General features: G+C 62.9%; 61 protein-coding genes and 3 pseudogenes (1 of these 64 running past the window's edge). 6 read left to right on the top strand and 58 right to left on the bottom strand.

Annotated elements, in window-relative coordinates; translation table 11 throughout:
- The 9 genes from FUT88_RS11320 to FUT88_RS11280 all read right to left on the bottom strand — a co-directional run.
- Positions 1-468: the 5' portion of a phospholipid-binding protein MlaC gene (locus FUT88_RS11320; RefSeq protein WP_147215148.1), read on the bottom strand. It extends 168 nt beyond the left edge of the window; only the first 468 of its 636 coding nucleotides appear in the window; its start codon is at positions 466-468; its stop codon lies beyond the left edge, outside the window.
- 152 nt (positions 469-620) lie between these two features.
- Positions 621-1,424 carry a VacJ family lipoprotein gene (locus FUT88_RS11315; protein ID WP_147215146.1) on the bottom strand — a complete coding sequence of 268 codons (804 nt, stop codon included), beginning with the start codon at positions 1,422-1,424 and terminating at the stop codon, positions 621-623.
- Between the two features lie 3 nt (positions 1,425-1,427).
- Positions 1,428-1,949, bottom strand: a complete 522-nt coding sequence (mlaD, locus tag FUT88_RS11310; protein WP_147215144.1) for an outer membrane lipid asymmetry maintenance protein MlaD — start codon at positions 1,947-1,949, stop codon at positions 1,428-1,430.
- Between the two features lie 37 nt (positions 1,950-1,986).
- Positions 1,987-2,754 carry a lipid asymmetry maintenance ABC transporter permease subunit MlaE gene (mlaE, locus tag FUT88_RS11305; protein ID WP_045203038.1) on the bottom strand — a complete coding sequence of 256 codons (768 nt, stop codon included), beginning with the start codon at positions 2,752-2,754 and terminating at the stop codon, positions 1,987-1,989.
- Positions 2,751-3,584: an ABC transporter ATP-binding protein gene (locus tag FUT88_RS11300; RefSeq protein WP_147215142.1), complete on the bottom strand. Its 834-nt coding sequence runs from the start codon at positions 3,582-3,584 to the stop codon at positions 2,751-2,753. The genes mlaE and FUT88_RS11300 overlap by 4 nt, the downstream gene beginning before the upstream one ends.
- A 269-nt stretch (positions 3,585-3,853) precedes the next feature.
- Positions 3,854-4,903: a Bug family tripartite tricarboxylate transporter substrate binding protein gene (locus FUT88_RS11295; protein ID WP_147215141.1), complete on the bottom strand. Its 1,050-nt coding sequence runs from the start codon at positions 4,901-4,903 to the stop codon at positions 3,854-3,856.
- A 177-nt stretch (positions 4,904-5,080) separates the two neighbouring features.
- Complete coding sequence (locus FUT88_RS11290) at positions 5,081-6,544, bottom strand: glutamate synthase subunit beta (protein ID WP_147215139.1); 1,464 nt, start codon at positions 6,542-6,544, stop codon at positions 5,081-5,083.
- A gap of 140 nt (positions 6,545-6,684) precedes the next feature.
- Positions 6,685-11,406, bottom strand: a complete 4,722-nt coding sequence (locus tag FUT88_RS11285) for a glutamate synthase-related protein (protein WP_147215137.1) — start codon at positions 11,404-11,406, stop codon at positions 6,685-6,687.
- Between the two features lie 260 nt (positions 11,407-11,666).
- Positions 11,667-12,392: a transposase gene (locus FUT88_RS11280; RefSeq protein WP_147215135.1), complete on the bottom strand. Its 726-nt coding sequence runs from the start codon at positions 12,390-12,392 to the stop codon at positions 11,667-11,669.
- Between the two features lie 250 nt (positions 12,393-12,642).
- On the opposite strand from FUT88_RS11280, the gene FUT88_RS11275 reads away from it, so the two are divergent.
- The gene (locus FUT88_RS11275; RefSeq protein ID WP_147215133.1) at positions 12,643-13,317 is read left to right on the top strand and encodes an OmpW/AlkL family protein; all 675 of its coding nucleotides are present in this window, start codon (positions 12,643-12,645) and stop codon (positions 13,315-13,317) included.
- A 222-nt stretch (positions 13,318-13,539) separates the two neighbouring features.
- Here the strand turns inward: FUT88_RS11275 and FUT88_RS11270 are convergent, their stop codons facing one another.
- From FUT88_RS11270 to pilM, 8 genes are all read right to left on the bottom strand, one after another.
- Positions 13,540-14,706: a deoxyguanosinetriphosphate triphosphohydrolase gene (locus FUT88_RS11270; protein ID WP_147215130.1), complete on the bottom strand. Its 1,167-nt coding sequence runs from the start codon at positions 14,704-14,706 to the stop codon at positions 13,540-13,542.
- Positions 14,707-14,725: 19 nt separating this feature from the next.
- Complete coding sequence (gene aroB, locus FUT88_RS11265) at positions 14,726-15,832, bottom strand: 3-dehydroquinate synthase (protein WP_147215128.1); 1,107 nt, start codon at positions 15,830-15,832, stop codon at positions 14,726-14,728.
- Positions 15,829-16,401 carry a shikimate kinase gene (locus tag FUT88_RS11260; protein WP_027680248.1) on the bottom strand — a complete coding sequence of 191 codons (573 nt, stop codon included), beginning with the start codon at positions 16,399-16,401 and terminating at the stop codon, positions 15,829-15,831. Before FUT88_RS11260 ends, aroB begins: the two co-directional genes overlap by 4 nt.
- 138 nt (positions 16,402-16,539) lie before the next feature.
- On the bottom strand, positions 16,540-18,696 hold the full coding sequence (gene pilQ, locus FUT88_RS11255; RefSeq protein WP_325205667.1) for a temperature dependent type IV pilus secretin PilQ: 2,157 nt from the start codon (positions 18,694-18,696) through the stop codon (positions 16,540-16,542).
- A 2-nt stretch (positions 18,697-18,698) separates the two neighbouring features.
- Positions 18,699-19,244: a pilus assembly protein PilP gene (locus FUT88_RS11250; RefSeq protein WP_147215124.1), complete on the bottom strand. Its 546-nt coding sequence runs from the start codon at positions 19,242-19,244 to the stop codon at positions 18,699-18,701.
- Positions 19,241-19,900, bottom strand: a complete 660-nt coding sequence (locus FUT88_RS11245; protein ID WP_147215122.1) for a type 4a pilus biogenesis protein PilO — start codon at positions 19,898-19,900, stop codon at positions 19,241-19,243. The genes FUT88_RS11250 and FUT88_RS11245 overlap by 4 nt, the downstream gene beginning before the upstream one ends.
- 2 nt (positions 19,901-19,902) lie before the next feature.
- A complete protein-coding gene (locus FUT88_RS11240) occupies positions 19,903-20,535 on the bottom strand; it encodes a PilN domain-containing protein (RefSeq protein WP_147215120.1) in 633 nt (210 codons plus the stop codon).
- A 10-nt stretch (positions 20,536-20,545) separates the two neighbouring features.
- A complete protein-coding gene (gene pilM / locus FUT88_RS11235; RefSeq protein WP_186829286.1) occupies positions 20,546-21,616 on the bottom strand; it encodes a type IV pilus biogenesis protein PilM in 1,071 nt (356 codons plus the stop codon).
- Positions 21,617-22,068: 452 nt separating this feature from the next.
- Here pilM and FUT88_RS11230 point away from each other — a divergent pair, with 452 nt between their 5' ends.
- Positions 22,069-24,483, top strand: a complete 2,415-nt coding sequence (locus FUT88_RS11230) for a penicillin-binding protein 1A (protein WP_147215116.1) — start codon at positions 22,069-22,071, stop codon at positions 24,481-24,483.
- Between the two features lie 69 nt (positions 24,484-24,552).
- On the opposite strand, the gene cyaY is transcribed toward FUT88_RS11230, so the two are convergent.
- Positions 24,553-24,897, bottom strand: a complete 345-nt coding sequence (cyaY, locus tag FUT88_RS11225; protein WP_102067435.1) for an iron donor protein CyaY — start codon at positions 24,895-24,897, stop codon at positions 24,553-24,555.
- A gap of 138 nt (positions 24,898-25,035) precedes the next feature.
- Here cyaY and lptM point away from each other — a divergent pair, with 138 nt between their 5' ends.
- Positions 25,036-25,269, top strand: a complete 234-nt coding sequence (gene lptM / locus FUT88_RS11220; RefSeq protein ID WP_147215115.1) for an LPS translocon maturation chaperone LptM — start codon at positions 25,036-25,038, stop codon at positions 25,267-25,269.
- A gap of 64 nt (positions 25,270-25,333) precedes the next feature.
- Entirely contained in the window at positions 25,334-26,593 is a 1,260-nt protein-coding gene (gene lysA / locus FUT88_RS11215; RefSeq protein WP_147215113.1) for a diaminopimelate decarboxylase, read from the top strand.
- Positions 26,594-26,655: 62 nt separating this feature from the next.
- On the opposite strand, the gene msrQ is transcribed toward lysA, so the two are convergent.
- From msrQ to FUT88_RS11170, 8 genes and pseudogenes are all read right to left on the bottom strand, one after another.
- Positions 26,656-27,312 (bottom strand): protein-methionine-sulfoxide reductase heme-binding subunit MsrQ, encoded by a 657-nt coding sequence (gene msrQ / locus FUT88_RS11210; protein ID WP_147215111.1) that lies wholly within the window; start codon positions 27,310-27,312, stop codon positions 26,656-26,658.
- 7 nt (positions 27,313-27,319) lie between these two features.
- Complete coding sequence (msrP, locus tag FUT88_RS11205; RefSeq protein WP_147215109.1) at positions 27,320-28,315, bottom strand: protein-methionine-sulfoxide reductase catalytic subunit MsrP; 996 nt, start codon at positions 28,313-28,315, stop codon at positions 27,320-27,322.
- Between the two features lie 95 nt (positions 28,316-28,410).
- Positions 28,411-29,271 (bottom strand): anti-sigma factor family protein, encoded by an 861-nt coding sequence (locus FUT88_RS11200; RefSeq protein ID WP_147215107.1) that lies wholly within the window; start codon positions 29,269-29,271, stop codon positions 28,411-28,413.
- 8 nt (positions 29,272-29,279) lie between these two features.
- Entirely contained in the window at positions 29,280-29,852 is a 573-nt protein-coding gene (locus FUT88_RS11195; RefSeq protein WP_147215105.1) for an RNA polymerase sigma factor, read from the bottom strand.
- 25 nt (positions 29,853-29,877) lie between these two features.
- Positions 29,878-30,306, bottom strand: coding sequence for an ATP-binding protein (locus FUT88_RS11190; protein WP_147215104.1), 429 nt, complete (start codon positions 30,304-30,306; stop codon positions 29,878-29,880).
- A 108-nt stretch (positions 30,307-30,414) separates the two neighbouring features.
- Complete coding sequence (gene ccsB, locus FUT88_RS11180) at positions 30,415-31,602, bottom strand: c-type cytochrome biogenesis protein CcsB (RefSeq protein ID WP_147215102.1); 1,188 nt, start codon at positions 31,600-31,602, stop codon at positions 30,415-30,417.
- Positions 31,603-31,609: 7 nt separating this feature from the next.
- Positions 31,610-33,815, bottom strand: a pseudogene (locus FUT88_RS11175) (cytochrome c biogenesis protein ResB).
- 112 nt (positions 33,816-33,927) lie between these two features.
- Positions 33,928-34,587 (bottom strand): c-type cytochrome, encoded by a 660-nt coding sequence (locus FUT88_RS11170; RefSeq protein WP_147215100.1) that lies wholly within the window; start codon positions 34,585-34,587, stop codon positions 33,928-33,930.
- Between the two features lie 256 nt (positions 34,588-34,843).
- Between FUT88_RS11170 and yihA the strand changes: the two genes are divergently transcribed.
- On the top strand, positions 34,844-35,545 hold the full coding sequence (gene yihA / locus FUT88_RS11165; RefSeq protein WP_147215098.1) for a ribosome biogenesis GTP-binding protein YihA/YsxC: 702 nt from the start codon (positions 34,844-34,846) through the stop codon (positions 35,543-35,545).
- Between the two features lie 150 nt (positions 35,546-35,695).
- The gene (gene hemB, locus FUT88_RS11160; RefSeq protein WP_147215096.1) at positions 35,696-36,691 is read left to right on the top strand and encodes a porphobilinogen synthase; all 996 of its coding nucleotides are present in this window, start codon (positions 35,696-35,698) and stop codon (positions 36,689-36,691) included.
- Here the strand turns inward: hemB and dsbD are convergent, their stop codons facing one another.
- The 32 genes and pseudogenes from dsbD to FUT88_RS11000 all read right to left on the bottom strand — a co-directional run.
- The gene (gene dsbD / locus FUT88_RS11155) at positions 36,692-38,521 is read right to left on the bottom strand and encodes a protein-disulfide reductase DsbD (RefSeq protein WP_147215094.1); all 1,830 of its coding nucleotides are present in this window, start codon (positions 38,519-38,521) and stop codon (positions 36,692-36,694) included.
- Between the two features lie 18 nt (positions 38,522-38,539).
- A complete protein-coding gene (gene cutA / locus FUT88_RS11150) occupies positions 38,540-38,878 on the bottom strand; it encodes a divalent-cation tolerance protein CutA (protein ID WP_147215092.1) in 339 nt (112 codons plus the stop codon).
- A gap of 156 nt (positions 38,879-39,034) precedes the next feature.
- Positions 39,035-39,433: a 50S ribosomal protein L17 gene (rplQ, locus tag FUT88_RS11145; protein ID WP_024977878.1), complete on the bottom strand. Its 399-nt coding sequence runs from the start codon at positions 39,431-39,433 to the stop codon at positions 39,035-39,037.
- 152 nt (positions 39,434-39,585) lie between these two features.
- Positions 39,586-40,566, bottom strand: coding sequence for a DNA-directed RNA polymerase subunit alpha (locus FUT88_RS11140; protein ID WP_004634508.1), 981 nt, complete (start codon positions 40,564-40,566; stop codon positions 39,586-39,588).
- Between the two features lie 240 nt (positions 40,567-40,806).
- Positions 40,807-41,430: a 30S ribosomal protein S4 gene (rpsD, locus tag FUT88_RS11135; RefSeq protein WP_147215090.1), complete on the bottom strand. Its 624-nt coding sequence runs from the start codon at positions 41,428-41,430 to the stop codon at positions 40,807-40,809.
- A gap of 201 nt (positions 41,431-41,631) precedes the next feature.
- Positions 41,632-42,032 (bottom strand): annotated as a pseudogene (rpsK, locus tag FUT88_RS11130) (30S ribosomal protein S11).
- 24 nt (positions 42,033-42,056) lie between these two features.
- A complete protein-coding gene (gene rpsM / locus FUT88_RS11125; RefSeq protein WP_004634501.1) occupies positions 42,057-42,422 on the bottom strand; it encodes a 30S ribosomal protein S13 in 366 nt (121 codons plus the stop codon).
- 21 nt (positions 42,423-42,443) lie between these two features.
- A complete protein-coding gene (rpmJ, locus tag FUT88_RS11120; protein WP_003264141.1) occupies positions 42,444-42,560 on the bottom strand; it encodes a 50S ribosomal protein L36 in 117 nt (38 codons plus the stop codon).
- Between the two features lie 30 nt (positions 42,561-42,590).
- The gene (gene infA / locus FUT88_RS11115; RefSeq protein ID WP_003264140.1) at positions 42,591-42,809 is read right to left on the bottom strand and encodes a translation initiation factor IF-1; all 219 of its coding nucleotides are present in this window, start codon (positions 42,807-42,809) and stop codon (positions 42,591-42,593) included.
- Between the two features lie 26 nt (positions 42,810-42,835).
- Complete coding sequence (gene secY, locus FUT88_RS11110) at positions 42,836-44,158, bottom strand: preprotein translocase subunit SecY (protein ID WP_147215196.1); 1,323 nt, start codon at positions 44,156-44,158, stop codon at positions 42,836-42,838.
- Between the two features lie 57 nt (positions 44,159-44,215).
- Complete coding sequence (gene rplO / locus FUT88_RS11105) at positions 44,216-44,647, bottom strand: 50S ribosomal protein L15 (RefSeq protein ID WP_024977880.1); 432 nt, start codon at positions 44,645-44,647, stop codon at positions 44,216-44,218.
- Between the two features lie 18 nt (positions 44,648-44,665).
- Positions 44,666-44,848 carry a 50S ribosomal protein L30 gene (gene rpmD, locus FUT88_RS11100; protein ID WP_003264137.1) on the bottom strand — a complete coding sequence of 61 codons (183 nt, stop codon included), beginning with the start codon at positions 44,846-44,848 and terminating at the stop codon, positions 44,666-44,668.
- 22 nt (positions 44,849-44,870) lie between these two features.
- Positions 44,871-45,389 (bottom strand): 30S ribosomal protein S5, encoded by a 519-nt coding sequence (gene rpsE, locus FUT88_RS11095; RefSeq protein WP_004634493.1) that lies wholly within the window; start codon positions 45,387-45,389, stop codon positions 44,871-44,873.
- 21 nt (positions 45,390-45,410) lie between these two features.
- On the bottom strand, positions 45,411-45,767 hold the full coding sequence (gene rplR / locus FUT88_RS11090; RefSeq protein ID WP_004634492.1) for a 50S ribosomal protein L18: 357 nt from the start codon (positions 45,765-45,767) through the stop codon (positions 45,411-45,413).
- A gap of 11 nt (positions 45,768-45,778) precedes the next feature.
- A complete protein-coding gene (gene rplF / locus FUT88_RS11085; RefSeq protein WP_012763152.1) occupies positions 45,779-46,312 on the bottom strand; it encodes a 50S ribosomal protein L6 in 534 nt (177 codons plus the stop codon).
- Between the two features lie 12 nt (positions 46,313-46,324).
- Positions 46,325-46,720, bottom strand: coding sequence for a 30S ribosomal protein S8 (gene rpsH, locus FUT88_RS11080; RefSeq protein WP_004634489.1), 396 nt, complete (start codon positions 46,718-46,720; stop codon positions 46,325-46,327).
- A 27-nt stretch (positions 46,721-46,747) separates the two neighbouring features.
- Positions 46,748-47,053: a 30S ribosomal protein S14 gene (gene rpsN / locus FUT88_RS11075; RefSeq protein ID WP_004634486.1), complete on the bottom strand. Its 306-nt coding sequence runs from the start codon at positions 47,051-47,053 to the stop codon at positions 46,748-46,750.
- A gap of 9 nt (positions 47,054-47,062) precedes the next feature.
- Positions 47,063-47,605, bottom strand: a complete 543-nt coding sequence (rplE, locus tag FUT88_RS11070) for a 50S ribosomal protein L5 (RefSeq protein ID WP_009241894.1) — start codon at positions 47,603-47,605, stop codon at positions 47,063-47,065.
- Positions 47,606-47,631: 26 nt separating this feature from the next.
- On the bottom strand, positions 47,632-47,940 hold the full coding sequence (gene rplX, locus FUT88_RS11065) for a 50S ribosomal protein L24 (protein ID WP_009241893.1): 309 nt from the start codon (positions 47,938-47,940) through the stop codon (positions 47,632-47,634).
- Positions 47,941-47,951: 11 nt separating this feature from the next.
- Complete coding sequence (gene rplN, locus FUT88_RS11060; RefSeq protein ID WP_003264129.1) at positions 47,952-48,320, bottom strand: 50S ribosomal protein L14; 369 nt, start codon at positions 48,318-48,320, stop codon at positions 47,952-47,954.
- Positions 48,321-48,587: 267 nt separating this feature from the next.
- Positions 48,588-48,857, bottom strand: coding sequence for a 30S ribosomal protein S17 (rpsQ, locus tag FUT88_RS11055; RefSeq protein WP_004634482.1), 270 nt, complete (start codon positions 48,855-48,857; stop codon positions 48,588-48,590).
- Positions 48,854-49,048 carry a 50S ribosomal protein L29 gene (gene rpmC, locus FUT88_RS11050; RefSeq protein WP_004634481.1) on the bottom strand — a complete coding sequence of 65 codons (195 nt, stop codon included), beginning with the start codon at positions 49,046-49,048 and terminating at the stop codon, positions 48,854-48,856. The genes rpsQ and rpmC overlap by 4 nt, the downstream gene beginning before the upstream one ends.
- Positions 49,049-49,060: 12 nt before the next feature.
- On the bottom strand, positions 49,061-49,477 hold the full coding sequence (gene rplP, locus FUT88_RS11045; RefSeq protein ID WP_003264123.1) for a 50S ribosomal protein L16: 417 nt from the start codon (positions 49,475-49,477) through the stop codon (positions 49,061-49,063).
- Between the two features lie 2 nt (positions 49,478-49,479).
- Positions 49,480-50,268, bottom strand: coding sequence for a 30S ribosomal protein S3 (gene rpsC, locus FUT88_RS11040; protein ID WP_009241892.1), 789 nt, complete (start codon positions 50,266-50,268; stop codon positions 49,480-49,482).
- 9 nt (positions 50,269-50,277) lie between these two features.
- Complete coding sequence (gene rplV / locus FUT88_RS11035; RefSeq protein ID WP_004634479.1) at positions 50,278-50,607, bottom strand: 50S ribosomal protein L22; 330 nt, start codon at positions 50,605-50,607, stop codon at positions 50,278-50,280.
- 9 nt (positions 50,608-50,616) lie between these two features.
- Positions 50,617-50,892, bottom strand: coding sequence for a 30S ribosomal protein S19 (gene rpsS / locus FUT88_RS11030; protein ID WP_004634478.1), 276 nt, complete (start codon positions 50,890-50,892; stop codon positions 50,617-50,619).
- Positions 50,893-50,913: 21 nt separating this feature from the next.
- On the bottom strand, positions 50,914-51,744 hold the full coding sequence (gene rplB, locus FUT88_RS11025; RefSeq protein WP_009241891.1) for a 50S ribosomal protein L2: 831 nt from the start codon (positions 51,742-51,744) through the stop codon (positions 50,914-50,916).
- Positions 51,745-51,746: 2 nt separating this feature from the next.
- Entirely contained in the window at positions 51,747-52,061 is a 315-nt protein-coding gene (gene rplW / locus FUT88_RS11020; RefSeq protein ID WP_004634476.1) for a 50S ribosomal protein L23, read from the bottom strand.
- Positions 52,058-52,678 (bottom strand): 50S ribosomal protein L4, encoded by a 621-nt coding sequence (rplD, locus tag FUT88_RS11015; protein WP_004634475.1) that lies wholly within the window; start codon positions 52,676-52,678, stop codon positions 52,058-52,060. Before rplD ends, rplW begins: the two co-directional genes overlap by 4 nt.
- A gap of 11 nt (positions 52,679-52,689) precedes the next feature.
- The gene (gene rplC, locus FUT88_RS11010) at positions 52,690-53,343 is read right to left on the bottom strand and encodes a 50S ribosomal protein L3 (RefSeq protein ID WP_004634474.1); all 654 of its coding nucleotides are present in this window, start codon (positions 53,341-53,343) and stop codon (positions 52,690-52,692) included.
- A 284-nt stretch (positions 53,344-53,627) separates the two neighbouring features.
- Complete coding sequence (gene rpsJ, locus FUT88_RS11005) at positions 53,628-53,939, bottom strand: 30S ribosomal protein S10 (RefSeq protein ID WP_004634473.1); 312 nt, start codon at positions 53,937-53,939, stop codon at positions 53,628-53,630.
- Between the two features lie 107 nt (positions 53,940-54,046).
- Positions 54,047-54,613 (bottom strand): annotated as a pseudogene (locus tag FUT88_RS11000) (EF-Tu/IF-2/RF-3 family GTPase); the annotation flags it as partial.
- Between the last annotated feature and the right edge of the window lie 268 nt (positions 54,614-54,881).

Raw genomic sequence — 54,881 nt, 5'->3', positions numbered from 1 at the left:
CTTTTCCAGACGGTAGTCCAGAGCCACCGGCTCGCCGTTGTTGTTCACGGTCGAACGCACCACCACGTCGGTGTCATCGGCCGCCGCGCGGAACGGCTTGTACGAAACGGTCTGGTTCTTCACATTCGACAGCGCGCCGGCGTAAGTGCGAATCAGCAGCGTTTTGAAGCCTTCCTGAATCTGTTGCTGCTGCTCCGGCGAGGCCTGATTCCAGAAGCGGCCCATGGCGATCTGCGTGGTGCGCCTGAAATCGGCGCGAGGCACGATCTTCTGGTCGACCAGCTGGAATACCTTCGCCATGTTGCCGCTGCGCAGTTCCGGATCGCTCTTGATGGTGGTGAGCACGTCGTCCACGGCCGTCTTGACGGTGGCCTGGGCATCGGCTTCCTGGGCGTGGACCGGCGCAACTGCCACGGCAGCCGTCAGCGCGAGACCAGCGAACAGGGAGCGGAGAAGCGTCTTCAACATATCGCGTCCTTATAGTGTGATTTTGGGGTCGCTTGCGGCACATTCGCCGCAATCTTGTTGGCGATTAGAACAGACCGGCCGCAGCCAAGTTCGGGCGGGACGGCCAGTTTTACGCCTTGTCACCTTTGAGGCGACCTTGTTACGTGTACCAGTCAGCGGCGGAAGACCGGCCAGTTGGGCGTAAAGCGATGGTATGGAGAGACCGTCGTGTCACCCGTATCCGGCGAAGTCTTGTTGTCCTGATCTTCCGGCAGGTTGCCGTCATAGATCAGGTAGCGGCGGCGCTGCAGATAGGCGTCGCGCAGGAAGGTGTACTTGTCGACCGCGGCCTGTTCGAACACATTGCTGGCCCCAAGCAGGTTTGCGCGCACGTCAACCACGCGCAGCGCGGCCAGCGAGTAGGTGATCGCGCTGTCATGCCAGTACGTGAGCGGGTCCATCTGCCAGTCGACCAGGAAACCCACGGTGTCACGTGCGGTGCTCGGGCCGAGCAACGGCCAGACGATGTACGGACCCGACGGCACGCCCCACACGCCGAGCGTCTGGCCGAAGTCTTCCTTGTGCTTGGGCAGGCCGGCGTCCGACGCAATGTCGATCAGCCCACCCAGCCCCAGCACGGTATTGATCGCGACGCGCATGGTGTCTTCCAGCGCGGCCGTGCCCTTCAACTGCAGCAGGTTGTTGACGGCCGAATAGACGTCGCCCGCATTGGAGAAGAAGTTCGACACCGCCGTGCGCGCCGGCGACGGCACCACATCGACATACGTTTGCGCAACCGGCTTCAGCACGCCCTTGTCGAGGTCTTCGTTGATGCGGAAGACTTCGCGGTTGAACGGCTCGATCGGATCCGCCGGATTGGCATTCGGCCCCGTCGCACAGCCGGCCAGCAACGTGGCGCCTGCAGCAACGGCCAGCGCAAAGCCGCGCAGCGAAAGGATGGATGTTGTTGTTTTCATGGTTTATTTGCTCCCACTGCCCTCAGCCGGCTTGGCTCCGCCGGCACTTCCGTTGGCGTTGCCGGCACCGGCATCCGCAGCCTTGCTGTAGAGGAACTGGCTGATCAGGTTTTCCAGCACCACCGCCGACTGTGTCATGGTGATCTTGCTGCCGCTGGCGAGCATCGCCGAGTCACCGCCCGGTTCAATGCCAATGTATTGCTCACCGAGCAGACCCGAGGTCAGGACCTTGGCCGAACTGTCTTTCGGAAACTGATAGCGCTGATCCATGTCCAGCACCGCGATGGCCTGGTAGCTCTTGTCATCGAACAGGATCTGCGACACACGGCCGACCACCACCCCCGAGCTCTTGACCGGAGCCCGCACCTTCAACCCACCGATATTGTCGAAGGCCGCCTTCACCTGGTAAGTCTTGGCAAACGAGAACGAGCTCATATTGCCCGCTTTGAGCGCCAGGAACAGCAGCGCAATGATGCCTACCAGAACGAACAGGCCGACCCAGAAATCGAGGACGCTTTTACGCATGATCTTTTCTCGTTGAACGCTAACGACAACCGGCGGCTCAGCTGAACATCAGCGCCGTGAGTACGAAATCCAGCGCCAGCACGGTCAGCGACGCGATCACCACCGTCCGGGTAGTCGCGCGCGAGACGCCTTCCGGCGTGGCTTTGGCCTCATAGCCCTGATACAGCGCAATGAAGGTGACCGCCACACCAAACACGACACTCTTGATGACGCCGTTGAGCACGTCGTCCATGACATCCACGCCGGCCTGCATCTGCGACCAGAACGCGCCGGGGTCCACACCAATCAGCCCCACGCCGACGAAGTATCCGCCCAGGATACCGACCGCACTGAAAATCGCCGCCAGCAGCGGCATGGCAATGAAGCCCGCCCAGAAGCGCGGCGCCAGCACGCGGGCCAGCGGATCGACGGCCATCATCTCCATGGCGATCAGCTGCTCGCCGGCTTTCATCAGACCAATCTCGGCCGTGAGCGAGGTACCGGCGCGACCGGCAAACAGTAGCGCCGTCACCACCGGCCCCAGTTCGCGCACCAACGACAGCGCAACCAGCAGGCCCAACGCCTGTTCGGAGCCGTAGCGATTGAGCGTGTTGTACCCCTGCAAGCCAAGCACGAAGCCAACGAACAGGCCCGACACAGCGATGATGATGAACGAATCATTGCCGACGAAGCGCAGCTGCTCGATCACCAGGCGCGGGCGGCGCAGCACGTCGCCGGAAGCACCAATGAGCGAAATCAGCGTGCGTGCGGCATAGCCGAAGCGGCTGATCAGCACCAGAACGAAGCGGCCGATGGCGGAAATCATTGCGCGCCTCCGCTCTTGCCCAGACCGAAGTCATCGGCCAGCGGCGCCCCGGGATAATGGAACGGCACAGGGCCGTCCGCCTCGCCGTGCACGAACTGGCGGACGAACGGATCGGTCGACGCGGTCAGCTCAGCCGGCGTGCCCTGGGCTGCAATGCCGCCGTTGGCAATGAAATAGACGTAATCGGCGATGTGGAACGTCTCCTGCACGTCGTGCGAGACGATGATGCTGGTCGCGCCCAGCGCGTCGTTCAGCTTGCGGATGAGCGACGCGGTCAGGCCCAGCGAGATCGGGTCCAGCCCAGCAAACGGCTCGTCGTAGAGGATGAGCGACGGGTCCAGCGCAATCGCTCGGGCGAGCGCCACGCGCCGCGCCATGCCGCCGGAAATCTCCGAGGGCATCAGGTCGCGGGCCCCACGCAGGCCGACGGCGTTCAGCTTCATCAACACCAGATCGCGGATGAGCGGCTCGGGCAGCTCGGTATGTTCGCGCAACGGAAACGCCACGTTGTCGAAGACGGACAGATCGGTAAACAGCGCCCCGAACTGGAACAGCATGCCCATCTGGCGGCGCGCGTCGTACAGCGCGCGCTTGTCCATGGCGCCGATGTCCTGACCGTGTACGCGCACGGTGCCGGCGGCGGCGCTCACCTGGCCGCCGATCAACCGCAGAATCGTTGTCTTGCCACAGCCCGAACCGCCCATGACGGCCACCACGCTGCCCTTGGGCACGCGCATGCACAGGCCGGACAGGATGCGCCGCGCACCTGGCTGGTAGGCGAAATCGACCTGATCGAGTTCGACAACGGCGTTGGAAGGCTGGGTGGACACGGTGGAGTTCGGTGCAGAGGGCTCGGCAGGTTGGCGGCTTCATGCTGCCGCATCTCGTTGTCTTGACTACCGCGGGCTGGCCAACGGAGGCGGGTTCGCGCGGCCCGCCATTATAGGTGGAAACCCGCGTAGCCCGTCAGTCACGCCATGCTTACCGACAGGTTGTGTGGCTTGTTCGCCGCGCTGTGGGTTTTCGTGTCTTGCGGGATGCTGAAAGTGGTGCGCTTGCGAGGTTGGAGGATGGCGCGACAGCCCGCACCGAAAGTGGATTATTCGCCACTATCCAGCCGTAGATCAGCTTGGCGAATCACCCCCTGCCAGTGCGTCGCGTCGCGGCGCACTGCTTGGGCGAACGTGTCGGGCGCGTCCCATTCCGGCTCGAACCCACCGGCGAGCAACGTGGCATGGACATCGCCCGAAGCGACGGCGCGGCGCAGCTCGACAGCCGCGCGCATCGAGAGGGGGCGGGGGGTGCGCGCCGGCATGAAGGTACCGATCCAGGCGCTGCGATCGAATCCGGCGAGACCGCCTTCGCGCAGCGTCGGCACAGCGGGCGCGAAACGGGAGCGCGCGCCGCCCGTCACCCCGAGCAACCGCAACTGGCCGTTGGCCGCCGCCGCCGCGACGCTCGGATAACACGCAAAACACGCCGTCATGCGGCCAGCCAGGATTTGCTGCACGAGCCCCGCTTCACCGCGAACGGCCACATGCGGCGCATGGAAAGCGTAGTCGCGCACAAACTGCTCGGCGACGAGGTGCGACCACGTGCCGACGATATCCGAGCCGCAATTGACCGTGACGGACTCACCACGCGCCTGCGCAAGCAGATCGGTGACGGAATGGATCGGCAAGCGCGCATCGACGGCGAGAAACAGCGGCAGCGTGGCCACCATCGCCACCGGTTGGAAATCGCGCAGCGGGTCATACGACGCCGATTCCAGCGCGGGCTGGGCGACGAACGTGGTCTGTTGGAGCAGCAGCGTATGGCCATCGGACGGCGCGCGTGCGACGGCCTCGCCGGCGGCCATGCCATTGGCCGCGGGGCGATCTTCGACGCCCACTTCGCGGCCGACCTGCTGCTGCAACTGCGTCGCCAGCGCCCGGGCGAGTGCATCAAAGGCGCTGCCTTCCGCCGCCGGCACGACGAGGCGCAGCGGTTGCGAGGGATACCCTTGCAGCAACGCACGCGCAGGCGACGCCAGCATCGCCGGCAGCACGCCCAGCCACGCAAGCGTGCGGCGCCGCTGCCGATCCGGCACATCGGGCACGTCGGGCGCAGGAGGCACATCTGCACGCACATTGCGGGTGCGAGGTCGCATGAGGCAGTCGGGGATCACGGGGAAATCTCATTCTAGAAATCCGCCTGTCCGCCCTGCACTCATGTAAACCATGTCGACGTAAACCATGAGGCATGACCCTGCCGCCACCGCACCTGCGTCACAAACAAAAAAGCCCGCCGAGGCAGGCGGGCTTGAGTCAAACGGTCAACCGCGTGGTCAGCGCGGCAGTTCCGAATGGCCCATGAGAAACGCATCAACCGAACGGGCAGCCTGGCGGCCTTCCCGGATCGCCCACACAACCAGCGACTGCCCGCGGCGCACATCGCCGGCGGCGAAGACCTTCGGCACGTTGGTGGCGTAGGCGTTGTCGCCTTCGGTGGCCGCACGCGCGTTGTTGCGCGCATCCTTCGTCACGCCAAAGGCGTCCAGCACGCCGCCGACCGGGTTGGTAAAGCCCATCGCCAGCAGCACGAGATCGGCCTTGAGCGTGAACTCGCTGCCTGGCACTTCGGTCATCTTGCCGTCCTTCCACTCCAGACGCACGGCGGTGAGACCCGTCACACGGCCGTTCTCGCCAATCAGCGCCTTGGTGGCGACCGACCAGTCACGCTCGCAGCCTTCGTCATGCGACGACGACGTGCGCAGCTTGATCGGCCAATACGGCCACACCAGCGGCTTGTTCTCTTCTTCAGGCGGACGCGGCAGCAGTTCGAACTGCGTGACCGATGCGGCGCCATGGCGGTTGGACGTGCCAACGCAGTCCGAACCCGTGTCGCCGCCGCCAATCACGATGACGTGCTTGCCGTCAGCGCGGATCGGGTTCGGTGCATCGCCGGCCACTTCCTTGTTCTGCGGGATGAGGAATTCGAGCGCGTAATGCACGCCGTCCAGATCACGGCCCGGCACCGGCAGATCGCGCGGCACTTCCGACCCGCCCGTCAGCACGACGGCGTCGAATTGCTTGAGGATGTCTTCCGCGGCGATGGTCTCGCGAGCGTCGTTGGCGATGCCGGCGGGAACCGTCTTGTCGCCTACCATCACACCGGTGCGGAACGTCACGCCTTCAGCTTCCATCTGCTGCATGCGGCGGTCGATCTGCGCCTTTTCCAGCTTGAAGTCGGGGATGCCGTAGCGCAGCAGGCCGCCGATGCGATCGTTCTTTTCGAACAGCGTCACGTCGTGACCAGCGCGCGCCAGTTGCTGCGCTGCGGCCATGCCAGCCGGGCCCGAGCCGACCACGGCCACGGTCTTGCCGGTCTTGTGCTTCGGCACTTGCGGCGCGACCCAGCCTTCTTTCCAGGCCTTGTCGATGATGGCGTGCTCGATCGACTTGATGCCCACCGGCAGTTCGTTGATGCCCAGCGTGCAAGCCGCTTCGCACGGTGCCGGGCAGATGCGGCCCGTGAACTCGGGGAAGTTGTTGGTCGAGTGCAGCACCTCAATCGCGGTCTTCCAGTCCTGGCGATACACCAGGTCGTTGAAGTCCGGGATGATGTTGTTGACGGGGCAGCCGTTGTTGCAGAACGGAATGCCGCAGTCCATGCAGCGCGCGCCCTGGATCTTGGCTTCGTTGTCCGCCAGCGCGAACACGAATTCCTTGTAATGCTTCACGCGCGCTTCGGGCGCTTCGTATGCCTCGTTCTGGCGGGGAAATTCGAGAAAACCGGTCGCCTTGCCCATGGTGTCCTTCCTGGCCCGATGCTGCTCTGCCGGCACAGTCGCGCCAGCCAGGCAGTCGAGCCTATCTTGTGAGGTTGCGTTGTATTCGGTGGTGGCGAACGGCCGATCAGCGGATCAGCCATTCGCCCAGTCGGCGGAAATCAGGCTGCGATCTGTTCGCGGCCGGCTTCCTGTTCGCGTTCGTACATCTCGGCCAGCGCACGCTTGTACTCGGTCGGGAAGACCTTGACGAAGCGGCGGCGCGCGTTGTTCCAGTCGGCCAGCAGTTCCTTGGCACGCTCGGAGCCGGTGTAGCGGAAGTGCTTTTCCACCAGCGCCTTGAGCAGTTGCTCGTCGAGCACGCGCTCGCCGTTCACCTTGTGCCAGGTCGACGGCGTGTGTGCCTTCTCCTGGTCGGTCGCCGACAGCACGGATTCCAGTGCGACCTGCGCCGTGTTGCAACGCTTGTCGAACAGGCCGTCTTCGTCATAGACGTAGGCCACGCCGCCCGACATGCCTGCCGCGAAGTTGCGGCCGGTAGCGCCGAGCACGACGACGGTGCCGCCGGTCATGTATTCGCAGCCGTGGTCGCCTGTGCCTTCCACTACCGTGGTGGCGCCGGAGTTGCGCACTGCAAAACGCTCGCCGGCCACGCCATTGAAGAACGCCTCACCGGCCAGCGCGCCGTACAGCACGGTGTTGCCGACGATGATGTTGTTGGTCGGCTCGCCGCGGAACTCGTGCGGCGGGCGTACGATCACACGGCCACCCGACAGGCCCTTGCCCACGTAGTCGTTGCCGTCGCCCACCAGGTCCAGCGTGATGCCGTGCGCCAGGAACGCGCCGAACGACTGGCCGGCCGTGCCCTGCATCTGCACGTGGATCGAGTCATCGGGCAGACCTTCGTGACCATAGCGCTTGGCCACTTCGCCCGAGAGCATCGCGCCCACGGTACGGTTGACGTTGCGCACCGGCTGGATGAACGAGACACGCTCGCCCTTCTCCAGCGCAGCCTTGGCCTTCTCGATGAGCTGATGATCCAGCGCGCGATCCAGGCCGTGGTCTTGCACATCGACCTGGTAGCACGGCTCGCCTTCCTTCTTGGCCGGTTGATAGAAGATGCGCGCGAAGTCCAGACCGCGGGCCTTCCAGTGTTCGATACCGGCCTTCGTGTCGAGCAGATCCGCGCGGCCGATCAGCTCGTTGAACGTGCGAATGCCAAGCTGCGCCATGATTTCGCGCACTTCTTCGGCCACGAAGAAGAAGTAGTTCACCACGTGCTCGGGCTTGCCCGAGAACTTCTTGCGCAGCACCGGATCCTGCGTCGCCACGCCGACCGGGCAGGTGTTCAGGTGGCACTTGCGCATCATGATGCAGCCTTCAACCACCAGCGGGGCGGTCGCAAAGCCGAATTCGTCGGCGCCCAGCAGCGCACCGATCGCGACATCACGGCCGGTCTTCATCTGGCCGTCGGCCTGCACGCGAATGCGGTTGCGCAGGCCGTTGAGCATCAGCGTCTGCTGCGTCTCGGCCAGGCCCAGTTCCCACGGCGTGCCGGCATGCTTGATCGACGACCACGGCGAAGCGCCGGTGCCGCCGTCATGACCGGCGATCACCACGTGGTCTGCCTTGGCCTTGGCGACACCTGCGGCCACCGTACCCACGCCGACTTCCGACACCAGCTTGACCGACACGTCCGAACGCGGGTTCACGTTCTTCAGGTCGTGGATGAGCTGCGCCAGATCCTCAATCGAATAGATGTCGTGGTGCGGCGGCGGCGAGATCAGCCCCACGCCCGGCACCGCGTAACGCAGCTTGCCGATGTAATCCGTCACCTTGTGGCCTGGCAGCTGACCGCCCTCGCCGGGCTTCGCGCCCTGCGCCATCTTGATCTGGATCTGATCAGCCGACGCCAGGTACTCGGCCGTCACGCCAAAACGGCCCGACGCCACCTGCTTGATCTTTGAGCGCAGCGAATCGCCTTCTTGCAGTTCCAGATCGCGCTCGACCACTTCGCGGCCGATCACGTCCGACAGCTTCGTGCCCTGCTTGATGGGAATGCCGCGCAGTTCGTTGCGGTAACGACGCTCGTCTTCACCGCCTTCGCCCGTGTTCGACTTGCCGCCGATGCGGTTCATCGCCACGGCCAGCGTGGTGTGCGCTTCCGTGCTGATCGAACCCAGCGACATGGCGCCCGTCGCGAAGCGCTTGACGATCTCCTTGGCCGGCTCGACTTCTTCCAGCGGAATCGCGCGGGCCGGGTCCACCTTGAACTCGAACAGACCGCGCAGCGTCATGTGGCGCTTGCTCTGATCGTTGATGAGGTTCGCGTATTCCTTGTACGTCTGGTACGAATTCGCGCGCGTCGCATGTTGCAGCTTGGCGATCGAATCCGGCGTCCACATGTGCTCTTCGCCGCGGACGCGGTAGGCGTATTCGCCGCCGGCATCCAGCATGTTGGCCAGCACCGGCGCATCGCCAAAGGCGTCGCGATGCAGGCGCAGCGCTTCTTCAGCCACCTCGAAGATGCCGATGCCACCCACGTTCGATGCCGTGCCCTGGAAGTACTTGTCGACCAGCTCACGCGACAGGCCGATCGCCTCGAAGATCTGTGCGCCGGTGTACGACATGTACGTCGAGATGCCCATCTTGGACATCACCTTGTGCAGGCCCTTGCCGATCGCCTTGGTGAAGTTGTAGATGGCTTTCTCGGCGGTCAGGCCCAGGCCGGGCGCCAATTCAGCCAGCGTCTCCATTGCCAGGTACGGATGCACGGCTTCCGCGCCGTAGCCGGCCAGCAGGGCGAAGTGATGCACTTCGCGGGCCGAACCGGTCTCGACAACCAGACCCGTGCTCGTGCGCAGGCCCTTGTCCACGAGGTGATGGTGGATGGCAGACGTCGCCAGCAGCGCCGGAATGGCTGCCTGCTTCTCGTCGACCGCGCGGTCGGAGACGATCAGGATGTTGTAGCCCGACTTGACCGCATCGACAGCCTCGGCGCACAGCGAGGCCAGGCGCGCTTCGATGCCTTCCTTGCCCCAGGCCACCGGGTAGCAGATGTCCAGCTCGTAAGCCATGAACTTGCCGCCGGTGTAGTGCTCGATGTTGCGGATCTTCGCCATGTCCTTGAAGTCCAGCACGGGCTGGCTCACTTCAAGGCGCATCGGCGGGTTGATGTTGTTCAGTTCCAGCAGGTTCGGCTTCGGCCCGATGAACGAGACCAGCGACATCACCACGTTTTCGCGGATCGGGTCGATCGGCGGGTTCGTGACCTGCGCGAACAGTTGCTTGAAGTAGTTGTAGAGCGTCTTGTTCTTGGACGACAGGACGGCCAGCGGGCTGTCGTTGCCCATGGAGCCGGCGGCTTCTTCACCGTTGGCGGCCATCGGCGTCATCAGGAACTTGACGTCTTCCTGCGTGTAGGCGAAAGCCTGCTGGCGGTCCAGCAGCTTCGCGGCCGGCTTGGTTTCGGCGGCCACGTCTTCCGGCTTGGCTTCCAGCTCGTCGAGCTTGATGCGCACGGCATCGATCCAGCTCTTGTACGGCTTGGCGTTGGCCAGGTTGTCCTTGAGTTCCTTGTCGTCGATGATGCGGCCTTGCTCCATGTCGATCAGGAACATCTTGCCCGGCTGCAGGCGCCACTTCTTGACGATGCGCGACTCGGGGATCGGCAGCACGCCGGCTTCCGACGCCATCACGACCATGTCGTCGTCGGTGACGTAATAACGCGCCGGACGCAGGCCGTTACGGTCGAGCGTTGCGCCGATCTGGCGGCCGTCGGTAAAGCAGATGGCGGCGGGGCCGTCCCACGGCTCCATCATTGCGGCGTGGTATTCGTAGAAGGCGCGGCGGTTGTCGTCCATCAGCGTGTGCTGTTCCCACGCTTCCGGAATCATCATCATCATCGCCTGGGCCAGCGGATAGCCGGCCATCGTCAGCAGTTCGAGGCAGTTGTCGAACGATGCCGTATCGGATTGGCCCGGATAGATCAGCGGCCAGAGCTTCGGCAGGTCATCGCCCAGCACCGGCGACGAGATGCCGCCCGTACGCGCGTTGATCCAGTTGACGTTGCCCTTGACGGTGTTGATTTCGCCGTTGTGCGCAACCATGCGATACGGGTGCGCCAGTTCCCACGCGGGAAACGTGTTGGTCGAGAAACGCTGGTGCACCAGCGCCAGCGCCGACACCGTGCGCGGGTCTGCGAGATCCTGGTAATAGCGGCCGACCTGTTCGCACAGCAGCAGGCCCTTGTAGACGATCGTGCGCGCCGACATCGACGGTACGAAGTATTCCTTGCCGTGCTTGAGCTTGAGCGCCTGGATGGCGTGGCTGGCGGTCTTGCGGATCACGTACAGCTTCCGCTCCAGCGCGTCGGTAGTCATGATGTCGCGGCCGCGCCCGATGAAGATCTGGCGGATCACCGGCTCGGTCTTCTGCACCGTGGGCGACATCGGCATGGTCTTGTCGACCGGCACGTCGCGCCAACCCAGCACGACTTGGCCCTCCAGGCGCACAGTGCGCTCAAGTTCCTGTTCGCATGCGAGGCGCGAGGCGTGTTCCTTCGGCAGGAAGATCATGCCGACGCCGTATTCGCCGGCCGGCGGCAGGTTGATGCCCTGCTTGGCCATCTCTTCACGGAAGAACTGATCGGGAATCTGCAGCAGGATGCCGGCCCCGTCGCCCATCAGCGGGTCGGCACCAACCGCGCCCCGGTGATCCAGGTTGTGCAGGATGCGCAAGCCTTGCTGGACGATCTCGTGGCTCTTCTTGCCCTTGATGTGGGCGACGAAGCCGACGCCGCAAGCGTCGTGTTCATTGGTCGGGTCGTACAGACCCTGGGCCGACGGCGCTGACGGCGTGATGGGGAAGGAATGTTGTTCCACGGCGATCTTCCGATGTTGTGGGTACAGCGCGCCGTGGAGGGCCCTCGCGATGTGCGGATGCGGTGGCAGACAGGCAATGGCGCGCCGCACCATGAATGCGGGGTGAAACGAATATAAAAGAGTGGCCTGTAACAGGCAAAAGTTTTTAAATGGGGTCGGAGTAAATTAATAAATGCACGACATCAGTGCGGGTTTATTAATGGGGACAGATTAAATTCGACTGCAACGGTGCGGACCATGCATCACTGCGCCACCATCCCTTATTCGGTATGCGCGGCGCTTTCCGATCCCGCTTCTTCGTGTTGGCGCGGCGGCCGACCCTTGGGCAATGGCGCGACGCGACGGCCTCCGGTGCGCGCGAGTGTTGCCAGAAACGCCTCATTGCCAAGCGGCCAGCCGCTGTGCACGTGCTGGCGAATCTGTGCAAGCTGGTCCGAGCCCAGACCTTCATGCCACAAGGTCCGGTAGCGTGATTGGCGCTCGAACGGCGTATTGCCGAGCCGCCAATAGCAATAGTGGTCACTCACCCACGGGATCGATTGGATGCCGACGTGGTGACGGTACGTGCTCCATCGGTCTTCTTCCGGCGTGCTGACGAGGCCCGCGCGCACGGCGTTCGACTCCACATACAGCAGGATCGGCAGCACCCACTCGGCGGGGTCCAGCACGGTCGAGCGGAAACGCCCTTCCCACAGCGTTCCACTCCGATCGGCGGCGGCGTTGAAGTAACGCGTGTAGCGTCGCCCGACCGCCTGCAGCGTGCGCGAAAGGCTTTCCGCCACCTTGGGCGTGCCGACCAGATGGACGTGATTCGGCATCAGCGAGAAACCATGGATCGCGAAGTCATGCTCGCGCGCCGCCATGCGCAACGTGTCGAGGTAGAACGCGTAGTCCTCGTCACCACGAAAGACGGCTTGGCGATTGTTGCCGCGCTGCAACACGTGCACGGGAACGTCGGTTGGACTGAGGCGAGGCAGGCGGGCCATGAAGGAAGCAGCACAATGAAAAACGCCATCGTAGCCTGAACGCCGCGAACCTGTCCCCAATTTTCAGTAGGCAAACGCTTGCATGGCGGCTGTCGCGGAGATGCGACGGCGGAGTTTGCGTGCCGTCAAATCAGCGGCCTTACATGCCACCCACGACAGGTAGAACTTGATCCCGAGCAAATCGGCTGGGCGACTTCCCCGCGAGACTGGCTTCCATCACATCACGAGACAACACGAGAGGGAGCGATTCATGGCTTTTCACCGCCTAGCCGTTGTTGCTGTAGCCGCCGGCATGCTTGCCGCCGGATTCAGCCAGACCGCCTTTGCGCAGAGCGCAGATTTGGCGCCGGCCACCGGCAACTGGATGGTGCGCCTGCGCGCCGTCAACCTGACAGCCGCCAACAAATCCGACGCGGTACCTGCGCTGGCCATTCCGGCTGACGCGATCCAGATCAACAACAAGGTCCTGCCTGAGCTGGACATTTCGTACTTCTTTACACCGCACCTCGCGGCCGAGCTGATCCTGACCTACCCGCAACAGCACGACGTGACCGTCATGCAAAGCGCGCTGGGCGGCCCGACCAAGATCGGCAATTTCCGCCACCTGCCACCGATTTTGACGATGCAGTATCACTTCACGCCCGAGTCGCGCTTCAAGCCGTACGTGGGTGCGGGCATCAACTACACGCGCATTTCGAATGTGAATCTGCAGGTGCCGGGCGTGGGTCCGCTGGATCTCAGCAAGAACAGCTTCGGTCCCGCGCTGCAGGCAGGTTTCGACTACCGCCTGACGGAACGCCTCTACTTCAACGTCGACCTGAAAAAGACCTGGATCAGCGCCGACGTGAAGATGGCCGGCCAGACCATCAGCAAGGTCAAGGTTGACCCGTGGCTGCTGGGCATTGGCCTGGGCTATCGCTTTTAAGGGAGGACGATCAGCGAACTGACACTGTCCTGATCGACTTTTACCGACGTGCCGCAGGGGCCGTCGACGGCGGGGGCGCTCGTCGGCGGTGGTTGGCGCGTTCGGCCCGGCATGCGTTGGGGCGGCCGGGCATTTTTTTTGGGCGCTCGGTTTAGAGCTGCTGATGCCAAATCGTTGGCAAGCTCCGCGCGCGGGTTGCGGCGCGACCGAAGCCGCCGTCGCTCAAACCGCATCCACAGCAAAGATGCGGCGATGCTCCTTGATGGCGTAACGATCCGTCATGCCAGCGATGTAATGCGCAATCCAGCGCGGCTGCTCTTCAGGGTTGGCTTTCGCCTGGTATTGCGGCGGCAGCAGGCGCGGGTCATCCATGAAGGCGCGGAACAGATCGTCGATGATGCGGCGAGCCTTCGCGGCCATGCGCATCACGAGGTAATGCCGATACAGGTTATCGAACAGGAACCGCTTGAGCGCGCGCGCCTCTTCGCGCATCGGATCTGAGAACGCAACGAGCGCCGGCGCGGCACGCACATCGTCGATGCATTGCGGCGCGACTTCAGCGATGCCCGCGCGCGTGGTGCCGATCAGATCGACGATCAGCGCGTTGATCATGCGGCGAATGGTTTCGTTGATCAGGCGTCGGCCACTGACGTCCGGAAACGCCGCCTCGGCTTCGCGCCGGTGGACGGCCCACAGCGGCACGTCTTCGAGTTGCTCCAGCGTGATCAGGCCGGAGCGCAGGCCGTCGTCGATATCATGGTTGTTGTACGCGACCTCATCGGCGAGGTTGGCAAGCTGCGCTTCCAACGAAGGCTGTTGCCGCTCGAGAAAGCGCCGCCCCAGGTCACCCAGCGTCGCCGCGTTATTGCGGGAACAATGTTTGAGGATGCCCTCGCGCGTTTCGAACGTCAGGTTCAGCCCGTCGAAACCGCCGTAGCGCTCTTCCAGCCGGTCGACCACGAGGAGACTTTGCAGGTTGTGCTCGAAGCCGCCGTACGGCTTCATGCAATCGTTGAGCGCATCCTGCCCGGCATGGCCAAACGGCGTGTGGCCCAGATCATGTGCCAACGAAATCGCTTCGACGAGATCCTCGTTCAGACGCAGGCTGCGCGCGATCGAACGGGCAATCTGCGCGACCTCAAGGCTGTGCGTGAGCCGCGTCCGGAACAAGTCGCCCTCGTGGTTCACGAAGACCTGCGTCTTGTATTCAAGCCGGCGGAAAGCGGTGCTGTGGATGATGCGATCGCGGTCACGCTGGAACTCGGTGCGCGACGTGGACGGGGGCTCGACGTGTACGCGGCCGCGCGTCTGCGCCGAATGCGCGGCGTAGGGAGCGAGAGGGCCTTCGAGATCGAACGGCGCGGACGGCACATCAAATCGGTCGTTCATCGGGCCATCTCGTCTTGTCTCAGGCGACGGGCGCTTCGGTGGGTGGTCGCAGCACGGCGTGCTGCAAGGTGGCGCGCAAGTCGGCATCGGGCACCGTGGTCACAAACGCCTGGCCCAGCTTGCGCAGCAGCACGAATTTGATCTCGCCGGCTTCGGCTTTCTTGTCGACGCGCATCAGCTCGATGAAGCGATCAACGCCGAGGTCCGGCGCTACCGTCGGCAGGTCCGCCGCACGCGTGAGCGCAGTGATCCGGTTGCGGGTGTCGATGTCAATGAAGCCCAGACGATGCGAGAGGTCCGCCGCCATCACCATGCCGCAGCCGACCGCCTCGCCGTGCAGCCACTCGCCGTAGCCGAGGCCTGCCTCGATGGCGTGACCAAAGGTATGGCCGAAATTGAGAGTGGCTCGCAGGCCGGTTTCGCGCTCGTCCTGCGCCACGACAGCCGCCTTGATGCGCACCGAGCCGCGCACGGCTTCGGCCATCAGGTCGGTATCGCAGGCATTGAGGCCCTTGATGTTCTGCTCGATCCAGGCGAAGTAACCGGCATCGGCAATCGCACCGTGCTTGATCACCTCGGCCATGCCGGCAGCGAGCTCGCGTGCCGGCAAGGTGAGCAGCGTATCGATATCGGCCAGCACCGCCTGCGGCTGGTGAAACGCGCCGATCATGTTCTTGCCCAGCGGGTGGTTGATGCCCGTCTTGCCGCCCACCGAGGAATCGACCTGCGACAGCAGCGTCGTCGGCACCTGGATGAACGGCACGCCGCGCATGTAGCAGGCAGCGGCAAAGCCGGTCATATCGCCGACCACGCCGCCACCAAGGGCGATGAGCGTGGTCTTGCGGTCCGCGCCTGCCGTCAGCAGCGCATCAAAGATGCGGTTGAGCGTGTCCCACTTCTTGAACGATTCGCCATCAGGCAGCACGACCGTGTCGACCGCTTTGCCAAGGGAACGGATGGCCGCTTCGATCTTCGCCGCATACAACGGTGCGACGGTCTCGTTGGTGACGATCACGGCACGCGCGCCGCGAATGTGTGGAGCGAACAACTCAGCTCTGGACAGCAGCCCCGAGCCGATATGGATCGGATAGGCGCGATCGCCAAGGTCAACATCAACGGTAATCATGACTGAGAGGAGACTTGCGAGGAGGTGGACGAGCCTGCGGGCGGAGCCACAATGCCGGCCACTTCGAGTTGCATCAGGACCATATTAACAAGCTGCGCGACGGTGGGCTTGCCGGTTTCGATGACGAAATGCGCCACGTCACGGTACAGCGGATCGCGGATCGCATGCAGTTCCTCGAGCTTGGCGCGCGGGTTTTCTGTCTGCAGCAGCGGCCGGTTCTTGTCGTGGCGCGTGCGCAAATACAGGTCATGCGGATTGGCGCGCAGGTAGATCACCGTACCGCGTTCGCGCAGGAACGCCCGGTTTTCGGCCCGCAACACGGCGCCGCCGCCCGTGGCGATGACCACGCCATCGCGCGCGGTCAGCTCGTCGATCATGTGGGTTTCGCGGTCGCGGAAACCCACTTCGCCCTCGTGCTCGAAAATGACGGGCACGCGCACGCCGCAGCGTGCTTCGATCTCATGATCGGAGTCGAAGAACGGCAGATCGAGCCGACGCGCCACCGCCCGGCCGACCGTGGTCTTGCCCGCGCCCATCAAGCCGACGAAAAAAACGTTCGAAACAGACAAAATCGCGTGAAATCAGGAATTTGAGCTTGATTGTAGTGGCATTTGGTCACCATCCTGCGCAAACCCGGTCGCAGGACACAAAAAAGCCCGGCGCTCCACTCGGGAGGCCGGGCTTTCAGATGGCGACGCCGCCGCGGCTTACTTCAGCGACAGTTGGTCGGACAGCACGCGCGGGGTCAGGAAGACCAGCAACTCCGTGCGGTTGTTGATCTTGTTGGTGCTCTTGAACAGATTGCCCAGCACCGGAATGTCGCCCAGCAGCGGCACCTTGTTGATGTCGGTCCGCTCATTCTGCGTGTAGATACCACCGATCACGACCGTGCCGCCGTTCTCCACCAACACTTGCGTCTGCACGTGCTTGGTGTCGATGGCGAAACCGTTGGTGGTCTGGATACCCACGCTGTCCTTGTTGACGTCCACATCCAGGAAGATGTTGCCGTCCGGCGTGATCTTGGGCGTCACTTCCAGCTTCAGGTTGGCCTTCTTGAACTGCACCGAAGTCGCACCGGAAGACGTCGCCTGTTGGTACGGAATCTCAGTACCTTGCTCGATCAGCGCCTTGATGTTGTCAGCAGTCACGACACGCGGGCTGGAGACGATCTTGCCGCGGCCGTCAGCCTCCAGCGCAGACAGCTCCAGCGCCAGGAAGCGGCCGGCACCGGCATTGAACAGGCTCACGGCCACGCTGGCCGCGTTCACACCATTAATGCCATTGGCGGGGAAGCTGATCGCGGGGCTGTTGTCCCACGTGGCGTTTTGCGTCACAGGCGACACCACGTTGGTGTAGGTATTGCCATAACCGGCACCGTTGGTCTTGGAGGCAAAGCCCAGTTTCGCGCCGAGGTTGCGGCTGAACGTGTCGTCCGCCTCGACGATGCGCGCCTCGATCATCACCTGACGGACCGGAATGTCGATCTTCAGCAGGAACGCCTGCACTTCCTCCAACTTGCTCGGGATGTCCGAGACGAACAGCTGGTTCGTACGCGTATCCGCCGTGAGCGAGCCGCGCTTGGACAGAATCCGAGAAGTCGTACCGCCAGCAGCACCACCTGCCCCGCCGGCAGCCCCAGTGCCGAGCAGCATGTTTCGCACATCGCCAGCGCTCTGATAGTTCAAGCGGAACACTTGGCTGCGCAGCGGCTCCAGCTCGGTCACTTGCTGCTGCGACTCAAGCTCCGCCTTTTCCTTCGTGGCCAGCTCACCGCGCGGCGCAACCCACAGCACGTTGCCGTTGCGACGCGACGCCAGACCCTTCGAATCCAGCACGATCTGCAGGGCCTGATCCCACGGCACATCCTTCAGACGCAGCGAAAGGGTGCCCGTCACGCTGTCGCTGGTGACGATGTTGAGGTTCGTGAAGTCTGCGAAGACCTGCAGCAACGAACGTACATCGATGTTCTGGAAGTTCAGCGACAGGCGCTCGCCACGGTAGCCCGGGCCGGAAATCAGCTTGTTCGGGTCTTCCTTGGTGGGGCGCACTTCCACGACGAACTGCGTGTCAGTCTGGTAAGAGCTGTACTGCCAGTTGCCGCGCGGCTCGATGATCAGGCGTGCGCCAGTGCCGTTGTCGGTGGCGCGCATGGCCTGCACCGGCGTGCCGAAATCGCTGACGTCATAGCGGCGACGCAGCGACTGCGGCAGCGTCGCACCGACGAAATCGACGACAAGGTTCTGACCTTGCTGGGCGATGTTGATCGCCGAGTTGGCGGTCGACAGGTCGACCACCACACGACCGGCGAGATCCTCGCCGCGGCGGAAATCAACGTTGCGCACCGCCGGACGCTCGGCGCCAGCGACGGGCGTCGGCGCCGAGAACGTCGGCGCCGCGACAGCCGCCGCCACCGGCGCAGCTTCCAGCGTCAGCACGTACTGGTTACCGCGCACTTCCGACTTGTATTGCGTCTGGCGCGACAAGTCGAGCACGACGCGGGTACGGTCGCCGATCTGCACGACGTTCGCCGAGCGCAGCAGCTTGCCGCCGTATTGGTAATTGGCGCGGCCTTGCGCGAAGCTCGCCCCGAAGAAGTCGATGGCGATGCGCGCAGGTTGCTGCGTGCTGAACTCCACCGGCTTCTGCGTCGGCGCGCTCTTGAGCGTGACCGTCACCACGGTGGATTCGCCGGCCGTGGCCTGCTCCACCTTTTCGATCGTGTTGCCGGAGACGGCCACCGCAGGCGCGGCCTGCTGAGCGACAGCCTGACCAGCCACCATGAACAGGCACAGCGAAAGCCATGCCACCGCGCCCCCCCGGGCCACTCGGGCTGCCTGCGAGAGGCCGCCCTTCACAAGACGCATCGTCATTGCGCGCTCTCCTGAACTTTCAGGGTCGTCATTTTTTCTTTCCATTCGGTCGTGCCTTCGCGCACCAGCTCACGCAGGGTGAGTTCCTGGTCTCCGATGCGGACGATGCGACCATAGTTTTGTCCGATGTACTGCCCCACATGCACATGCTGCGTCTTGTCCCCGACAGACAGGACACCTTCCGTCTCGCCATTGCGCTTCATCGTCCCGACCAGCTTGAAGGCTTCCAGCGGATAGTCTTCCAGCGGCTCGCGACGGCGATTCGGTTCCGGCGATTCGTTCTGCGCGCGCGACAGTTCTGCCACCTTCTGCACGCTGAACGGATCAGTCTGCTTGGTGGTCGTGTATTCGCGCGGCGCGTAAGGCTTGGGCTCGGGCAGCGGCGGCACGGTCGTACTGACGCTCTGGCGCGCTTGCTGCATCCATTGCTGCAATTCATCGTCCTCGCTTGCGCCGCAAGCCGTCAGCACGACGGCCAGGCACAGCGGCGACAGACGCAGAACGTGCGACATGCGACGACGGCTCATGGTGCGGCCCCTCATTTGGCGCCTCCCTTGGCGGCTGCATTCGCCTTGCGCTGGGCAGCCTGCTCGTCGGCGTCGAGCGCCCGGTAGGCCTCAGCACGCGTTTCCATCACCATGCCACCATCCTTGGTGCCCGTCAGCGAGATGTTCTGCAGCGTGACGATGCGCGACAGCGCCGCCACATCGGCAGCAAAGAGCGCCATGTCGTGATAGCGACCATTCACCTTCACCGCCACCGGGATCTCGGCGTAGTAGGGCTTGATCACCGCACCAGCGGGACGGAACAGGTCGAAGGTCAGCCCACGGGCGATACCGGCGTGGTTGACATCGGCCAACAGAGCATCCATCTCGGTCTTGTTGGGCAGTTGCAGCTCCAGCTTCGCGACACGCTGCTCCACCTCAGCCTTCTGCTTGCGCAGCGCTTCGAGGTTCACCACCTGCGCAAGCTTGCTCTGGTATGCCGACTTCAGGTTGTCCTGTTCGGTACGCTTGGCGTCGCGCTCGTCAAACTTGCCGCTCCAGTAGAACTGCCAGCCCAGTCCGATCACCAGCACGGCGGAGAGAACCATGAACAGGATGCGCGGCGCCATCGGCCACGTTTCCGGCTCATTCAGGTTCAGGCCGCGGAACTGGCTGACCAAGTCTTCCAGCGAAATTTCGGTCGAGAGCGCCATGGTTATTTCCCCGCCGTGGCCGCACCCGGCTTGGCCGGCGCTGCCGGCTCGGCCTTCCATTGGAAGCGGATCGTGAAGTTGAACAGGCGGCGCTGTTCCTTCAGGTTGTTCGTCATGGTGGTAGCCACCGATTCGCCCAGCTCAGCATGATCAAGCCAGGGCACGGCGCCCAGATTGCGCAGCAGGTCCGACACGCGCTCGTTGGACTGCGCCACACCGGATACGGTGTAACGGTCGCCATCCTGCTTGAGCGACGTGAGGTAGATGCCGTCCGGCACCTGGCGCACGAGCTCTTCGAGCAACTGCACCGGGCGGTTGCGCTGGTTCTGCAGGCTTTCCACCGCTTGCTGCCGCTGCAGCAGGTCGTCGATGTCCTTCTTGAGGGTATTGACTTCGGCGATCTGCTTGTCCATCTCCGCGTTCTTCTGCGTGAGGATGTCGTTGATGCGTTGTGCCTCTTCGGTCTGGTGATCGATCACCATGCCACCCAGAAACACCACCACCGCGCCCGCAACGGCGGCGCCGCCCAGGCTCATGAAGACTTTCTTGCGCTTACCGGCGCGTCGCTCTGCGTGATACGGCAGCAGGTTGACGCTGGGGAGCGCATTCACGGCATTCGCGCTTTCATTGGCCATCGTCAGCTCCTTATTGCAGCCCGCGCAGGGCGAGGCCCGCGCTGACGATGTAGGCCGGCAGATCGCGCTGCAGATAGCGCGCGTTGACGTTCTTGGCCGCGCCCATGTTGGCGAACGGATTGGCCAGCGTCGTGTTGATCTGCGTCTGCTGCTGGATCGCGGTCTGCACACCGAGCAACGATGCGTGGCCGCCCGACAGCACGATCTCGTCGACGCGGCCGACGCTCGAGGTCGACAGGAAGTTCTGGATGGCCTGACCGACTTCCATGGCCAGCGTCTCAAGCGAGGGCTTGAGCAGCTGGCTGCGGTACTCGTCGGGCAGCGTGTTCTTGCGCTTCTTCACCTCGGCCTTGAGCAGATCGAGGGAGAACAGACGGGAAATGCTCTGCGTAAGCTGGTCGCCCGAGCCCGACATCGGCTGCTCGTACAACTCCTTCCAGCCCTGGTAGAACAATGCGTGCGAGCGCGCACCGCCCAGGTGGAACATCGCCACGACGGGCATGTCGCGCGTCTCGGTTTCGGTGGCGTCCGGCTTGACGGCCAGCATGTGTGTCATGGCGCGCTGGATGGCGTTTTCCTCCACGTCCATGACGATCGCTTTCAGACCGGCCATCTCGGCGGCGGTCACACGCTCGGTCACACGCTCGGACACCGTTGCCGTGACGCGCACGCCGATCCCGCCTTCGGTTTCGGACGGACCGATCACGACATAGTCGAAATTGACGTTTTGCGAGGGCGGAAACAGCCGGTTGGCTTCGCTCTCCACCTGCACGAAGAGCTCGTCTTCGGTCAGGTTGTCGGGCAGGCTGACGGTTTGCGATTCCGTCAGGCTGGCCGGAATGGCAAGCACGGCTTCCTTACCGCGAATGCCGGCCTTGGCGATGGCGCGCTTGAGCGCACTCCCCACCGCATCGATATTCACCAGATTGCCGTCAGCGACGGCACTGCGTTCAATCAGCTCGCTGGCGCATTTTTCGAGACGGAAATCTCCCTGCTTGCCGTTGGCGGACAACTCCACCACCTTGACGCTGGAAGACCCGATATCTATCCCGACGATATTGCGGCGCAGCAGGCCGGACAACAAACCCCGTCGCACAGAGACACCCCACCGTTTATAGTTTTTTGAACCCTGGCGCCCGTCGCAAATCCAACGTGCGCCATAGCCTGCTTAGATTTGCTGCTGGATTCTCACAAAATCCTTTAGAACAGGCAAACGCTCAGGCAGACCGCGATGCATTTCGCGCCATGCCCTTCCCAAAGCGTTGTCAAAACCCCACGGTCGGGGGATACCCCTTTCGTCTGACTTGATTTCCGCTCCGTCTACTTCTAACGGCCGATTCTTAGCCGCCTTGAATCAGGGTGCGGCGAGCGCACAATCCGCCCGCGCAACATGCATGACGCGGCGCACAAGTGCGCAGCGGTGCCCTGACGGGACAGTGGTTACGCGTTGTTACGTCCAGTGCGGCCAGACCCCCGAAGCCGCGACGATATAATCGCCGCCACGCTGACTGACACCCCCGGTGCCCACCTGTAATGGCTACTGCCCAAACCACCCCAGCTTCGCCCAAGCCGCCTAAAGCCCGCCGCCCGCTGTGGGCGCGATTGCTTCTCTGGATGCTTGGCCTGTTCGTTGCAATGGGGGTCGTCGGGGCGCTGCTGCTGGGCTATGCCCTGCTCGTCGCCGCGCCCAATCTGCCGTCGCTTGACGCCATCACCGATTACCGCCCGAAGATTCCGCTGCGTGTCTACACCGCCGACAACGTCCTCATTGGGGAATTCGGTGAGGAGCGCCGCAGCTTCGTGCCGATCACGCAGATGCCGGACGTGATGAAACGCGCGGTGCTGGCCATCGAGGATGACCGCTTTTACGAGCACGGCGGCGTCGACTTCATCGGCGTACTGCGCGCTGGCCTGGCGAACCTGCACGGCGGCCTGTCGCAAGGCGCGTCGACGATCACGATGCAGGTGGCGCGCAACTTCTTCCTGTCGAGCGAGAAGACCTACACGCGCAAGATCTACGAGATGCTGCTGTCGTACAAGATCGAGGCGAGCCTGACAAAGGATCAGATCCTCGAGCTCTACATGAACCAGATCTACCTGGGTCAGCGCGCGTACGGCTTCGCCAGCGCCGAGCAGATTTACTTCGGCAAGAACATCAAGGACATCACCCTGGCCGAAGCGGCCATGCTGGCCGGCCTGCCCAAGGCGCCGTCGGCGTACAACCCGGTGGTGAACCCGAAGCGCGCCAAGGTGCGTCAGGAATACATCCTGCAGCGCATGCGCGACCTGCACTACATCACGCCCGAGCAGTACACCCAGGCCATCAATGAGCAACTGCCGGTGCGTGGCGAAGGCCATGAGTTCGACGTGCACGCCGAGTACGTGGCCGAAATGGTGCGCCAACTCATGTATGCGCAATACCGCGAAGAAACCTACACGCGCGGCCTGAACGTCTACACGACGCTGCGCAAGGCCGACCAGGACGTGGCGTATCAATCCGTGCGCCGAGGCATTCTCGACTACGAGCGCCGTCACGGCTATCGCGGCCCGGAAGCCTTCATCGACCTGCCCTCCGATGCCGAAGAGCGCGAGCAGGCCATCGACGACGCCCTGCTCGAACATCCGAACAGCGACGATCTGCAGTCCGCCGTGGTGGTGAGCGTGACGCCCAAGCTGGTGCGCGCGACGATGCTGACCGGTGAGACGATCGATCTGTCCGGCGACGGGCTGCGCTTTGCACAGGCCGCGCTGTCGAACAATGCCCAGCCCAAGATCAAATTGCGCCCAGGCGCGGTGATCCGTGTGATCCAGGACACGAAGACGCAGAAGTGGTCGATCACGCAGCTGCCGGAAGTGGCCTCGGGCTTCGTCTCGCTCGATCCGCAGACGGGCGCGATCTACTCCATGGTTGGCGGCTTCGATTTCAACCGCAGCAAGTTCAACCACGTCACGCAGGCCTGGCGCCAGCCGGGTTCGAGCTTCAAGCCGTTCATCTATTCGGCGGCGGTGGACAAGGGTTTCTCGCCGTCCACGGTCATCAACGACGCGCCGCTCTCCATCCCGACCGGCGACACCGGTGGCCAGGTGTGGGAACCGAAAAACTACGGCGGCGGCTATGACGGCCCGATGACGATGCGCCGCGCGCTGCAGAAGTCGAAGAACCTGGTGTCGGTGCGCATCCTGCGGGCGATTGGTACCCAGTACGCGCAGCAATACATCACCCGCTTCGGCTTCGACGCCGATCGGCACCCGGCCTATCTGCCCATGGCGCTGGGCGCCGGCTCGGTCACGATGTTGCAGATGGCGAGCGGCTACTCGGTGTTTGCCAACGGCGGCTACCGCGTGAACCCGTACATCATCGATCGCGTGGTCGACGCGCGCGGCACGGTCGTGCAGCAAAGCCATCCGATGACCGCCGGCAAGGATGCCGTGCGAGTGATCGATCCGCGCAACGACTTCATCATGGATTCGCTCCTGCGCAGCGTGGTGTCGAACGGCACGGGCTACCAGGCCAAGGTCAAGCTGGGCCGCAACGACATGGCCGGCAAGACCGGTACCACCAACGACTCGTTCGACGCGTGGTTCTGCGGCTACACGCCCAAGCTGGTCGGCGTGGCCTGGATGGGCTACGACAACCCCCGCAGCCTCGGGGATCGTGAAACCGGTGGCGGCCTTGCCCTGCCGATCTGGATCAACTACATGAGCTACGCGCTCAAGGGCGAGCCGCAGACCGAGCGCCAGCCGCCCGAAGGCGTCGTGCAGATGGCCGGCGACTGGGCCTACGAGGAATACGCCAACGGTCAGGGCGTGGCGTCGGTGGGCCTGGGCGATGCGATGCCGGGAGCTTCCGCACCGGGCGGCGACCCGTCACAACAGCCTGGCATCAACCTGGCGCCGACGCAGGAACAGGAGAAACAGAAGATTCTCGACATGTTCCGCGGCAACTGAACGTCGCGCCCATGAAAAAGCCGCCCTTCGGGGCGGCTTTTAATTTGGCATCCGACGAGAACGCTGCGCTCAGCCGGCCGCCAATGTCACATCCACATCGCTTTGCTGGCTGACATAGCGCGAGAGCGCCACATACAGCTCTTCCTTGCTCCGCGTATCGACCCAGCGGCCGTCGTCGCCGCGGCGGAAATGGAAACCGCCCGCACGCGCCGCCACCCACAGCTCCTGCATCGGCGCCTGGCTGTTGATGATGATCTTGGAGCCATCGTCGAATTCGAGGGTGAGCACGTTACCGGTGCGGTTGACCTCGATGTCGGCATCAGCCTCGTCGGCCGCCGTTTCAACGATGCTTTCGATGCGGCTGAGTTCCGCCTCGGCCAGCGCCAGGAACTCCGATTCGCTCAGGGGGGGCATGCTACACTCCAAAATCTTGCGCGGACGTTGCGTGGCGGCCCTTTCCGGCCCGTCCTGACCAGCAGGCGCCTCGTCCCATATGACTCCGATCGCCGCAAGGGCCACACCCCTGGGGCATCCTTTCTGCACCATCATCCGATGATACGAACCGCCGCCATTGTAGCCACTGTCGGCCTGACCCTGACGGTCGCAGGCCTATCCGGCTGCGGGATTCGCGGGCCGCTGTACATGCCCAAGGTGCCGCCGGCGCCGACCGCGCCGCAAACCGCCGACCCCGGTATCGCCGGCCCCAACGCCGTGCCGCAGCCGCCGGTGCCGGGCGCCAAACCCGCAGCCGCAGATGCGGCCAGCGCGGTGCCCGCGAACCGCTGATCCGGTCCTTTTTGCTCAACCGGCACCGCCCTTATCCGGGGCGAGGCCCAGAATGTTCCCACTCATGTCCGAGTCCCTGATTCGCCAGGAAGGCGCGCTGATGATCGAAGGCGTCGCGCTGGATGCGATTGCCGCGCAGTTCGGCACGCCCACCTACGTGTACTCGCGCGCCGCGCTCACGGCCAACTATCGCGCCTACGCCGCCGCGTGCGAGGGCCGCAACGCACATGTGCAGTACGCCATGAAAGCCAACTCCAACTTGGCCGTGCTGCAGGTGTTCGCACAGCTGGGCGCCGGCTTTGACATCGTTTCCGCCGGCGAACTGAAGCGCGTGCTGGCCGCCGGTGCGCCGGCCTCGAAGGTGGTGTTCTCGGGCGTGGGCAAGAGCGCGGACGAAATGCGTTTCGCGCTGGAAGTCGGCGTGGCGTGCTTCAACGTGGAGTCGATTCCCGAGCTGCACCGCCTGAACGACGTGGCCGCCTCGATGGGTAAGGTCGCGCCCGTGTCGCTGCGCATCAACCCGGACGTGGATGCCAAGACGCACCCGTATATCTCGACGGGCCTGAAGGGCAACAAGTTCGGCGTGGCGTTTGACGAAGTGCTGCCGACCTACCGCGCGGCGGCTGCGATGCCGAACCTGCGCGTGGTCGGCATCGACTGCCATATCGGCTCGCAGATCACCGAGGTGTCGCCGTATCTGGATGCGCTCGACAAGGTGCTCGACGTGGTGACGCAGCTCGACGCCGAGGGCATCCGCCTGTCGCACATCGATGTGGGCGGCGGCTTGGGCATCACCTACACGGACGAGACGCCGCCGGACATCACCGCCTTTGCGCGCACGCTGCTGGACCGTGTCGAGCAACGCGGCTTCGGCGATCGCACCGTGCTGTTCGAACCCGGCCGCTCGCTGGTGGGCAACGCCGGCCTGCTGCTCACGCGCGTCGAATACCTCAAGCCCGGCGCGAGCAAGAACTTCTGCATCGTCGATGCGGCGATGAATGACCTCGCCCGCCCTGCGATGTACGAGGCGTATCACCACATCGTGCCGGTGCGCGAAAGCCAGAGCGCGCCGGTCGTGTACGACGTGGTGGGCCCGGTGTGCGAATCCGGCGACTGGCTGGGCCGCGACCGTTCGCTGGCGGTGCAGCCGGGCGACGTGCTGGCGATCCTGTCGGCGGGTGCATACGGCTTCACGATGAGTTCGAACTACAACACGCGCAATCGCGCAGCAGAAGTCATCGTCGATGGCGACAAAGTCCATCTGGCGCGCGAGCGCGAGTGCTTTGAAGACCTGATCCGCGGCGAGCATCTGTTCCCGGCGTAAGCCCGCATCGCAAAGAAAAAGCCGACGCGTCAACGTCGGCTTTTTTGTGGGCGCGACCGGTATCAATCACGCGCCGGCATCGCTCCTCCGGCCATCGCACTGCGCGGCGAGCGCCAAGCCCACCACACCCGCAGCCCGAGCAGCACCGCCATCACTGCGGCGTAGATCGACACCTCGGCAAAGTCATGCTTGCCGGCCTTGTGCCACCAGTAGTGCAGGATGCCGAGCACGCCCGTCACGTAGACAAGCCGGTGCAGCCACTGCCAACGCTTGCCGCCGAGCCTGCGCACCATCGCGTTGGTCGACGTGGCGGCCAGCGGAATCATCAGCACGAAGGCCGCAAAGCCTACGGTGATGAAGGGCCGCTTGACGATGTCCTTCAACATCGACGCTGGGTCGAGCCCGCGATCGACCAGCAACCAGATCAGGAAGTGGATCGTGCCGTAGAAGAACGTGTACAGCCCGAGCATGCGGCGAAGCCGGATCAGCCAGTTCATGCCCGTGATGCGGCGCAGCGGCGTGATGGCCAGCGTGCAGCAGAGCAGCACCAGCGTCCACGTACCGGTCGAGCGCGTGACGAACTCCAGAGGGTTGGCCCCGAACTGGTCTGTCGCGCCCAGGAAGACGATGCGCAGGAACGGCAGCAGCGCCACGATCCATGCGATCGCCTTCACCACACGCAATGGCTTGGGCGCCAACATCGGCGGCAGCAGTGTCATGTCGCCCTCAGAAGTTCTTGCGCAGGTCCATGCCTGCGTAAAGCGGCGCGACCTGCTCATAGCCGTTGAACATCAGCGTCTTGCGCTTGGGCGCGAACAGGCCGCCGAAGCCGCCTTTGTCCTCGCCGATACGGCGCTCGGTGGCCTGGCTCCATCGCGGATGGTCCACGGTCGGGTTCACGTTGGAATAGAAGCCGTATTCGTTGGCCGCGGCAAGGTTCCAGCTCGTCGGGGGCTGCTTGTCGACAAAGCGGATCTTGACGATGGACTTCGCGCTCTTGAAGCCATACTTCCACGGCACGATCACGCGAACCGGCGCACCGTTTTGATTCGGCAACACCTGGCCGTAGAGGCCAAAGGTGAGCAATGCCAAGGGATGCATCGCCTCGTCCAGGCGCAGGCCTTCGCTGTACGGCCACTCCAGCACGGGGCTGCTGATGCCGGGCATCTGGCGCTTGTCGGCCAACGAGATGAATTGGACATACTTGGCGCTGCCCTGAGGTTCCACCCGCTTGATCAGCTCGGCCAGCGGAAAACCCACCCACGGAATGACCATCGACCAGCCCTCGACGCAACGCAGGCGGTAGACGCGCTCTTCCATCGGCGCGAGCTTCATCAGGTCGTCCAGGTCGTAGGTCTTGGGCGTCTTCACCAAGCCTTCCACGCTGACTTGCCAGGGGTGCGGGCGCAGCGTGCCTGCATAGCGCGCCGGATCGGCCTTGTCGGTGCCGAACTCGTAGAAGTTGTTGTACGTGGTGACCTGTTCGTACGGGGTGGCTTTCTCCACGGTCGTGTACGCAGGATTCGGCTTGCCGGGCAACTTGGCCAGCGAAGGGTTGGCGGCAAAGGCCTCGCGCGATGCCCACGGCGCCAGCGTCGCGCCGGCCGCACCCATGGCGGCAGCGGCCAAGAAGCGGCGGCGCTGCTCGAAGATGTGCTGCGGCGTGATCTCGCCAGCGGGGATGTCCTCGCCACGCAGCCAGCGGTCAGTCTTGATCAACATGATTCGTGGTCCTCGTTGTGCGGGCACGCTGTCCCATGTGCGTTGGTCGTGCCAGCGCTGCCGACCTGACAGCGCGCGGCGAAAAAAATGGAGTGCTATTCCCTGCGCCCCGCCGGCCCTGTGAATTCGCTGTATTGTCGAAAGACGACTTGCGCCACTTCCAGCAACTGCGCCCGCGCAAGAGGGCCAGCGACCGCAAACCCCAGGCCGTGGTCAGCCCAGTAGAACGCCATCGGTGGCGGATGGTCGCCCACAGGATGGATCGCCTGCAGCACGCGGTTGTCGGGAGCAAGCTTCTCAAGACGGAAACCGGTATCGCGATTGTTCGGCATGCGCCGCAACTGCACGGAGATACGCGTGCCGCCCGGCCCCTCGTACATCAGCATGGCCGTCGGCGCGTCCGCCACCACCGTCTGCCGGCCGCCGATGAGCCGGTAGCCAAGCGACGTCAGGTCGGGAACGCGCAACTGTGCGTCGAGCCGGCGCGACAACCATGTGACGAGATGCGCCTCTTCATCAGCCGGCACTTCCACCATGTGTTTCGACTCGGGAGAAAAGACGACGTGCGATACGAGTGCATCGTTGGCGAAACGTTGCATGGGCGGGGTGCGCTCAGCCGCTCCTCGGCCAAGCCAGCCGGCGCCCGAGCCAATGGCCAGGCAAGCCACGCCCAGCGCCGCGACACTCCAGCCGCGCATCGCACCAAAACCGGTTGAGGTCGGACGCCGCGCCGCCGCGAGGATTTCCGCCGGAATGCTGCGCCGCGGCACCGGTTCGTTCAGCAGCGGATCAAGCGCGCGATGCAATTCCGCGTCGATCTTGCGCCACCCGGCGACTTCGGCAGCCGCGCCGGGGTGCGCGGCAAGATAAGCCTCCACGGCAGCACGGCGCGCGGCTGGCAAGCGGCCGTCGGCATACGCATGCAGTTCGTCGATATGAATGGAATTGGAGGACATGGCCAGCCTCACTTCACGCGGTGCAGCGTTGCGCTGCCGCCATCGCCGGACGCCGCAAACGCGCTCGATGCGGCGGGCGCTGCCTCGAGCGCGGCACGCATCCGCTCGCGCGCCCGCGACAGCCGCGACATCACCGTGCCCACCGGCACGCCCAGCACGTCGGCGGCGTCCTTATAGGCGAACTGCTCCAGGCCGACCAGCAGCAATACCGCACGCTGATCTTCCGGTAGGGTCGCCAGGGCGCGCAGCAAGTCGCGGCGCAAGCCGGGGTCATCATCAACGGGAATCTCGGGGGGTGCGTCGCTCAGCTCGATCCGATCGGGCCTGCGCACGGCATTCAGGTGCAGCCGATGCATGATGGTCAGCAGCCAGGCAAACAGCCCATCGCTATCGCCCTTGGCGCCGATCTGGCCTAGCGGCCCCAGCCTGGGGCGCAACTGGAAGCGCCAGCGGTAGCGCCACGCGCGCTCCAGCGTGTCCTGGACGAGGTCGTCGGCACCACTGGCGTCACGCACGAGCCCGCGCGCGTGGCGACGCAGGCGTGGCGTGAGCGCAATCAGCCGGCCGGCCAGATCGGACATGTGGGCGCGAGCGAGGGCGGCGTGCTTACGGCTTGGCGACGTGCCAAACGTTCATGAAGCCGTCGCCAGTCTGGTCGCCCGGCATCTTGTCCTTGGTCCAGAGGTAAAGCGGCTTGCCGCGATAGGCCCACTGCTTCTTGCCGTCGTCGCGCGTGATGATGGTGTAGTCGCCGGATGGCTTGTCGGCGTCATTGGCAGCCAGCGGCGGCCAGTTCTCGGCGCACTTGCCGTTGCAGGCGCTCTTGCCGGCCGTGGCGTCACGGTCAAACGTGTAGAGCGCCATGCCGTGTTGATCCGTCAGCGTGCCGTTGGTCACCTTCACGGCGGACGGCGTGGACGATGCCCCCATGCCCATGCCGCTGCAGCCGGCCAAACCGAGGGCGGCGAGCAGCGCGGCGCCGGCCATAGCCGTGCGCGAGTTGAACCACTTCGGGGAAGTTGTGGACTGGCTCATCTTGTTCTCCTTGGATGGAGGGGCACGCCGATCGCGCCCTCACTGAGCAGTAAACACGCCAGGCGCGTCTTTATTCCAGTCCGCTGAGATTTTTTTGTGACTGACGGCTTACAGCTCGCCGTAGCTGTGCAGGCCCGAGAGGAACATGTTCACGCCCAGGAAGGCGAACGTCGTCACAAGCAGGCCGATCAACGCCCACCAGGCGGCCATGCGCCCGCGCAGTCCCTTCATCAGGCGCATGTGCAGCCACGCGGCGTAGTTCAGCCAAACGATCAGCGCCCATGTTTCCTTCGGGTCCCAGCTCCAGTAGCCGCCCCAGGCGTCGGCCGCCCACAGCGCACCGAGGATCGTGGCGATCGTGAAGAACGCAAAGCCGACGGTGATGGCCTTGTACATCACATCGTCCAACACCTCGAGCGAGGGGAGACGATCGGCCAGCACGCCGCGCTCCTTCAACAGATAAGCCGCACCCACCATGGCCGACAGGGCGAACGTGCCGTAACCGATGAAATTGGCGGGGACGTGAATCTTCATCCACCAGCTCTGCAACGCCGGCACCAGCGGCTGTATCTCCTGCGCGCCGCGCGACACCGTGTACCACAGCAGAAAGCCCACCGCCGCCGAGACCACCAGCATCACGAACGGACCCAGCGCACGCGTCTTATAGCGTTGCTCGTAGTACAGATAGAACAGCGAGGTGATCAGCGTGAAGAGGATGAACACCTCGTACAGATTCGAGATGGGGATGTGGCCGATGTCGGCACCGACAAGGTACGACTCGTACCACCGCACAAGCATGCCGGTCAGGCCCAGCACCGCCGCTGCCCAGCACAGCTTGCTGCCGATGGCCCCGCCCGCTTCCCAGCGCAGCGCCAGCCCAGTCCAGAAAAACAGCGTGGACAGGAAGATCAGCGCACTCATCCACAGGATGGCCGACTGGCTGGCGAGGAAGTACTTCAGGAAGAAGGCGTGCTCGGCGCGGGCGAGGTCCGGGCCATTGGCGCCAGCGTATTGCGAGATGCCGAACAGCGACAACACGGCGATGCCGATCATGAGCACGCGCACCGGCTTCCACGTCCAGCCAAGCCATGCGAACGCGGGCACGGCGGCAACGAGAATGCCGCGCTCGTAGCCGTCCATATAGGCGCCGTAGCGCGAGAAGGCGTAACCGGCGCCTGCGGCCAGCATTGCAGCAAACAGCCAGTCAAACCAGCCCAGGCGGCGGAAATACGACGGGCGCTCAAGCGCACCCAGATCAGCGCTCGCCACGGTCGTTTGGGGATTGGTCGCTTCCATCACCTGCTCACTTCGTTGGTTTGGGGTCGACGCTCGCTGCAGTGGCGGCATCGGGTGCGGCTGGGGCGCCTGCCGCGGCACGGATATCGTGCTTGAGGCGCTCGAACTCGCGGTCGAAGTCGAGCGTGCGGCGCATGGTCGACATGGCGGTCAGCACATGTGCGCCGGAAGCGCTTTCGTTGGCTTGGCCGGATTGCGGCCGAATCCACAGCCACCAGCGGCGCTCACGCACGTAGAACATCGAAAACACGCCCAGCACCAGCAGCAACGACCCAAGATACACGATGTTTTTGCCCGGCGCACGTGTGAGCTGGAACACGCTGGCCTGTACCTGCTGGAAGTCGTTCAACTGCAGATAGACCGGTGCGCCGTAGAAGACGTTGTCCGACAGCGCGTTGATGGCGCTCTGCAACCACTGGCTGCTGGCGGCGTCCACGGTGGGTGCCGGCAAGCCATCCTGCGCGCGGGCGAGTTGCCACAGCTCCCACATGGAGCTGTTGATGATCTTCATCAGCACATCGGCAGCTTTCTCGCGCTCGCCTTCGGGCACCGATTTCTGCAGGAACGTGGCGACCGCCGCAAAACCACCCTGCGCACCGGCGGAGGCGCCGTCCTTGGCATCGGCAGCGCCGGCAAAGAGGTCGAGCGCGCGACGGGCGCTTTCCATCAGCTGGTTGCGCAACTCCGCGCGCTGCTCGCCGGGCATGGAGAGCAGCGCAAACCGGCGTGCCGCTTCGCCGCGCATCGCCGGATTCTGCAGCGCCGCGCGCAGGCGCATCCAGTCGGCGACGGTGCCTTGCGCATCGGCAGGAATGCGCAGATAGCGGAACGGCTCGTCCGGCTGCGAACGCATGCCGCCAGGAACACCGATTGCCCATCGAGCGTGACGGGCAGCATGTAGTTGCTGAATTCGTGTGCCTGGCCATTGGCGTCGCGCAGCTTGTACTGCACGGAGGGGCCGACGTTGCGCAGATCGCGGTCGCGCGTCATCTTGGTGACGTTGCCCAGCTCCGCGCGCAGACCATTTTCCGCACCGCCCTTCTTGCCGACACCGCGCGCGTCCTGCTTGCCCGAGGCGTCGGTCACCGTTTCCACATTCATCAGGCGGAAGTCGGAAAACTCGACCGTGTAGTCGCCGCCTTTGCCGGTGAGTTTCGAGCTTTCGCCCACGACGCCCGACATGTCGAATGTCTTGGGGTTGTCGCCGCGCATCGGGTAGCCGGTCAGCTTGAGTTTCGAGCCACCATCTTCAAAGCTCGACTGGTAGATCGCCACGCCGTCATAGACGAACGGCTTGTTGACCTCCACACGCGCTGCGGTGTGCTTGCCGGTGCGGCGGTCGGTCACGACGATGTCGCTGGCGAATAGCTTAGGCATGCCGGTCGAGTAATGCTCGACGTGAACTTCTTGAGCGTGATCATGAACGGCAGGTCCTGGATCAGCGCGCCGTCGGCGATGTTCAGAATCGCCGTGCTGACGGTCGAGCCTTCCGGCACGAAGGCGTTGCCGCGGAATCCTGGGTTCGATGTCGACAGCCGATGCTCCGGGCCGATATCGCTGATGACCGCATTGCCCTTGATGGGCGATTTGCCGCCAAACCACATCTGCGCGCGGATCATCATGTCGCCGTCGAGCAAGCCGCCGATGCAGATCACGACGATGGCCGTGTGCGCCAGGATGTAGCCGATCTTGTTGCCTGCCCCCGCCTTTGCCGTAATGAGCGTGGCGCCACCCTCGCGCGCGAACGCCTTGATGCGGAAACCGCGGTTCTGCGCGAGTGCGGCCAGACGCGCGGTCACGGTCGCCGTATCCACGGACGAATCGAATTCGTCCCGATGATGGAACGCCCGCAGGCTGCCTTCGCGCACGTTCTCGCGCCAGGAGCGCATGTCGGCGAGCATTTTGGGGGCATTGCGCACGATGCACAGCGACGTCGACACCACCAGGAACGCCAGGATCAGAAGAAACCACCACGCGCTGTAAACGGTGGGCAGCGTCAGAGAGCGGAACACATCGGCCCAGAACGGCCCGAACTGGTTGACGTAGTTCGGGTACGGATCGTTCTGCTTGAGCACCGTGCCGATCACGCTGGCAATGGCAATCACCGTCAGCAGGCTGATCGCGAAGCGCATCGACGACAGCAGCTCAACCGTTTCACGCAGCGCGCGACGGCGAGAGCGGATCTGGACGCCGGAAGTGGAGACCGAAGACATGCGGGGAAACAACCTGTTCAAAAACGAAAACAGGGTGGCGATGCCAGGCGCATTGCCACCCTGTTCTTCTTGTTGATTGTGCGACCGTCAGTAGACGGCCGGGTGCGGCAGATTAGCGCAGGCCGGCAATGTAATCGGCCACCGCCTTGATCTGCTGGGCCGTCATGCGACCGGCCAAGTCGTGCATCTGTACGCTGTTCTTGCGAGCGCCGCTCTGGAATGCAACCAGTTGAGCCTCGGTGTATTCAGAGAACTGACCTGCGATACGCGGATACTGCGCCGGGATGCCGGCGCCCGTCGGGCCGTGGCAGCCTGCGCACGCTGCGATACCGCGCTTGGCGTCACCGCCGCGATACAGCTTCTGGCCCAGTTCGATGGTGTCCTTGCTCTTGGCCGAACCGGGCTTCCAAGCCGGTTGCTTGCCCAGATAGGCGCCAATGTCCTTCATGTCCTGGTCCGACAGCGCCCCGGCGTACAACGACATGACCGGCTGGTTACGGTCGGTCTTGGCCTTGAAATCTTTGAGCTGCTTTTCGATGTATTCGGCGTGCTGGCCGGCCAGTTTCGGGTTGACGTTCATGGCGCTGTTGCCGCCGGCGCCGTGACAACTGGTACACGCCGGCACGCCATTGGCGGGCACACCGGTGTTGAAGATCGTTTCGCCGCGCGCGGCGTCGGCCTTGGCGACTTTTTGCTCTTCGGCATGGGCCATGGAGAAGACCGATGCCAGGGACAGCGCTGCGACAGCAAAAACGTTCGCGATGCGGTTCATTCGCACACCTTGTTTAGATTGTTTTCGAATGCTGCGTGCGCCGCCCAATGCGGGACCCTGCGGCGCCGGGCATCCCCTTCTCCTCGTGCCAGATCAGCGCATGAAAACGGACCGGCCCGGGCCTCGGGGCGGTCCTGCGACGGATCTGGTGGGGACGTCCGTAAACCGGCGTATTGTACAATAACACCTCTGCAATGCGACCTCGCGGCGCAGCAACCACGCAGTTCTGAACTGCAGTTTACAGGTACTGCCGCGCATGTCGCTCCTGCATCAAGCCCGTTTCTTCATCACCGTCAATCATCTGCGTGATTTACCGGCGACCGCCGTGCCGGAAGTCGCGTTTGCGGGCCGCTCCAACGCAGGCAAGTCCACCGCGATCAACATCCTGTGCAACCAGAAGCGGCTGGCCTTCTCCAGTAAGACGCCGGGCCGCACGCAGCACATCAACTATTTCTCGGTGATGCCCGCCAAGGCGGAAGATCCGCTTGGCTTCCTGGTCGACCTCCCCGGTTACGGCTATGCCGAAGCACCTGGCGAGACCAAATCGCACTGGGTTCACCTGCTGGGCGACTACGTCCAGGCGCGCCAGCAACTCGCCGGGCTCGTCATCATGATGGACGCGCGCCGTCCGTTTACCGACCTCGATTGCCAGATGGTCGAGTGGTTCCTGCCAACGGGCAAGCCGATCCACGTGCTGCTCACGAAGGCGGACAAGCTGACCAACAACGACGCCTCGCGCGCGCTCATGGCGGCACGCAAGGTGCTGGCCGATTACCGTGCGCAGATTGACGGGGATGTGTCGCTGACGGTGCAGTTGTTCTCGAGCCTGAAGCGTCGCGGCATTGAAGAGGCGCAGCGAATTGTTGCAGGCTGGCTGTGCCTGCCCGAGGCGCTGGAGCCCCAGCCGCAAGTCGAACAGGCAAAAAAAACCCCGTCGCCAAACGCGCAACGGGGGTAACGACCCCATCGAGCCGTCGATGGGAACCCGCGTCAGGGAGGAGCCGCGGGGAACGCTGCATCAGCGTCGCTGGCGCATTGTCCGTGCATAGGATGGATAATCGCGACAAAGGTTTCGAAACTTCACAGTGTGTTCTTAGGGTCTGCTGAAATGATCGCGAGCTTCCCCGACCATCGTCCGCGCCGCATGCGCCGCGACGATTTCTCCCGCCGCATGATGCGCGAATCGCGCCTCACCCCCGACGACCTCATCTACCCGGTCTTCATTCTCGAAGGCACCAATGTGCGGCAGGCCGTGCCGTCAATGCCGGGCGTCGAACGTGTGTCGGTCGATGTGTTGTTGACCGTGGCCGAGCAGTGTGTGCAGCTTGGCATTCCGGTGCTGGCGCTGTTCCCCGTCATCGAACCGTCGCTCAAGACGCCGGATGGCATCGAGGCCGCCAATGCGGATGGGCTGATTCCGCGTGCGGTGAAGGCGCTCAAGGCGCGCTTCCCTGAGTTGGGCATCCTGACCGATGTGGCGCTCGACCCGTACACGAGCCACGGCCAGGACGGCGTGCTCGACGCCAATGGCTACGTGCTCAACGAAGAGACCGTCGACATCCTGATGCGCCAGGCACTGGTACAAGCGGAGGCCGGCGTGGACATCGTCGCACCGTCGGACATGATGGACGGCCGCATCGGCGCGATCCGCCTGGCGCTGGAGAACGACGATCACATCTACACGCGAATCATGGCCTACGCGGCAAAGTACGCCTCTGCGTTCTACGGCCCGTTCCGTGATGCGGTGGGCTCGGCGGCCAATCTGGGCAAGAGCAACAAGATGACTTACCAGATGGACCCGGCCAACTCGGATGAGGCGCTGCGCGAAGTGGCACTCGACATCGCCGAAGGCGCCGACATGGTGATGGTCAAGCCCGGCATGCCGTATCTCGATATCGTGCGACGCGTGAAAGATGAGTTCCGCTTCCCCACGTACGTCTATCAGGTCAGCGGCGAATACGCGATGCTGAAAGCCGCCGCGCAGAACGGCTGGCTGGATCACGACAAGGTCGTGCTGGAATCGCTGCTGGCGTTCAAGCGCGCCGGCGCGAATGGCATCCTGACGTACTTCGCATTGGACGCCGCCCGCCTGCTGCGCGCGTAATCAGGCCGTCGGCTTGACTGCCTGCGTCGTGCCGAGCGCGCGGCGCAGGCTCTCCAAAAACGTGTCGGCGCGCTCAAAGCCGACCACGCGAGCCTTCAGCTCACGCCCCTGCGTATCGAAGAAGATTGTGCCGGGCGGGCCGAACAGGCCGAAGCGCTTGAGCAGCGCCTGGTCGTCCGCATTATTGGCCGTTACGTCGGCCTGCAGCAGCACCACGTCGGAGAGCGCCTTGCGCACCCGCGCATCAGTAAAGGTCAGGCGCTCCATCTCCTTGCAGCTCACACACCAGTCGGCGTAGAAATCCAGCATCACCGCACGGCCAGACGCGCTTGCGTTGCGCACTTCGGCATCGAGTTCAGCGATGCTCTTCACCCGCTTGAATGTCACACCGTGTGCCTCAGCTTGCGCAGATGCGCCCGCCGATGCGCGAATCAGTCCGGACAGCGGCTGTAGCGGATCGCGGCCGCCGGCAGCGACCCCCACCAGTTGCGCTGAGCCCGCCAGCGCAAGCAGTACACCCGCAACCTTGCCCAAACGCTGTACGTTGCCGGCGCCGTCGGGCAAGGAATCGAAGGTCCGCAGAAACACGGCCGCACCGATCAGCAAACCGCCCCACGCAATCATCACGGCCCACGCCGGCAACACCGGCTGCACGATCCACAGCGCCACAGCCAGCAGGATGAAACCGAAGACCGCCTTGGTGACAATCAGCCAATGACCAGCGCGCGGCAGCAAGTTGCCGGCGCCGACACCCACGAGCACAAGCGGCACGCCCATGCCGATCGACATCGCAAACAGCGCCATACCGCCGATCGCAGCGTTGCCGGTCTGCGCGATATAGGCCAGCGCCCCGGCCAACGCCGGCGTGACACACGGCGACACGATCAATGCCGAAAGCGCGCCCATCACGATCGCGCCAACAATCTCGCCGCCGCCATGCTTGCTGGAGGCCTTGGTCAGGTGATCGCGCCAGGCCGCCGGCAGCTGCAATTCATACAGCCCGAACATCGACAGCGACAGCGCCACCATCAATACAGCAAACGCACCCAGCACCCACGCGTTCTGCAGCGCAGCTTGCAGGCCCTGCCCAGCCAAGCCGGCTGCCACACCTACGGCGGTATAGACAACGGCCATACCGAGCACGTAGGCCACCGACACGATCGCTGCGCGTGAACGCGTCGCGTGCTCGCCGACCACGATCGCCGACAGGATCGGCAGCATCGGCAGCACACAGGGCGTGAAGGTGAGCAACAGACCGAGCCCGAAAAACAACGCCGCAATCGCACCGAGGTTGCCGCTGCCCAGCGTGCTGGCAATGCGGCCGAGTGCGTCGCCAGAGCTCGCTTCGCCACCACCGGCAGGCGCTGCTGGCGAAGCCGCTGCGGGCTCCACATGGAACCGGCTCTTCATCGGCGGGTAACACAGGCCCTGATCCGCGCACCCCTGGGACGTGACGATCAGGGTGAATGGCGCCGTCGCGTTCTGCGCCTTTACGTGGAATGCGACTTCATGGCGATAGGTTTCGACGTCCTTATTGAACGTCTCGTCGAACTTAACCTTGCCCGCCGGCATGTCGGACAGCGCCAGCGTGGTAGTTGCCGGATCCGCCGCCACCGCGAAACGCTCGCGGTACATGTAGTAACCATCGGCAATCGCAAACTTGACTTCGACGGTCTGGCCGTCCACCTGCGTGGCGGAGAAGCGGAACGCCTGCTCGGGCGGCAGAAAGTCGTCAGCAGCATGCGCGGGCATCTGCAGCGTCGCCACCGCGACGAGCAGCATCACCAACTGCATTACACGTCGCACGGACACGAACGAAGAGAAGGTCATATCAACAACAATCGAACATCAATTGGAAGGCGGGCGCGTTTCATCGGCCACCCACGCAAGATACGCCGGCAAGCCGGCCGCCACCGGCACGGCGATGATCTCGGGCACTTCGTACGGATGCGTCTTTCGTAGCGCGGCTTCCAGTGCAGGGTAGGCCGCGCGCGTGGTCTTGATCAGCAGCGGAATCTCGGCGGCGTGCTCGATCGCGCCCTTCCACCAATACGTCGACGCGCAAGCTGGCAAGCGATTGACGCACGCCGCTGCGCGAGATTCCAGCACAGCCGTCGTCACGCGATCCGCGCTATCGGCATCGGGTAAATTGGTCAGCACCAGCAGCACTTCGGTTCCTGCGGACATAGACACTCCACTGATGCTCCGTGACAGACAGAACGCCGGAAACGGACAACAAAAAAGCCAGGATGCGAATCCTGGCTTCATTGTAATGCGCACGGCTGCACGCATTCCGGGGCTGGCCAGCGCGACGCCATGTCGCACGGGCAAACTCGGCTGACCTTACTCGGCAGCGCCGTCGACTTCCACGGCCTCGGCAACTTCCGGACGGTCGAGCAGCTCAACCAGTGCCATCGGCGCATTGTCGCCTTGGCGGAAGCCGAACTTCAGGATGCGGGTGTAGCCGCCCGGGCGGGTGGCGAAACGCGGGCCCAGTTCGTTGAACAGCTTGGTAACCATGTCGCGGTCGCGCAGACGGGCGAATGCCAGACGGCGGTTGGCAACGGTGTCCTTCTTGGCCAGCGTGATCAGCGGCTCGACAACCTTGCGCAGTTCCTTGGCCTTCGGCAGGGTGGTCTTGATCAGCTCGTGCTGCAGCAGAGAATTGGACATGTTGCGCAGCATCGCGAGACGGTGCGACGAGGTGCGGTTCAGTTTCCGCAAACCATGACGGTGACGCATGATGATTCCTTCTTAAGAGTGTTTGACCAGCTCTTCTATCGCCGCCGCCCATACAACATGGCGTGGCGCGGGCCGGTAGCCTTAACAATATGCCACCCAAACGGCGATGGCGGAAAACCGGCCGATGCTCTCGCATCGGCGACAATGACAACTTACTTCTCGAGACCTGCCGGCGGCCAGTTCTCGAGCTTCATGCCGAGCGTCAGGCCACGCGATGCGAGGACTTCCTTGATCTCGTTGAGCGACTTGCGACCCAGGTTCGGGGTCTTGAGCAGTTCGTTCTCGGTACGCTGAATCAGGTCGCCGATGTAGTAGATGTTTTCGGCCTTCAGGCAGTTGGCCGAACGCACGGTCAGTTCGAGATCGTCGACCGGGCGCAGCAGGATCGGATCGATCTGCGGTGCGCGGGCGGCGGCGGCCTCGGCAGCGCTCTCGGTACCTTCCAGTGCAGCAAACACCGACAGTTGATCAACCAGAATGCGAGCCGACTGGCGAATCGCTTCTTCCGGCGAGATCACACCGTTGGTCTCGATGTTCATCACCAGCTTGTCGAGGTCAGTACGCTGCTCCACACGGGCAGACTCAACTGCGTACGACACGCGCCGCACGGGTGCGAACGAGGCGTCCAGCACGATGCGGCCGATGACCTTGCTCGACTCGTCACCGAACTTGCGCACGTTACCCGGCACGTAGCCGCGGCCTTGCTCGACCTTCAGTTGCAGGTCCAGCTTGCCGCCAGCCGACAGGTTGGCGATCACGTGACCCGGATTGATGATTTCGACATCGTGCGGCAGCTCGATATCGGCGGCGGTCACCACACCTTCGCCTTCCTTGCGCAGCGACACCGTGACTTCATCACGGTTGTGCAGCTTGAACACCACGCCCTTCAGGTTCAGCAGCAGGTTGACGACGTCTTCCTGCACGCCATCGATGGTGGAATATTCGTGGACGACCCCAGCGATCGTGACCTCGGTCGGGGCATAGCCGACCATCGACGACAGCAGCACGCGGCGCAGCGCGTTACCGAGCGTGTGGCCGTAGCCGCGCTCGAACGGTTCCATGACGACCTTCGCGTGATGATCGCCAAGCGGCTCAACCGCAATAATTTTGGGCTTCAGGAGTGCTGTTTGCATTAGGTTGTCCTATTTCAATACCCTCGGCTCGTTACACCGATAAGGCTGACGGATTGGACTGGAAAGGTTCCATCACAAACATTGCGATGGAAGACGCACATGCCGCAATCACGTTGCGGCACGTAACGATTCGGATTGCATCGACACCGAAATACGGCTGGCGCTCGAACACAATGTCGTTGACGATGAGCGTCCCCAAAAAGGCGCACGAGCCCGCACCTTACGGTACGGGCGTCGTCATTAACGCGAATACAGTTCGACGATCAGGCTTTCGTTGATGTCGCCAGCGATATCCGCGCGATCCGGAGCTTGCTTGAAGGTGCCTTCCATCTTCTTGGCATCCACAGAAACCCAGATCGGGAAGCCGGTCTGCTCAGCCAGCGACAGCGATTCAGCAATACGCACTTGCTTCTTCGACTTTTCGCGGACGGCGATCACGTCGCCCGACTTGACCTGAGCCGACGGAACGTTCAAAGCTTGGCCGTTCACCAGGATCGCCTTGTGCGACACCAGTTGACGGGCTTCTGCGCGCGTCGAGCCGAAGCCCATGCGGTAAACGACGTTGTCCAGACGCGACTCCAGCAGTTGCAGCAGGGTTTCACCCGTGTTGCCCTTGCGGCGATCGGCTTCTGCGAAGTAGCGGCGGAATTGACGCTCCAGCACGCCATAGATGCGCTTGACCTTCTGCTTTTCGCGCAGCTGGTTGCCGTAGTCGGAGGTGCGGGCGCCGGAAGTGCGGCCGTGCTGACCAGGCTTGCTGTCCAGCTTGCACTTGTCGGCGAGCGAGCGACGTGCGCTCTTCAAGAAAAGGTCAGTACCTTCACGGCGAGACAGTTTCGCCTTGGGGCCGGTATAGCGTGCCACGTTGTGTTCCTTCGTTATCAGTCATCCGTGGCACACGGCCTCGGATGGTCCGCCGCTCAGCCCCAATAAGAGGGCCGCTGCGAACAGTGGGCTTATGAAAAGACGAAACCCGCCTTCCGGAGAACCGGAAGACAGGCAAGCGGGCAAGTATAGCACCCGCAGACCGACCCCGCCAACAGCAGGCGAGGCCGGCCGAATCGCTTAGATGCGACGGCGCTTCGGCGGACGGCAGCCGTTGTGCGGCACCGGCGTCACGTCTTCGATCAACTGGATCTTGATACCCAGGTTATTCAGCGCACGGACAGCCGATTCACGACCCGGGCCCGGCCCTTGATGCGCACTTCCAGGTTCTTGATGCCTTGGTCCTGCGCCACGCGGCCAGCACTCTCGGCTGCCACCTGAGCAGCGAAAGGCGTCGACTTGCGCGAGCCCTTGAAGCCTTGGCCACCCGAAGTCGCCCACGACAGAGCGTTGCCCTGACGGTCGGTGATCGTGATGATCGTGTTGTTGAACGACGCGTGAACGTGCGCGATGCCGTCGGCGACGTTCTTGCGAACCTTCTTGCGCGCGCGCTGGGCGGCGGTATTCGCTGCTTTTGCCATAGTTCCTATCCTTTACCCGACGGATTACTTCTTGAGCGCGACGCCGGCCTTGCGCGGACCCTTACGGGTACGGGCATTGGTGCGGGTACGCTGACCACGCATCGGCAGGCCCTTACGATGGCGCACGCCACGGTAGCAGCCCAGATCCATCAGGCGCTTGATGTTCATCGTCGTTTCGCGGCGCAGGTCGCCTTCGACGAGGAACTTCTCGATTTCCTTACGGAGCGCGTCCTGGTCCGGATCCGTCAGGTCCTTGACCTTCTTGTCGGTCGGGATACCAGTAGCCTCGCAAATCTTCTGAGCGCGCGAGCGGCCAATACCGTAGATCGCCGTCAGGCCAATCACGGTATGTTTGTGGTTGGGGATGTTGACCCCTGCGATACGTGCCATTCGTCAATCCTCTTTGCGAAATTAGCCTTGGCGCTGCTTATGACGCGGGTCCGACGAGCAGATCACACGCACCACGCCCTTGCGCTTGATGATTTTGCAGTTGCGGCAAATGCGCTTAACAGAAGCCAGCACTTTCATGATTTTCCTCTTCCTTCAATTCCAGTCCGCTCACTTCGCCCGGAATACGATGCGCGCGCGGGACAGATCATACGGGGTCAATTCGACCGTCACCTTGTCCCCGGGCAAGATGCGGATGTAATGCATACGCATCTTGCCGGAAATATGGCCTAACACTACGTGGCCGTTCTCTAGCTTGACGCGAAACGTTGCGTTGGGGAGGTTTTCCAGCACCTCGCCCTGCATCTGGATCACGTCATCTTTAGCCATGTCCCTTCAGGTTCGTGCGATCACTCCTAGCGGAGCGTCAGGTTTCCCTTGAAATTCGCCTTCTTCATCAAAGACTCGTACTGCTGAGACATCACGTAGGACTGCACTTGTGCCATGAAGTCCATCGTGACAACCACGATGATCAACAGAGACGTCCCACCGAAGTAGAACGGCACATTCCAGCGCAGCACCAAGAACTCCGGCAACAGACACACCAGCGTGATGTAGATCGCACCTGCCAGGGTCAAACGCACCAGAATCTTGTCGATATACCGCGTGGTTTGCTCGCCCGGACGGATGCCCGGAATGAACGCCCCACTCTTCTTCAGGTTATCCGCCACTTCGCGGCTGTTATAGACCAGCGCGGTGTAGAAGAAACAGAAGAAAATGATCGCCGCCGCATACAGCAAGATGTACACCGGCTGACCCGGCGACAGCGTTGCTGCCAGATCCTTGACGAACCGTGCAACCGGATTCGTCGAGTTGCCGGCTGTAAACCAGCCCGCGATCGTGGCCGGGAACAGAATGATCGACGATGCAAAGATCGGCGGAATCACCCCAGCCATATTCAACTTCAGCGGCAGATGCGACGACTGTCCGCCATAAATCTTGTTACCAACCTGCCGCTTGGCGTAGTTGACGAGGATCTTGCGCTGGCCGCGTTCAATGAACACGACCACAAACGTCACCGCACCAATAATTGCCACCACCAGGATCGCAGAGAAGATCCCCATCGATCCCGTACGCACCAGCTCAAACAGACCGCCGATCGCGTTGGGCAGCCCTGCAGCGATCCCGCCGAAAATGATGATCGAGATCCCGTTGCCCAGACCGCGCTCGGTGATCTGCTCACCCAGCCACATCAGGAACATCGTGCCCGTCACCAGCGTAATCACCGCGGTTGCCCGGAACATCAGGCCCGGATCCAACACCAGACCCGGCTGCGCTTCAAGTGCCACTGCAATCCCCAGCGCCTGGAACGTTGCCAGGACGACCGTACCGTAGCGCGTGTACTGCGTAATCTTGCGCTGGCCGGCTTGGCCTTCCTTCTTCAACGATTCCAGCTGCGGCAACACGATCGTCAGCAGTTGCATGATGATCGACGCCGAAATGTACGGCATGATCCCCAGCGCAAACACCGTGAAACGCGACAGCGCGCCGCCGGAGAACAGGTTGAACATCCCGAGGATGCCGCCCGACTGCCGTTGGAAAAGCTGCGCCAGTTGATCCGGATCGATACCCGGCACAGGAATGTGCGCGCCGATCCGGTACACCAGCAATGCCAGAACCAGGAACACCAGCCGACGGCGAAGATCGCCGTACTTGGCCGTGTTCTTGGCCTGGGCCATCACATTAGGTTTCGCCGTGGCCAAACGGATGCTCCGTCAGTGTAAAACAGCAGGCTATTAGGCCAGCGAGCCACCAGCCGCTTCGATTGCGGCTTTCGCCCCAGCCGTCGCGCCGATACCCTTCAGAGTTACCTTCTTGTCGATTTCGCCCGACAGGATCACCTTGGCGCTCTTGACCATCTCGCCAACGAGGCCGGCTTGCTTGAGGGACAGCAGATCGATTTCTTCGATCGGCAGGCCCGCCAGGTCGCCCAGACGCACTTCAGCGGTGAATTCCTTGGTCAGCGAGGTGAAACCGCGCTTGGGCAGACGACGATGCAGGGGCATCTGGCCGCCTTCGAAGCCGACCTTGTGGAAACCACCCGAACGCGACTTCTGACCCTTGTGACCACGACCAGCCGTCTTGCCCAGGCCCGAACCAATACCGCGACCAACGCGGCGCTTGGCGTGCTTGGAGCCGGCTGCCGGCTTCAGGTTATTCAGTTGCATGCTCTTCTCCGTCTTGCCTTAGCCGATGACCTTGACCAGGTAGGACACCTTGTTGATCATGCCGCGCACTGCGGGCGTGTCCTGCAATTCGGACACCGAGTTCATGCGGCGCAGGCCCAGGCCGCGCACCGTGGCGCGGTGGTCTTCGCGCGTACCGATCAGGCTGCGCACGAGTTGGACTTTCACGGTTTTCTGCGACATATCGTTCACCTATCCCTTCGGCTTAGCCGAGGATCTCTTCGACCGACTTGCCACGCTTGGCAGCAACTTCGGCCGGGGTGCTCATCTTGCGCAGGCCATCCAGCGTTGCGCGCACCATGTTGTAAGGATTGGTCGAACCGTGCGACTTGGTCACGATGTTCGTCACGCCCATCACTTCGAAGATGGCGCGCATCGGACCGCCGGCGATCACGCCAGTACCGTCCTTCGCGGGCATCATCTGCACCTTTGCGGCGCCATGCTTGCCAACCACTTCGTGCTGCAGCGTACCGTTCTTCAGCGGGACCTTGACCATCTTACGACGGGCTTCGTCCATTGCCTTCTGCACGGCCACCGGGACTTCCTTAGCCTTACCCTTGCCCATGCCGATACGGCCGTCGCCGTCGCCGACCACAGTCAGAGCGGCGAAACCGAGAATCCGGCCGCCCTTGACCACCTTGGTCACACGGTTGACCGCGATCATCTTCTCGCGAAGACCGTCGTCGCGTTCGTCCCCTTGGACCTTAGGTTGAATTTTTGCCATGACGATATCCTCTATGCCGGCTTAGAACTTCAGGCCAGCTTCGCGTGCCGCGTCGGCCAGAGCCTTCACGCGACCGTGATAACGGAAACCCGAGCGATCGAACGCCACGGCTTCGATGCCGGCAGCCTTCGCCTTCTCAGCGATACGCTTACCCACCAGGGTGGCAGCAGCGGTGTTGCCACCGTTGCCGTTCAGTTCCTTGCGGACTTCGGCTTCCGCAGTCGAGGCCGAAGCCAGGACCTTGGTGCCATCTTCCGAGAAGACCTGCGCATAAATGTGCAGGTTCGTACGGTGCACAGCCAGACGGGCGACGCTCAGTTCCGCAATTTTCAGGCGGGTCTGACGTGCACGGCGCAGACGCGAGTCATTTTTGTTCATGATGTGCACCCTTACTTCTTCTTGGTTTCCTTCAGGATCACACGCTCGTCGGCGTAGCGCACACCCTTGCCCTTGTAGGGCTCCGGCGGACGATAACCACGCACTTCGGCGGCGACCTGACCAACTTTTTGCTTGTCCGAACCCTTGATGATGATTTCGGTCTGCGTCGGCGTTTCCGCCTTCACGCCTTCCGGCATCTCATGGATCACGTCGTGCGAGAAACCGAGTTGCAGCTTCAGAGCGGTGCCCTGAACCGATGCACGGTAACCCACGCCGACCAGGTTCAGCTTGCGCTCGAAGCCCGTCGTCACACCCTTGACCATGTTGGCCGTCAGGGCGCGCATCGTACCTTGCAGCGCATTGGCTTCACGCGACTCATCTGCCGGCGCGAACGTGATCGTGCCGTTGTCGGTGGTGACCTTTACCAGCGAGTGGATCGGCTGCGTCAGGGTGCCCAGCGGGCCCTTGACGGTCAGCAGACCACCAGCGAAATTGACTTCGGCGCCCTTGGGCAGCGCGATGGGAGCCTTACCTACGCGAGACATGGTTCCCCTCCCTTAGGCGACGTAGCAAATGACTTCGCCACCGACACCGGTTGCGCGGGCGCGGCGGTCCGTCATCAGACCCTGCGGGGTCGAGATGATGGCGACACCCAGGCCGTTCATCACTTGCGGGATTTCGTTACGGCCCTTGTACACACGCAGACCAGGCTTCGAGACGCGCTCCAGGCGCTCGATGACCGGGCGGCCAGCGTAGTACTTCAGACCAATCGTCAGCGTGGACTTGCCACCCTGCTCGGTCACGGCGAATTCGTCGATGTAGCCTTCGTCCTTCAGGACTTTGGCGATTGCCACCTTCAGCTTCGACGACGGCATGACCACCGACGCTTTTTCCACCGCTTGCGCGTTGCGGATACGCGTCAGCATATCGGCGATCGGATCGCTCATGCTCATACTGTTTCTCCTGTAGCCTGTGCGTGATTACCAGCTGGCTTTCGTCAGACCCGGGATCTCGCCCTTGAAGGCGATCTCGCGGAGCTTGTTACGCGCCAGGCCGAACTTACGGAACGTACCGCGGGGACGACCGGTGATCGAGCAGCGGTTGCGCTGACGAGTCGGATTTGCATTGCGCGGCAGCGCTTGCAGCTTCAGACGCGCTTCATAGCGCTCTTCTTCCGACTTGCTTTGGTCGGCCACGATGGCTTCGAGAGCGGCGCGCTTCTCAGCGTACTTGGCCACGAGCTTGGCACGCTTCTTCTCGCGTTCGATCAGAGACAATTTAGCCACGGTAACCCCTTAATTACGGAACGGGAACTTGAACGCGTTGAGGAGCGCCTTCGCTTCCTCATCGTTCTTCGCAGTCGTCGTGATGCTGATGTTCAGACCACGGAGTGCGTCGATCTTGTCGTACTCGATCTCGGGGAAAATGATCTGCTCTTTCACACCGATGTTGTAGTTGCCACGACCATCGAACGCCTTGCCCGACACACCACGGAAGTCGCGCACGCGGGGCAGCGACACGGTGATGAAGCGGTCCAGGAATTCATACATACGTTGGCCACGCAGCGTGACCATCGTACCGATCGGGTAACCCTGGCGAATCTTGAAGCCGGCGATAGCCTTGCGGGCCTTCGTCACGATGGGCTTCTGGCCAGCTATCTTGATCAGGTCGCCGGTGGCGTGCTCAATGACTTTCTTGTCATTGATGGCTTCGCCAAGACCCATGTTCAGGGTGATCTTGGTGATGCGCGGCACTTCCATCACGGACTTGTAACCGAACTGCTTGATCAGCTCGGGCACAACCTTCTCTTTGTAAAACTCTTGCAGACGTGCAGTCATGCTCAACTCCTCTCTATTGCCCAGAATCAAGCGCCGACGGCAGCACCAGTGGTCTTCAGCACGCGCGTCTTCACGCCGCCTTCAACCTTGATGCCGACGCGCGACGGCTTGCCATTGGCATCCACGAGCGCAACGTTCGAAATATGGATGGGCATGACCTTGTCGACCACACCACCCGTGGTACCCAGCATCGGGTTCGGGCGCACGTGCTTCTTGGCAACGTTCACGCCTTCAACCGTCACATGCTCGGCGAGCACGGCCAGCACAGTACCTTGCTTGCCCTTGTCTTTACCGGTACGGACGATGACGCGATCGCCCTTGCGAATCTTGTTCATGCGGCCTCCGATTACAGCACTTCCGGCGCGAGCGACACGATCTTCATGAAGCGCTCGGTACGGAGTTCGCGAGTGACCGGCCCGAAAATACGGGTGCCGATCGGCTCAAGCTTGGTGTTCAGCAGCACGGCGGCATTGCCGTCGAACTTGATGAGCGAGCCGTCGGGACGGCGCACGCCCTTGGCGGTACGCACCACCACGGCGTTGTAGATATCGCCCTTCTTCACGCGACCACGCGGGGCAGCATCCTTGACGCTGACCTTGATGATGTCGCCGACGCTGGCGTAGCGGCGCTTCGAACCGCCCAGCACCTTGATGCACATGACTTCACGCGCACCCGTGTTATCGGCCACTTCGAGCCGGCTTTCTGTCTGAATCATGGTGTTCTCGTCCCAACTTAATTCGCCAGACGCACAATGCGCAGAGGCGATCAGTCTTGGTCCCGCCGGCTGCTGGCATTGCGCCAACTGCGATTGGGTTGATCAACTTGAAGTCGGTAGCTGCCCGACGGCGATTGCCGCCTGGCCCATTCGCTTTTCCCCTTCACCCGAGCCACCAGCATATCTACCGGCCACCCTCACAAAGGGAAAGACCGAGACTATATCACATAATCTCGGTCTTGCAACAGCAAACTGCTCGCTGTTGTTTTAGATCACGCGTGCAGCTTCGAGCAGACGCGACACCACCCACGACTTGGTGCGGGAGAGAGGACGCGATTCCGTGATCTCGACCTTGTCGCCTTCGTTGTACTGGTTGGCTTCGTCGTGCGCATGGTACTTCTTCGAGCGCACCACGTACTTGCCGTACAGCGGATGCTTGACGCGGTTTTCGATCAGGACCGTGACGGTCTTGTCCATCTTGTTGCTGACAACGCGACCGACGAGCGTGCGCTTCAGGGACGTTGCGGCTTCAGTCATTTCTGGTTCCCCTTCTGGCCCAGCACGGTGCGGACACGCGCGATGTCACGACGCACCTTCTTCAGCTGGCTGGTGTTCTGCAGCTGTTGCGTCGCTTTTTGCATGCGCAGGCCAAATTGGGCCTTCAGCAGCTCGGAGAGCTCCTGGTTCAGCCCGGCGACATCTTTGTCGCGCAGTTCGGATGCTTTCATGGTGTGTGCTCCTTACGTTCCGACCTGACGCACCACGAAGCTGGTCGCGATCGGCAGCTTGGCAGCGGCCAGGCGGAATGCCTCGCGTGCCAGTTCTTCGCCAACGCCGTCCATTTCGTACAGCATCTTGCCCGGCTGAATTTCAGCCACGTAGTATTCCGGGTTGCCCTTACCGTTACCCATACGGACTTCGGCAGGCTTCTTCGAGATCGGCTTGTCCGGGAAAATCCGGATCCAAATGCGGCCGCCACGCTTGATGTGACGGGTCATCGCACGACGGGCCGACTCAATCTGACGCGCGGTCAGACGGCCGCGGCCCATCGCCTTCAGACCGAACTCGCCGAACGAGACTGCGTTGCCGCGCGTCGCGATACCGGTGTTGCGGCCCTTCTGCTCCTTGCGGTACTTCCTGCGCTTAGGTTGCAGCATGTTTATTCTCCAGTCTTGGCGTCGGCGCCACGACGGGCACCTGCACCAGCACCGCGGCGCTGACCGGCCGGGCGACCTTCGCCCTCACGGCGACGACCTTCCGGGCGACCCGGACGCTTGCGACGCTCTTCTTGCGGCTCTTCCACGACAGGTGCGTCGTTGCGACCGAGGTGGTCGCCCTTGTACACCCACACCTTGACACCGATGATGCCGTAGGTGGTTTCCGCTTCGGAGAATCCGTAGTCGATATCGGCGCGCAGCGTGTGCAGGGGCACACGGCCTTCGCGGTACCACTCGGTACGGGCGATTTCGATGCCGTTCAGACGGCCCGAGCTCATGATCTTGATGCCTTGGGCACCCAGACGCATCGCGTTCTGCATCGCGCGCTTCATTGCGCGACGGAACATGATGCGGCGCTCGAGCTGCTGCGTGATCGAATCGGCGATCAGCTGTGCATCGACTTCCGGCTTGCGGATTTCCTCGATGTTCACGTGCACGGGCACGCCCATGCGACGCTGCAGCTCAGCCTTCAGCAGTTCGATGTCCTCGCCCTTCTTGCCGATCACCACGCCCGGACGCGAGCTGTAAATGGTGATACGGGCATTCTTGGCCGGACGCTCGATGACCACGCGGCCCACCGACGCGTTCTTCAGCTTCTTCTTCAGAAACTCGCGAACCTCGATGTCTTCCTTGAGCATGCCGGCAAACTGGGTGTTGCTCGCGTACCAACGCGATGCCCAGTTACGGCTGACAGCCAGACGGAAGCCAGTCGGATGAATCTTCTGTCCCATCGTGACCCCTTAGTTGCCCAGCGTCACAGTGATGTGACAGGTTTGTTTCTCGATGCGGTTGCCACGGCCCTTCGCACGCGCCGTGAAGCGCTTGAGCGACGTGGCCTTGTCGATGTAGATCGACTTGACCTTCAGCTCGTCGATATCGGCGCCTTCATTGTGCTCGGCGTTCGCGATGGCGGACTCAACCACCTTCTTCACGATGCCAGCCGCCTTCTTCGGGCTGAACGTCAGCACGTTGAGCGCGCGCTCGATCGACAGGCCGCGGATCTGGTCAGCAACCAGGCGCGTCTTCTGTGCGGAGATACGGGCGCCGCGATGAATCGCTTTAACTTCCATGATTGCCCCTTATCGCTTCGCTTTCTTGTCGGCAGCGTGGCCCTTGAACGTACGCGTGAGCGCAAATTCGCCGAGCTTGTGGCCAACCATGTTTTCCGTGACATACACGGGCACGTGCTGACGACCGTTATGAACGGCGATCGTCAGGCCGATGAAGTCCGGCAGAATGGTCGAACGACGCGACCAAGTCTTGATGGGCTTCTTGTCCTTCGTTTGCACTGCCGCCTCAACCTTCTTCAGCAGGTGGGCGTCAATGAAAGGACCCTTTTTTACGGAACGAGTCATATCTAAGCTCCTACCTACCGATTAACGCTTGTGACGGCGCTGAACGATCATGCTGTCAGTGCGCTTGTTACGACGGGTGCGGTAGCCCTTGGTCGGCGTGCCCCACGGGGACACCGGATCACGGCCAGCAGCAGTCTTACCTTCACCACCACCATGCGGGTGATCGACCGGGTTCATCACCACACCGCGAACGGTCGGGCGAATGCCGCGCCAACGGGTTGCACCGGCCTTACCGATCTGGCGCAGGCTGTGCTCTTCGTTGCCAACTTCACCAATGGTCGCGCGGCACTCGATGTGCACACGGCGCACTTCACCCGAGCGCAGACGCACTTGAGCGTAGATGCCTTCGCGAGCCAGCAGCACAGCGGACGTACCGGCCGAACGGGCGACTTGAGCGCCCTTGCCCGGCAGGATTTCCACGCAGTGGATCGTCGTACCGACCGGGATGTTGCGGATCGGCAGGTTGTTACCGGCCTTGATCGGCGCTTCCGAGCCGTTGGCGATGGCTTGGCCAACCACAGCGCCCTTCGGGGCGATGATGTAGCGGCGCTCGCCATCAGCGAACAGCACGAGCGCGATGTTGGCGCTACGGTTCGGATCGTATTCCAGGCGTTCGATCTTGGCCGGGATACCGTCCTTGTCGTTACGCTTGAAGTCGACGATGCGATAGTGATGCTTGTGACCACCACCCTTGTGACGGGTGGTGATGTGGCCGTTGTTGTTACGACCCGACTTCTGGATTTGCTTTTCCAGCAGCGGGGCGTGCGGCGCGCCCTTGTGAAGGTCGGGGTTAACGACCTTCACCATCGAGCGGCGGCCCGGCGATGTCGGCTTGGTTTTGACGAGTGCCATGATTACTTGGCCTCCGCTTCAAAATTGATTTCCTGGCCCGGCTTCAGCGAGACATAGGCCTTCTTCACGTGGTCACGACGACCCATGAAGCGACCGAAGCGCTTTTGCTTGCCCTTCTGGTTCAGGATCTGGACGGACTCGACTTCGACCTTGAACAGCAGCTCGACAGCAGCCTTCACTTCGCCCTTGTTGGCGTCGCGAGCCACTTCGAACACGACCTGTTCGTTCTTCTCGGCCACCAGGGTTGCCTTTTCAGACACCACAGGCGCCAGCAGCACCTGCATCAGGCGATGGTCGTTCTTGGCAACTTGCGTCATTTCAGCAACTCCTCGATCTGCGCGACGGCTGCCTTGGTCACGAGCACCTTCTTGTAGTGCACGAGCGACAGCGGGTCGGCGTGACGCGGCTCAACCACGAGCACATGCGCCAGGTTGCGCGATGCCAGGAAGAGGTTTTCGTCCAGGTTATCGGTAATCACGAGCACCGAATCCAGGCCCATGGCGCGGAACTTGTCGGCCAGCAGCTTGGTTTTGGGCGCGTCGACGGACAGGCTGTCAACGACGTTGATGCGACCTTCACGGGCGAGCTGCGAATAAATCGAGCGCATGCCGGCGCGGTACATCTTCTTGTTGACCTTCTGCGAGAAGTTTTCTTCCGGGCTGTTCGGGAAGATACGACCACCCCCGCGCCACAGCGGGGAGGAGCTCATACCTGCACGGGCGCGGCCCGTACCCTTTTGACGCCACGGCTTCTTGGTCGTGTGCTTGACCTCTTCACGGTCCTTCTGCTTACGGTTACCGCTGCGAGCGTTGGCCTGGTAAGCGACGACGACTTGGTGAACGAGGGCTTCGTTGTAGTCACGGCCGAACACTTCCGGCGAGGCAGCAACGCCGGCGCCGAGTTGACCGTTGTCCTGGAGCAGCTTCAGTTCCATGCGTTTGCTCCTTATGCCTTCTTGGCGCGGGCCTTCACGGCCGGCGTGACGATGACTTGACCGCCCTTGGCGCCCGGAATCGCGCCCTTGACCAGCAGCAGCTTGCGCTCTGCGTCGATCTTGGCGATTTCCAGATTCTGAACGGTACGGGTGACGTCACCCATGTGACCGGTCATGCGCTTACCCGGGAACACGCGACCCGGATCCTGCGCCATACCGATCGAGCCCGGCACGTTGTGCGAGCGCGAGTTACCGTGCGAGGCGCGGCCCGACGAGAAGTTGTAACGCTTGATGGTACCGGCGTAGCCCTTACCAATCGTCACACCCTGAACATCGATCTTCTGACCGACTTCGAACAGGTCGACGCTGATGTTCGCGCCAGGCTGGAATTCAGCGGCACGAGCGGCATCCACTCGGAATTCTTTGATGACTTCGCCCGCTTCCACGCCGGCTTTGGCGAGATGACCCGCCAGCGGCTTGGTGACGCGGCTGGCGCGTCGGGTGCCGAAGGTGACTTGAACCGCGGTATAACCGTCGGTCTCGTCCGTCTTGATTTGCGTCACGCGGTTGTCGCCGACCTCGAGCACGGTGACGGGAATCGAATCGCCGTCGTCCGTGAAAATACGGGTCATGCCAACCTTGCGACCTACAAGGCCAAGGCTCATGGTTTGCTCCATTCCCAGCTGCGATTGGCCGGGGCTGATTGATACTACGAATCTTGAACTGGACTGCGCCTAAAGAGACGGCGCGAGGCCAAATGGCCAGCCCACTCCCCTGACTAAAGGGGTAGCCCTACAATATATCCCGGTTACGAACAATATGCAAGGCCGATTGCCGGATAGCGCCCGAACGTCGTGTGCAATGCAACATCCGCCACCTCAAAAGCAAAACGGCGAGCACTTGGCTCGCCGCTTGCCCGTTACCGGAGTGACCGGCAGCGTTGTCTTGCTTATTGCAGCTTGATCTCGACGTCCACGCCAGCCGGCAGATCCAGCTTCATCAGCGCATCGACGGTCTTGTCCGTCGGATCGACGATGTCCATCAGGCGCTGGTGCGTGCGGATTTCGAACTGGTCGCGGCTGGTCTTGTTGACGTGCGGCGAACGCAGAACGTCGAAACGCTGGATGCGGGTCGGCAGGGGCACCGGGCCCTTGACGATCGCGCCGGTGCGCTTGGCGGTTTCAACGATTTCAGCGGCCGACTGGTCGATCAGGCGATAGTCGAAAGCCTTCAGGCGGATACGGATCTTCTGGTTCTGCATGATGTTTCCTTAAAGAGCATGGCGGCCAGGCCGCCGGTAGATTGAAAGAGCGATGCTACAGGCGATGCGCCGCACCCCTTACGAGGAACAGCGCATCGATCCGCCTTTTACTTCAGGATCTTGGCAACGACGCCAGCACCCACGGTACGGCCGCCTTCACGGATAGCGAAGCGCAGGCCTTCTTCCATGGCGATCGGGGCGATCAGCTTGACGGTGATCGACACGTTGTCGCCCGGCATGACCATTTCCTTGCCTTCCGGCAGGGCGATCGAGCCAGTCACGTCCGTCGTACGGAAGTAGAACTGCGGACGGTAGTTGTTGAAGAACGGCGTGTGACGGCCGCCTTCGTCCTTCGACAGGATGTAGACCTCGCCCGTGAATTCGGTGTGCGGCTTGATCGAGCCCGGCTTGGCCAGCACTTGGCCGCGCTGAACGTCTTCGCGCTTCGTGCCGCGCAGCAGAATACCGACGTTGTCGCCTGCTTGACCTTGGTCCAGCAGCTTGCGGAACATTTCCACGCCCGTGCAGGTCGTCTTGTCGATCTTCGGCTTGTCGCCGTCCATGGCGATACCGACGATTTCGATTTCTTCGCCGACCTTGATGATGCCGCGCTCGATACGGCCGGTCACCACGGTGCCGCGACCCGAGATCGAGAACACGTCTTCCACCGGCATTCCACCGGTTCGTGCTCGTCGACCCGGTGACCGGCGCCCGATGCCAACGCGCGCTACCGCCTGTTCCTGCCCGACCACACCATCGCCGGCAAGCCGCCGCGCGAGGGCGAAACCAACAGCGTGATCTTCGGCACCACTGACAGCGCCGGGCGCACCGCCAAGGTCCGGCTGCCGAAGCGCTATGCGGCGGCACGCTGGGTGCTCATCCGGTGGGTCGGCCATGGTGAGCTTGGCGAATCGTTCCGCTTGGTCGATTCCCTCGGCGGCA

The organism is Ralstonia sp. TCR112 (assembly GCF_007997035.1).
In the GTDB taxonomy this organism is placed as follows: Bacteria; Pseudomonadota; Gammaproteobacteria; order Burkholderiales; family Burkholderiaceae; genus Ralstonia; species Ralstonia edaphi.
This window is presented reverse-complemented; position numbering and strand designations above follow the sequence as displayed.

What these genes read in the sequence shown, in the direction of transcription:
- rplC (WP_004634474.1), bottom strand. Translation starts at nt 53,343, where the DNA reads ATGAGCCTTGGCCTTGTAGGTCGCAAGGTTGGCATGACCCGTATTTTC.
- rplR (WP_004634492.1), bottom strand. Translation starts at nt 45,767, where the DNA reads ATGAACAAAAATGACTCGCGTCTGCGCCGTGCACGTCAGACCCGCCTG.
- rpsJ (WP_004634473.1), bottom strand. Translation starts at nt 53,939, where the DNA reads ATGCAGAACCAGAAGATCCGTATCCGCCTGAAGGCTTTCGACTATCGC.
- FUT88_RS11315 (WP_147215146.1), bottom strand. Translation starts at nt 1,424, where the DNA reads ATGAAAACAACAACATCCATCCTTTCGCTGCGCGGCTTTGCGCTGGCC.
- FUT88_RS11280 (WP_147215135.1), bottom strand. Translation starts at nt 12,392, where the DNA reads ATGGCCCGCCTGCCTCGCCTCAGTCCAACCGACGTTCCCGTGCACGTG.
- lysA (WP_147215113.1), top strand. Translation starts at nt 25,334, where the DNA reads ATGTCCGAGTCCCTGATTCGCCAGGAAGGCGCGCTGATGATCGAAGGC.
- cutA (WP_147215092.1), bottom strand. Translation starts at nt 38,878, where the DNA reads ATGTCCGCAGGAACCGAAGTGCTGCTGGTGCTGACCAATTTACCCGAT.
- FUT88_RS11200 (WP_147215107.1), bottom strand. Translation starts at nt 29,271, where the DNA reads ATGTCCTCCAATTCCATTCATATCGACGAACTGCATGCGTATGCCGAC.
- rplN (WP_003264129.1), bottom strand. Translation starts at nt 48,320, where the DNA reads ATGATTCAGACAGAAAGCCGGCTCGAAGTGGCCGATAACACGGGTGCG.
- cyaY (WP_102067435.1), bottom strand. Translation starts at nt 24,897, where the DNA reads ATGCCCCCCCTGAGCGAATCGGAGTTCCTGGCGCTGGCCGAGGCGGAA.
- FUT88_RS11270 (WP_147215130.1), bottom strand. Translation starts at nt 14,706, where the DNA reads ATGAACGACCGATTTGATGTGCCGTCCGCGCCGTTCGATCTCGAAGGC.
- msrQ (WP_147215111.1), bottom strand. Translation starts at nt 27,312, where the DNA reads ATGACACTGCTGCCGCCGATGTTGGCGCCCAAGCCATTGCGTGTGGTG.
- FUT88_RS11295 (WP_147215141.1), bottom strand. Translation starts at nt 4,903, where the DNA reads ATGCGACCTCGCACCCGCAATGTGCGTGCAGATGTGCCTCCTGCGCCC.
- rplQ (WP_024977878.1), bottom strand. Translation starts at nt 39,433, where the DNA reads ATGCGTCACCGTCATGGTTTGCGGAAACTGAACCGCACCTCGTCGCAC.
- rpsM (WP_004634501.1), bottom strand. Translation starts at nt 42,422, where the DNA reads ATGGCACGTATCGCAGGGGTCAACATCCCCAACCACAAACATACCGTG.
- rpsS (WP_004634478.1), bottom strand. Translation starts at nt 50,892, where the DNA reads ATGACTCGTTCCGTAAAAAAGGGTCCTTTCATTGACGCCCACCTGCTG.
- FUT88_RS11275 (WP_147215133.1), top strand. Translation starts at nt 12,643, where the DNA reads ATGGCTTTTCACCGCCTAGCCGTTGTTGCTGTAGCCGCCGGCATGCTT.
- lptM (WP_147215115.1), top strand. Translation starts at nt 25,036, where the DNA reads ATGATACGAACCGCCGCCATTGTAGCCACTGTCGGCCTGACCCTGACG.
- FUT88_RS11140 (WP_004634508.1), bottom strand. Translation starts at nt 40,566, where the DNA reads ATGCAAACAGCACTCCTGAAGCCCAAAATTATTGCGGTTGAGCCGCTT.
- FUT88_RS11250 (WP_147215124.1), bottom strand. Translation starts at nt 19,244, where the DNA reads ATGAGGGGCCGCACCATGAGCCGTCGTCGCATGTCGCACGTTCTGCGT.
- rpmC (WP_004634481.1), bottom strand. Translation starts at nt 49,048, where the DNA reads ATGAAAGCATCCGAACTGCGCGACAAAGATGTCGCCGGGCTGAACCAG.
- rpsC (WP_009241892.1), bottom strand. Translation starts at nt 50,268, where the DNA reads ATGGGACAGAAGATTCATCCGACTGGCTTCCGTCTGGCTGTCAGCCGT.
- dsbD (WP_147215094.1), bottom strand. Translation starts at nt 38,521, where the DNA reads ATGACCTTCTCTTCGTTCGTGTCCGTGCGACGTGTAATGCAGTTGGTG.
- hemB (WP_147215096.1), top strand. Translation starts at nt 35,696, where the DNA reads ATGATCGCGAGCTTCCCCGACCATCGTCCGCGCCGCATGCGCCGCGAC.
- FUT88_RS11195 (WP_147215105.1), bottom strand. Translation starts at nt 29,852, where the DNA reads ATGTCCGATCTGGCCGGCCGGCTGATTGCGCTCACGCCACGCCTGCGT.
- rpmJ (WP_003264141.1), bottom strand. Translation starts at nt 42,560, where the DNA reads ATGAAAGTGCTGGCTTCTGTTAAGCGCATTTGCCGCAACTGCAAAATC.
- rplP (WP_003264123.1), bottom strand. Translation starts at nt 49,477, where the DNA reads ATGCTGCAACCTAAGCGCAGGAAGTACCGCAAGGAGCAGAAGGGCCGC.
- mlaD (WP_147215144.1), bottom strand. Translation starts at nt 1,949, where the DNA reads ATGCGTAAAAGCGTCCTCGATTTCTGGGTCGGCCTGTTCGTTCTGGTA.
- rpmD (WP_003264137.1), bottom strand. Translation starts at nt 44,848, where the DNA reads ATGTCGCAGAAAACCGTGAAAGTCCAACTCGTGCGCAGCCTGATCGGT.
- FUT88_RS11170 (WP_147215100.1), bottom strand. Translation starts at nt 34,587, where the DNA reads ATGAACCGCATCGCGAACGTTTTTGCTGTCGCAGCGCTGTCCCTGGCA.
- rplE (WP_009241894.1), bottom strand. Translation starts at nt 47,605, where the DNA reads ATGACTGCACGTCTGCAAGAGTTTTACAAAGAGAAGGTTGTGCCCGAG.
- rplO (WP_024977880.1), bottom strand. Translation starts at nt 44,647, where the DNA reads ATGCAACTGAATAACCTGAAGCCGGCAGCCGGCTCCAAGCACGCCAAG.
- aroB (WP_147215128.1), bottom strand. Translation starts at nt 15,832, where the DNA reads ATGATTACCGTTGATGTTGACCTTGGCGATCGCGCCTATCCGATCCAT.
- FUT88_RS11290 (WP_147215139.1), bottom strand. Translation starts at nt 6,544, where the DNA reads ATGGGCAAGGCGACCGGTTTTCTCGAATTTCCCCGCCAGAACGAGGCA.
- rplB (WP_009241891.1), bottom strand. Translation starts at nt 51,744, where the DNA reads ATGGCACTCGTCAAAACCAAGCCGACATCGCCGGGCCGCCGCTCGATG.
- rplW (WP_004634476.1), bottom strand. Translation starts at nt 52,061, where the DNA reads ATGACGCAAGTTGCCAAGAACGACCATCGCCTGATGCAGGTGCTGCTG.
- rpsH (WP_004634489.1), bottom strand. Translation starts at nt 46,720, where the DNA reads ATGAGCATGAGCGATCCGATCGCCGATATGCTGACGCGTATCCGCAAC.
- ccsB (WP_147215102.1), bottom strand. Translation starts at nt 31,602, where the DNA reads ATGGAAGCGACCAATCCCCAAACGACCGTGGCGAGCGCTGATCTGGGT.
- FUT88_RS11240 (WP_147215120.1), bottom strand. Translation starts at nt 20,535, where the DNA reads ATGGCCAATGAAAGCGCGAATGCCGTGAATGCGCTCCCCAGCGTCAAC.
- msrP (WP_147215109.1), bottom strand. Translation starts at nt 28,315, where the DNA reads ATGTTGATCAAGACTGACCGCTGGCTGCGTGGCGAGGACATCCCCGCT.
- rplF (WP_012763152.1), bottom strand. Translation starts at nt 46,312, where the DNA reads ATGTCTCGCGTAGGTAAGGCTCCCATCGCGCTGCCCAAGGGCGCCGAA.
- mlaE (WP_045203038.1), bottom strand. Translation starts at nt 2,754, where the DNA reads ATGATTTCCGCCATCGGCCGCTTCGTTCTGGTGCTGATCAGCCGCTTC.
- rplD (WP_004634475.1), bottom strand. Translation starts at nt 52,678, where the DNA reads ATGGAACTGAAGCTGCTCCAGGACAACGGTCAACTCGGCGCCGGCGTT.
- pilQ (WP_325205667.1), bottom strand. Translation starts at nt 18,696, where the DNA reads ATGCGTCTTGTGAAGGGCGGCCTCTCGCAGGCAGCCCGAGTGGCCCGG.
- FUT88_RS11190 (WP_147215104.1), bottom strand. Translation starts at nt 30,306, where the DNA reads ATGAGCCAGTCCACAACTTCCCCGAAGTGGTTCAACTCGCGCACGGCT.
- infA (WP_003264140.1), bottom strand. Translation starts at nt 42,809, where the DNA reads ATGGCTAAAGATGACGTGATCCAGATGCAGGGCGAGGTGCTGGAAAAC.
- rplV (WP_004634479.1), bottom strand. Translation starts at nt 50,607, where the DNA reads ATGGAAGTTAAAGCGATTCATCGCGGCGCCCGTATCTCCGCACAGAAG.
- rpsE (WP_004634493.1), bottom strand. Translation starts at nt 45,389, where the DNA reads ATGGCAAAAATTCAACCTAAGGTCCAAGGGGACGAACGCGACGACGGT.
- secY (WP_147215196.1), bottom strand. Translation starts at nt 44,158, where the DNA reads ATGGCCCAGGCCAAGAACACGGCCAAGTACGGCGATCTTCGCCGTCGG.
- FUT88_RS11230 (WP_147215116.1), top strand. Translation starts at nt 22,069, where the DNA reads ATGGCTACTGCCCAAACCACCCCAGCTTCGCCCAAGCCGCCTAAAGCC.
- rpsQ (WP_004634482.1), bottom strand. Translation starts at nt 48,857, where the DNA reads ATGACTGAAGCCGCAACGTCCCTGAAGCGCACGCTCGTCGGTCGCGTT.
- rplX (WP_009241893.1), bottom strand. Translation starts at nt 47,940, where the DNA reads ATGAACAAGATTCGCAAGGGCGATCGCGTCATCGTCCGTACCGGTAAA.
- FUT88_RS11245 (WP_147215122.1), bottom strand. Translation starts at nt 19,900, where the DNA reads ATGGCGCTCTCGACCGAAATTTCGCTGGAAGACTTGGTCAGCCAGTTC.
- yihA (WP_147215098.1), top strand. Translation starts at nt 34,844, where the DNA reads ATGTCGCTCCTGCATCAAGCCCGTTTCTTCATCACCGTCAATCATCTG.